Here is a 57671-nt window from a genome sequence, read left to right on the forward strand (position 1 = left end):
GACGTCGACCCGCAGACCTATCAGGTCAAGGCCGACGGCGTATTGCTCTGGTGTGAACCGGCCGAAACCCTGCCGATGGCGCAGCGTTACTTTCTTTTCTAGTTTCGCCGCCAAACGATAAAAGGCCTCAGACCGCACATGACGCGTGGGCTGAGGCCTTTTTCGTGATTGCCGCTTGTCTGGCCGTGACGAGGATTTACGGGAGTCGTGTGATTCTCGCAATAAGGTCTACGCTTCGAAACGCACGCTGCACATTCTGTTCGGGTAAACCTTCATGCGTCTTTGCGAATTCATCGAAACCCATGTTGATGTGATCGTCGGTGAATGGGAAAAATTCGCCCAGACCATCACCCCCGCAGCCGACTTTCTCGACGGTCCGGCCCTGCGCGACCACGCCCGTTCGATTCTGTTGGCGGCCGCCCGCGACATGAGCAAACCCCAGACACCCCGCGAACAGATGGCCAAGGCCAAGGGCGAAGGCCCGGAGAAAACCCCGAGCCTGGACAAGGCCGGTGCCAGCCACGGTGAACTGCGCCACACGGTAGGCTTCGACCTGGTTCAGATGACGTCCGAGTTTCGCCATTTGCGTGCCTGCGTGATCCGGCTCTGGATCAACCATCTGAAATCACCGGACATGACAGCTTTCCAGGACATGATCCGTTTCAACGAGGCCATCGACGAAGCGCTAGCCGAATCGACGGCCGCCTACGCGGAACAGGTGAACCGCTCACGGGACATTTTCCTCGCGATTCTCGGTCATGACCTGCGCGCGCCGTTGCAGGCGGTGAGCATGTCGACGGAAATGCTGATGCGTAAAACCCGCCTGGAAGGCGACGCATTGCTCTGTGCACAGAACATCCGGCAGGGTGCGCGGCATATGGCTGCGATGGTCAGTGATCTACTGGAGCTGGTCCGCAGCCGTCTGGGCAAAAGCCTGCCGATCGAACCGGTGCCGATGGATCTGGCCGACATTGCGCGGGCGGCGATTGCCGAAGCCTGCGCCGGCAACCCGCAAAGCGATCCAACCTTGAAAATCGAAGGTGACACACGGGGAGTCTGGGACGGGGGCCGACTGGCGCAACTGCTGCAGAATCTGATCGGCAACGCCTTGCAGCACGGGACGAACGCGCAAGATGTGCGGGTGACCCTGCAGGGGGAATCCGACACCGTACGCCTGACCGTACACAACCATGGTGAACCGATTCCGGAAGACGCCATCGGTACGATTTTCGATCCGCTGGTACGCAGCGCCGACGAAGAACTCGGCCAGCCGTCGACCAGCCTCGGTCTGGGTCTGTTTATCGTCAAGGAAGTGGTGACCGCCCACGGCGGAACGATCGAAGTCAGTTCAAGCGAGGCGGACGGAACGCTGTTCAGCGTGACGCTGCCCAGACGAGTTTGAAATGCTACTCGACTACCAGACGGGCAAGGCGCTGACGGAGCATCCGGTTTTCGGCCCGCAGCTCCTTCACTTCTTCCAACAGGTCCAGCGCCAGGGCGACGCCTTCCCATTCCAGGTCAAGGTCGCGCCGCAGCTTGGCGGCGCGTTTGGCCAGGGCCAGTTCGTAGTCGGTGAAGCGCCATTCCCGGGGCTGCGCGCCCTGAGGTTCGAGGATGCCGTGTTCGACGATTTCGATCACGTAGACGTCCGACAGGTCGGCCGCCTCACACAATTCTGCCATGTCCAGTTGAACGATCAGGGGGCTGCTCATGATGGGCTACTCCGTCGTCAGTATCAGAAGTTCTCTCGCGGGTTGAAGGCGGCCTTCTTCGCCAGTTCCTGCCACAGCGCCTTGACGTCATCGCCGTTGGCTTTCGGCATCACGGCCTTGAGCTGGACGAACAGATAACCGCGCTCGCCGGCCTTGTTCTGCAGACCGTGGCCCTTGGCGCGCATGCGCTGGCCGTTCTGGCTGCCGGCCGGAACCTTGAGGTTGATCTTGCCGGTGAGGGTCGGCACGGCCACTTCGGCGCCCAGCGCCAGCTCCCACGGTGCCAACGGCAAGGTGATGATCAGGTTTTCGCCTTCAACGTCAAATTTCGGGTGCGGCGCGAAACGAATGGTCAGGTACAGATCGCCATTGGCGCCGCCACCGATGCCCGGTGCGCCCTGGCCCTTGAGGCGAATGCGCTCGCCGTCGGTCACGCCCGCCGGGATCTTCACGTTCAGGCTCTTGCTGGTGTTGCTGACGTGCTGGCCCGAGCCGTTGTATTGCGGCACCTGGAAGCTGATCTTTTTCGATTCGTTCGAAAGCGTCTCTTCCAGAAAGATCGGCAGTTCCAGTTCCACGTCTTGCCCTCGCCGTCCGGCGCTGCGGGATTGCCGGCCAGCGCCGCCACCGAAACCGGGGCCGCGATTGCCGAAGATCGAACTGAAGAAGTCCGAGAAGTCGCCGGTGTCGCCACCGCCGCCGAAACCGCCACGGCTCTGCCAGCCCGGCGGGCCCTGGAACGGCTGCCCGTGCTGGCCGTAGCGGCGCAGGTCGTCGTATTCGGCGCGTTTGTCGGCGCTTTTAAGCGCTTCATAGGCTTCCGAGGCGTCCTTGAACTTGGCCTCGGCGTCCTTTTCCTTGCTGACATCGGGGTGGTATTTGCGCGCCAGCTTGCGATAGGCAGCCTTGATTGCCTTGTCGTCAGCCGTCGGCTCCACGCCGAGTATCTTGTAATAGTCTTTGAAGTCCATCGAAGGAATCACCATCCGTTAACGATTTCGCGCCGTTGCCAGCATGCGCCGATTCGCGCGTGCCGGGTTGACCGATCTCAAGGTTGTGACCGGGTGGCGCAGCAGAAGTTTATCGGCAGTGGACAGCGGTTCTTGCGACCGCCGGTGTGTATGCCGGCCCATGCCAGCAAGTTTGGGGCAAAGCGCCGACTTTCAAGCAAGCTTAGTCGCTAAATAGCAGATGACCGGCCTTCGAATCTGTCGCGCACTGACATACACTGCGCGGCCGTTTTTTTGACCGGAACCGAAAGACCATGAAAGACGCCTCTCCAGCCCGTGCCTGCGGCATCGACTTCGGCACGTCCAACTCCACTGTCGGCTGGCTGCGCCCCGGCGTGGAAACGATGATCGCGCTGGAAGACGACAAGATCACCCTGCCGTCGGTGGTCTTTTTCAATATCGAGGAACGCCGCCCGGTTTACGGCCGTCTGGCGCTGCACGAGTACCTGGAAGGCTACGAAGGCCGGCTGATGCGCTCGCTCAAGAGCCTGCTCGGTTCCAAACTGATCAAGCACGATACCAGCGTCCTCGGCACGGCGATGCCGTTCAAGGACTTGCTCGGGCTGTTCATCGGCCAGCTCAAGAGCCGCGCCGAAACTGCCGCCGGTCGTGAGTTCGAGCAGGTGGTACTGGGCCGTCCGGTGTTCTTCGTCGACGACGATCCGCTGGCCGACCAGGAAGCCGAAGACACCCTGGTGGAAGTGGCGCGCAAGCTCGGCTTCAAGGACGTTTCGTTCCAGTACGAGCCGATTGCCGCGGCCTTCGACTATGAGTCGACCATCGAAAAGGAAGAGCTGGTACTGATCGTCGACATCGGCGGTGGTACGTCGGACTTCTCGCTGGTGCGTCTGTCGCCCGAGCGTCGCGGTGTGGATAACCGTCACGACGACATCCTCGCCACCGGCGGCGTGCACATCGGCGGAACCGACTTCGACAAGCAACTGAGTCTGCAAGGCCTGATGCCGCTGTTCGGCTACGGCAGCCGCATGAAAAGCGGCGCGTTCATGCCGACCAGCCACCACATGAACCTGGCGACCTGGCACACCATCAACTCGGTGTACTCGCAGAAATCGACCCTGGCCTTGGGCAGCATGCGCTACGACATCGAAGACACCGGCGGCATCGACCGTCTGTTCAAGCTGATCGAACAGCGAGCCGGGCACTGGCTGGCGATGGAAGTGGAAGAAACCAAGATCCAGCTGACTCACAACGACAGCCGCCATGTGGCGCTGGATCGCATCGAGCCTGGCCTGAGCGTTGAATTGACCCGGGCACTGTTCGAGTCGGCCATCGAATCGCAGCTCGAGCGCGTGCGCGGCAGCGTCACCCAGTTGCTGGCAGACGCCAACGTGGCGGTCGGTCAGGTCGATACGGTGTTCTTCACCGGCGGTTCCAGCGGTATTCCGGCGCTGCGCAATAGCGTCTCGGCGATGCTGCCGAACGCGCGGCATGTGGAAGGGAATATCTTTGGCAGCATTGGTAGCGGTCTGGCGATTGAAGCCATGAAACGTTACGGCTCAGTAAACTGATCCAGTTTCTGCGGCGCTGCCAATCGCGAGCAAGCTCGCTCCCACAGGATCAAATTGAACCTGTGGGAGCGAGCTTGCTCGCGAAAGGGCCGGTTCAGACGCTACAAGGCCTGGATCAAACCATCCCGCCCAGCTTCAACTCACTCTTCAGATACGCGTAATAGATCGGCCCCGCCACCACTCCCGGCAGGCCGAACGCGGCCTCGAACACCAGCATTGCCAGCAGCAACTCCCAGGACTTGGCACTGATCTGCCCGCCGACGATGCGCGCGTTGAGAAAGTATTCCAGCTTGTGGATAAAGATCAGGTAACCCAGCGCCGCAATCGCCACCCAGATCGACAGCGACAGGCCGACGATGGTGATCAGCGTGTTCGACATCAGGTTGCCGATCACCGGCAACAGACCGAGCAGGAAGGTCAGCACGATCAGGGTCTTGGTCAGCGGCAGCTTGATGCCGAACAGCGGCAGGATCACCGCAAGGAAGATCCCGGTGAAGAAGGTGTTGAGCAGGGAAATCTTGATCTGCGCGAACACGATGTTGCGAAACGCCTGAACCAGCAGGTGCAGGCGATCGAACAGTGCGGCCGCCAGCGGTTTGCGCTTGGTGACGTCCGGCACGCGCTGCAAGGCGATGATCGCGCCCAGCACCATGCCGATCAGCAGCGTCACGAACATGTGCGCCGCGTCCTTGCCCACCAGTTGCAGGTCGGCCAGGTGTTTGCTCATCCAGTCGCCGATGGCCACCCGGAATTCGGCAGCGCTGGCCGGCAGGTAGGCGTCGATGAACGGCGGCAACTGCCCGCGCGCACGGTCGACCACGCCCATGAATTTGTCGAGGGAAGCGCCGGGGTTTTCCGCTTCATGCAGCAGGAAACTGATGGCGCCGGCGAAGATCAGCGTCAGCACACTCACCACCAGCGTGCCCAGCAGCGCCACCGCCAGCCAGCGCGCACGCCGGCCCTCGATCAGTCGTTGCAGCTGCGGGGTGAGCATGTTGACCAGTTCGAACACCAGCAGACCGGCCAACAGACTGGGCAACAGACGCAGCGGCAGCACCAGCAGCAAACCGCCGAAAATGGTGATGCAACTGACCCAGAACACAACATGACGCTCAGAAAACGTTGGCATACAGCCTCAAAACGAACGGCGTAAAAGGATTGGCAGTCTGCCAGCGATCCGAGGTGAGCACTAGGGATATGCAGGGTTTGAGATTGCCGGATCCCTGACCGGCCTCTTCGCGAGCAAGCTCGCTCCCACAGTTGTACTGCGTTGCTCACAAATCCGGTGTGGGAGCGAGCTTGCTCGCGAAAGGGCCAGCACACTCACCACAAAGTTCCGGCGCTTATTTTTTCTTCAGGCAATCACTCATGAACGTCTTGCGCGCATCGCCGGTCAGGGCCTTGGTGGCCGCATCGGCATTGCAGGTTTTCATTTTCTGTTGCTGCGGGGTCAGGGCCTTGGCGTCGTTGGCTGCCGGGGCAGCCTTGAGGCAGGTGCTCATGAAGGCTTTGCGCTCGTCGCCCTTGAGGCTCTTGGCCGTGGCGTCGGCGTTGCAGGTGGTCATCTTGTTCTGTTGCGCCGTGGCGGCGAAACCCTGGGAACACAGCAGCAGACCGATCATCAACAAAGGGACACGCAACATCTTCATGGAGTTTTCTCCTTGGCGCCGCCTCGATGGAGGTGGCCTCTGCTGGAGTGTAGTCAAAGCTTGTTACACCTTCCTAGCCTCAAGATGGCTGCGCCGGTATTGCTCCGGGGTACATCCGGCCTGGCGCGCAAACATGGCGATGAACGCCGAACCACTGCTGTAACCGAGATCGAAGGCAATTTCCTGCACGCTACGCGCCGACTCCAGCGCCTCAATGGCCGCGAGATACCGCAGGCGCTGACGCCACTCGCCGAAACTCATCCCCAGCTCCCGCACGAACTGCCGGGCCAGCGTGCGCTCGTTGACATGCACCTGCGCCGCCCAGTACGCCAGCGGTTGATTGTTGCCGGGCTCGGCCTGCAGGGTTTCGAGAATGGTCAGCAAACCGGGGCTGCTGGCGTAAGGCAAATAGCATTGATGAACCGGGGCCTGGCGCAATTGATCCACCAGCACCTGGGCCAGGCGCTGGTCGGCTTCGAACGCCGGGATCTTCACATCACGGGCGGCGAAGTCCTTGAGGATCGCCTTGAGAATGTCGCTGATCGCCAGGGTGCAGGCCTGCGCCGGCAAATCGGAACAGACCTCCGGCGCCAGGCACACCGCCCGATAATTGACCGGCTGATGGCTGTAGAAACTGTGCTCGACTTGCGGTGGCACCCACACCGCGTATTGCGGCGGCGACATGAAGCGACTGCCGTCGACATCCATATGCAACACGCCGTGGGCCGCGTACTCCAGCGTGCCCCACGGATGGCGGTGGGGCGCGGCGTATTCGTGGGCGTTGAAGTCGGCGTAGCGGAAGTACACCGCCGACGGCAATTCGCTGAAATCCAGCAGATCGATGTGTTTACTGTTCATGCTGTCCGGAATCAGGGGCGGGTTGTCCGGTTCGCAGTATAGGCCTGCATCCAGACAGGGGATAATCACCGTTCATCAACGTACTGGTTTCTCCTCCCATGCAATACGCGTTTCCCCTGCTGGCGATTTTCATCTGGGCCGGCAATACCGTGATCAACAAGCTCGCGGTCGGTGCGATCTTCCCCGCCGAGATCGGCTTCTATCGCTGGCTGCTCGCCGGCCTGCTGTTCACGCCGTTCATGCTCAAAAAGGTGATCGCGCACTGGCCGCAGATCCGCCCGAACCTGGGCAAGATCTTCATCCTCGGCGTACTCGGCATGGCGGTCTATCAGAGCCTGGCCTACTTCGCGGCGACCATGACCAGCGCCACCAACATGGGCATCATCCTGTCCCTGATGCCGTTGATGTCGCTGGCCATGGCAATCATCAGCCTCGGCCAGCGCCTGACCGCCGGCGCGTTGGTCGGTGCGGTGCTGTCGTTCGCTGGTGTGCTGGTGGTGGTGTCGTCCGGCAGCCTCGGCGCATTGCTGCAACACGGGGTGAACCTGGGTGACGCAATGATGCTGATCGCCACCCTCGCCTACGCGATCTACAGCACATTGCTGAAAAAATGGCAGCTGCGCCTGCCGCCGCTGGTATTGCTGTATTTGCAGGTGCTGGTGGCGGTGGTGGTGCTGTTTCCGCTGTACGCGACTTCACCGAAAACCGGCCTGACCCTGCAGAACATTCCACTGGTGCTGTACGCGTGCCTGCTGGCCTCGATGCTCGCGCCGCTGGCGTGGATGCAGGCCGTACAGCGTTTGGGCCCGAGCCGCACCACGCTGTTCTTCAACCTGCTGCCGTTGATCACCGCGCTGATTGCAGCGGTGGTGCTGAAGGAACAACTGGCGATGTACCACCTGGTCGGTGGTTTGCTGACGCTGGGCGGGGTGATTCTTTCCGAGCGCTGGACGACGGTGCTCAGCCGCAAACTCAGCGTCGCCTGATCTGGCCTCTTCGCGAGCAAGCTCGCTCCCACAGGGGAACGCATTCCAAATGTGGGAGCGAGCTTGCTCGCGAAGAACGATACCTCGGTCTAACGTTTAAACCCCGGCGGCTTTCAACCGCGCCGCATGCTCGACAAACAGCCGCACCGGATCTGCGCCTTTGCCGACCAGTCCCAGCGACTGGTTGACGATGTCGAAGTGATCCATCGGGTAGTCATCACCGATGACCGTACCGAGGTGCGAGCTGTAGCGTCCGACCATGCCGTCGCACTGCCCCGGCTCGCGCACGAAGGTTTTGGCGAACAACCGGCAACTGCGGTTGGTGCCGTCGAACAGGTTGCCACCGCGATCGGTCTTGCCCGGCTGCAAAGTGCCGGACCACGAGTAATAACGCACCCCGTTGACCTCTTCCGGCCCGTGCCCGCCCCAGGTTTGCGGCAGGCCCTGTGGATAACGCTGGTTGAACAGCGCCACGCCTTCAGTGGTCAGGGAATGGTGCGAAGCGTGGATATCCACCGGCAGTTTCGGCCCGTGGTAACCGGTTTCCAGCAGCGCCATCAGCCAGCCGACAAAACGCAACAGCGCTTCCAGAATGCGGCCCTTGGCGCTGTTCGCCGGATAGTGTTTCGCCAGATAGTCAGCCAGTTCCGAACCGTGATTGGGCCCGGCCACCGACGTGACTGAAGCCACCAGATCCGGACGCTTGGCCGCCGCGTAACGTGCCGTCAGCGAGCCTTGGCTATGGCCAAACAGATTGACCTTGGCCGCACCGGTCTCGCGCAGGATTTCATCGATGCGCGTCAGCAACTGCTCCCCACGCACTTCGGTGGAATTGAGAGGCGACACCTGCACCGCAATCACTGTCGCACCACCCCGGCGCAACGCTTTGATGATCCCGTACCAGTACGGGTACAGCACCAGACGGATGAAACCGAGCATTCCCGGCACCAGCACCAGTGGATAACGTGTGGCCGAATCTTGCGACATGGGCAAACATCCTTGTGGTCGGAGAGTGGATGCAGGGCGTGCAAAACGCCCGCCAAGCATCCGCTTCGATGATGACAACTCCACGACCAGCCTACTTCAGCCCTACCACTCCCGCCACAATCAGCCCCACCGACAGCAACTTCACCAGCGTCAGGCTCTCGCCCAGCAGGGCGAAACCGAGAAACACCGTGCCGAGCGAGCCGATGGCGGTCCAGATCGGATAGGCGATGCTCACCGGCAACTCGCGCATCGCCAGGGTCAGGAAGTACACCCCGCCCACCGCCGCTACCACGGTGATCAACGACGGCCAGAGCCGGGTGAAACCTTCGGCGTACTTCATGCCCATGGCGAAGGTGACCTCGAACCCCGCCGCGATCAGCAGAAACAGCCAGGCCACCTAGAACTCCCGGGCCAGGTCGAGCAGGCGCTGCTCGGCCTCGGCCACCGACACCGCGAAGGTGCGCTCGGCGGATTCCTCGCCCTCGGCGGCGACCACCGTGACGTCGTTGATGCCGATGAACCCCAGTGCCGTGCGCAGCCACGGATCGGCGTGATTCAGCGCCTCCAGCTCGCCGCCCGGGCCGAATCCGAAACCGCCGCGACTGGTCACGATCAGCGCCTTCTTGCCGCGCAACAGCGGCGTGTACTGGGCAATGCCGTTGTCCAGGGTGTGGTCGAACGTCAGGCCCAGACGCACGATCTGATCGACCCAGGCCTTGAGGCCGCTGGGCACGTTGAAGTTGTACATCGGCGTGGAAATCAGCAGCAGGTCGTGATCGAACAGCTCGCCCACCAGTTGATCGCTGAGCGCCAGATCCGCCTGCATTGTCAGCGGCCGCGCTTCAGGCTCCGGGTAAAACGCCGCTGCGACAAACGCTTCGTTCACTGCCGGAATCAACGCCCGCCCGACTTCACGGCGAGTAACCTGAGCCTGTGGATGTCGGACTTGCCAGGCGCTGAGAAAACTTTCCGCCAGGCGCCGCGAATGGGAGCGTTCACCGCGTGGGCTGGCATGGATCGCAAGAATCTTGCTCATCTGAATCTCCTTGGGACTAGACTTGAGTGACTGTGTGGCGCCAGATTGCAGGCATCACTTCATCGCCTCAAATGAGCAAAAATCAGTCTGGATGAATTTATTTCATCCATGGAGTTTTCATGTTTGCTGCCTTGCCCCTGACCGCCCTGCGCGCGTTCGAATCCGCCTCGCGCCTGTTGAGTTTCAAGGCCGCCGCCGAAGAACTGGCGGTGACGCCGACGGCGATTTCCCATCAGATACGCTCGCTGGAGGACTGGCTCGGCGTGGCGCTGTTCGAACGCCTGCCGCGTCAGGTGCGCCTGACCGAGGGTGGCGAGCGACTGTTTCGCAGCTTGCACGGCGCATTTCTGGAAGTGGCGCAAAGCGTCGACACCCTGCGCCCGCAACGCAGCGGCAGCAGCCTGACGCTGTCGACCACCGCCGCGTTCGCCGCGCTGTGGCTGGTGCCACGTCTGGGACGGTTTTACGCAAAACACCCGAACATCAATGTGCGTCTGGACACCCATTGCGAAGTGATCGACCTGCATCAGGACGCCAGCGTCGATCTGGTGCTGCGCTACAGCCTCGACGATTACCCGAACCTCTACGGGCTATGCCTGTTCGATGAATCGTTCGGCGTGTACGGCTCACCGGAACAGGTGGCGCTGGCCGCCCGTCGCACCCCGGCGCTGATCAGCGTGCGCTGGCATAACTCGAAACTGTACGCCCACGGCTGGGAAGCCTGGTGCGCGCAGTCAGGCGAGAACTGGTTGAATCAGCATCCGGCCGTCCGCGAATACGACGAAGAGCATTACGCGCTGCAAGCGGCCATCGCCGGGCAAGGGCTGGTGCTGGCGAGCAACATTCTGGTGTCGGAGAGCGTCGCCAGCGGTCTGCTGATGCCGTACAAGGGCGAGGTACAGGTTGATGGCGCCGGTTACAGCGCGCTTTGCGTACCGGGCCGTGAGCGGCATCCACCGGTGAAGGCGTTTTTTGCCTGGCTTCGCGAAGAAGCAGAACTGTCCGGGCATGCTCCGCGCTGAAATCCGATAAAACTTTTTGCAGCGCTCATCACTCACAACCAGGTAGCGATCACGTCAGCAGAACGTGGCGTAAACCGGATTAGCCTCCAGGAGACTGAAATGAGTGACCTGCATTTGTCTGATGTTCAAACCCTGCGCGAGCGTGCACGACAACACGTCGAAAACGGCGCGGTGACCGAAAGCTACAGCGCCAATCGAGAAGAAGTGCTGCGTCTGCTCAATGAATCGCTGGCCACTGAACTGGTCTGCGTCTTGCGCTACAAGCGCCACTACTTCATGGCCAACGGATTGAAAGCCAACGTCGCCGCCGACGAGTTTCTCGAGCACGCCATTCAGGAAGCTGAACACGCCGATCGCCTGGCCGAGCGGATCGTGCAACTGGGCGGTGAGCCCGAGTTCAACCCGGACTTGCTGTCGAAGATGTCCCACGCGCAATACGTGGCCGGCAACACCTTGAAGGAAATGGTCTACGAAGACCTGGTGGCCGAGCGGATCGCCATCGACAGCTACCGAGAGATCATCCAGTACATCGGGGAAAAGGATCCGACAACACGCCGGATCTTCGAAGACATCCTGGCTCAGGAAGAAGAGCATGCGGATGACATGGCGGATATTCTGAAAGACCTCTAATCCCCGCTAACCCCGCTGACTGATCGTTCCCACGCTCTGCGTGGGAATGCCGCCATGGACGCTCTGCGTCCGCTGTTGGGACGCGGAGCGTCCCGGGATGCATTCCCACGCGGAGCGTGGGAACGATCTGAGTTGCAGCGATTACTTGGTGGGTTTGACGGTCACCGGTGCCTTGCCCGCCTTCATCTGCTCCAGCAACGGCGCGCACTGGTTCGGCTCGCCGCCACTCGGCGCCACCAGCGCCAGCAGCCCCGCCGCCGGCGCAGCGATCACACCCAGCGCCACCATCCCTGCCCCGCGCAACATCAGCGGTACAGCCTTGACCCCGGCATCAGGCTTGATGAACTTGCCACGCACGTACAGCGGCGAACGCAGGGAAATCAGACGCCAGCCCTTGGACTCCGGCGTCACCGTCAGATCCAGTTGCTCGGTGGCCATGTTCGCCGTGCCGTCGATGTAGATGATTGCGTTCTCGGTATCGAACACAAACAGCCGCGTGCTCGCCAGGCCGGTCTTGATGTCGAAGTCCGCCGCTGCGCAGTTGATCTTCACTTCCTTGTCGCCAAAGATCTTGCCGACCACGTAGTTGCCGACGTTGAGCCCTGCCAGTTCCATCAACTCGCGACTGATCGCGCCGTCGTTGATCAGCATCTTCAGGTTGCCGTTGGCGCCGCCCAGCAGCCTGGCCACCGAGTTGCCGCGACCGGCGATATCGGCATCACCGTTGAGCTCGCCGAAACTGGTCTTCATCGGTTCGAAGGTCGGGAACAGCTGTTTGAGCTTGAACTTGCGCGCGGTCAGTTTGGCCCTGCCTTCCAGCGGTTCGGTGCGACCGTTGAGCCGAATCTGCGCGTCGAGGTTGCCACCGGCCACGCCGAAGCGCAGCGGCTCCAGACTCAGCTCGCCGTCGTTGAGTTTGAGGTGGGTATAGAGGTCGGTGAACGGCAGTTCTTCGCTGTGGACGATGCGTTTGCCGGTGAATTCGACGTCGGCGTCCATGTCGCGCCAGCGCTCGGTCTTGAACTCTTCCACCGGCAGCACCCTGTCCGCCGGCTGCTTGCTCTCGCCACCACGAGCCTTCTGCTTGGCATTAGAGTCGGCACCGATCAGCGGCGCGAGGTCGGCGAACAACAGTTGATTGGACAGCAGCGCGCCACTCAGCTTCGGTCGTGGCTGGCTGGCGACGTAAGCCAGATCGCCATGGATGTCGCTGCTGCCGATCTTGCCGTTGAACTGCTCATAGCGAAATTGCGCACCGCCCGGCTCGTGCAGTTTGGCAATCAAGTGGCCGTCGGTGGCATAAGGCGGGGTGTCCGGCAGGGTCACGCCAGTCAACGGATACAGATTACCGAGGCTGGCGCCCGCCAGTTTCAGGCGCAGATCGAGGGCGCCGAGATTCAGCGGATCGGTCAGGGTGCCGGCGAGCTCGACGCTGGTATCGCCGATCTTTGCCTGGGCCTGCAACGGGAACGGTTTGCTCGCATCCTGCAGCGCCAGCAGGCCGCCGATCTTGCCCTGGCCGGCGAGTTTCTGGCCGTGGTACTGGCCGGTGACTTTCAGGCCGAAGGCATAATCCTGCGGTGCGCCGCCCTTGTCCTGAGCAGTTTTCGCGGTTTTGTCGCCGACGATGTCGCTGAACGGAATCGGCTTGCCCAGCGGATCGATCAGCAGGTCGAGGTTGGTCTTGAGGGTCTGGTCATCCAGGGTGACGTGGCCCTTGTCGAAGCCGATGGCGCCAATGTCGACCACCCAGTTCGAGGGCTCGGCATTCGGATCCTTGGGGTCGAACTTGAAGGTCCAGTTGGCTCGGCCGTCGGCCAGACGTTGCAATTGTGCGTTGGGTTCGGTGAGGTCGATGCGCGGGATCGTCACCCGTTGCGCCAGCAAGGCCAGCGGCGAGATGCGCAGCTCGACCTTCTTGAGGGTGACCATCTGCGGTTGCTTCGACCAATCCGGATTGCCCAGCGTCAGGTCTTCGGCCACCACATGCGGCCATGGCACCCAGGCGCGCCAGCCGCCCTCGTCGAGTTCGCGCCGCCAGACCACCGACAGGTTGCCGTTGATGGCGAACGGTCGGTGCAATTCTTCCGAGACTTTGGCGTTGAGCGGCGGTTTGATCCGGTTCCAGTCGAAAAACACGATGACCAACACCAGCACCGCCAGAAGCAGCACAAGGGTGGCGAAGGTCCAGGCGAAGATTTTACGGGTGCGCGTCATGCACAAAGCTCCTGAAGACGACTGCATCCATTGGCACGACGCAGCTGAAACGGCAGGCCATGATGGCCCTCATGAAATCTGTGACTGACAAACAGCCCGCAGGTTTAATCCAAAGCCCCAGCGAGGGGAAAAAACGGTCGTCATTCTGACCGATCGGTCGAATTGGCGTTACCGCCCCCGCACATTTGCGGGGCGCAAGTGGGTGGAAAATACCCACCGCAGTGCAAAACCGCCCGCCTGAAACGCCCGAGCTAGAGCCTCCCAATGGAACAATCAATTCTGTTGATTATTACCATTGTGTTTATGAACTTTTATATCGACTTATCGAGAGTAGCATTAGCTTCGTACCCACTTTATCGCCCTCCCAAGGAGCAACCCATCATGAAACGCCAACTTCTGTTCAGTCTTACCCTCTCGATGCTGGCCAGCACCGCTTTCGCTCTGCCAGCTGCCGATCAAGCGACTCCGCAAGTCAAAACCAGCCACTCGGTGTTCAGCCAGACCGTTGCTGCTGATGGCTCCGACCGCACTCCACAAGGCCAGACCCTGGCTGAAAACGGCCGCAACCGTCTGGAAGAAAAAGGTCTGGTTCAAGATGGCTATGACAAAACCCCTCAAGGTCAATTCGTAGCTGAAGGCGGCCGTGATCGCCTGGAAGAGAAAGGTCTGGTTCAAGACGGTTCGGATCGCACTCCACAAGGTCAAACCCTGGCATCTGACGGCGGCGACCGTACCCCACAAGGTCAGACTCTGGCTTCTGACGGCGGCGACCGCACTCCCCAAGGCCAGACCCTGGCATCGGACGGTGGTGACCGCACTCCACAAGGTCAAACTCTGGCCGAAGGTGGTGGTGACCGTGTGATCGAACGCAACAGCGCTTTGAGCTAAGCCCATGGCGGCCTGGAAAAAAAGCCCAATCCCCGGATTGGGCTTTTGACTTTTCAGCAGCCTGTATAAAGAAGTCGCGATTTCCCGCTTTCATCCCCCCCTGCCGTTCGACGCCGACAAAGCCTATTTGCTAGAGTGCGGCGCTTGTCTTGCCTAAGAAAACACCCTTGCGATGCTGCCCCGCGCCGAACAGAAACAACAGACCCGCAACGCCCTGATGGACGCTGCCCGCCACTTGATGGAAAGCGGCCGAGGATTCGGCAGCCTGAGCCTGCGTGAAGTGACGAAAACCGCCGGCATCGTGCCCACCGGTTTCTACCGGCATTTCGCCGATATGGACGAACTCGGCCTGGTACTGGTCAGCGAAGTCGGCCAGACCTTCCGCGAAACCATCCGCCTGGTGCGCCACAACGAATTCGTCATGGGCGGGATCATCGATGCGTCGGTGCGGATCTTCCTCGACGTGGTCAGCGCCAACCGTTCGCAATTCCTGTTTCTGGCCCGTGAGCAGTACGGTGGATCGTTGCCGGTGCGGCAGGCCATAGGCCGTTTGCGTGAAGACATCAGCTCCGACCTGGCGGCCGACCTGGCTTTGATGCCCAAGCTCCAGCACCTCAATTGCGAAGGCCTGAGCGTGATGGCCGACCTGATCGTCAAATCGGTGTTCGCCACCCTGCCGGACATCATCGATCCGCCCGCCGAAGCCCTGCCCGAGCATCTGACGCCCCAAGCGAAGATCACCCAGCAGTTGCGCTTTATCTTTATCGGGTTGAAGCATTGGCAAGGGCTCGGCAGTACCGAATAATTCCTCTCCAGCCCCAATACCCTGTGGGAGAGAGCTTGCTCGCGATAGCGGTGTGTCAGTCAACTCTATATGACTGGGCGGACGCCATCGCGAGCAAGCTCGCTCCCACACGAGCTCCTGTTTGGTGCATGTAAAAAACTTCATGCACCAAAACACCCCACAATCCTGCAACATCTTGAACATCCACTCGTCTCCGACAGGGTTTTCCTACGCCTCGTCCGGTTGGCAAGCCCCTTGCTCTAGCCTGAGCATTGTCCACTGCTGGAAGCTTTCCGATGCTGGTGATTCATCGCAGAATCGACCCCCAACCCGTCTGGGCCGCCGAGTTGCACCTGACCTTCGAAGCCAGGAGCAAAAGCCGCCTGCGCTGTTTCAGTGCCGAAGGCGAAGACGTCGGATTGTTTCTGGAGCGCGGTCAACCGCCGCTATATGACGGCGAATGCCTGCAAGCCGAAGATGGCCGGATCGTCCGGGTCTGCGCGCGCCCCGAACAACTGCTGCACGTCACCTGTGCCAACGCCTTTGAACTGACCCGCGCGGCCTATCACCTGGGCAACCGCCATGTTGCGCTGCAAGTCGGTGACGGCTGGTTGCGCCTGCTCGACGATTACGTGCTCAAGGCGATGCTCGAACAACTGGGTGCGCAGGTCGAATCGATCGAAGCGCCGTTCCAGCCGGAACACGGTGCCTACGGTGGCGGCCATCATCATTCGCGACACGGTGACGAAGACTTCAACTACGCGCCGAAACTCCATCAGTTCGGCGTCCGCTTGTGAACCCGGCCTGGGCGCTGCTGCGCCTGGCCAGTCCGCAATTGCCGATTGGCGGCTACAGCTATTCCCAGGGTCTGGAAATGGCTGTGGATAACGGCCGCGTCGACAGCCCGGACCGCGCCCGCCGCTGGATCAGCGATCAACTGCTGCTGAACCTCGCGCGGTTCGAGGCGCCCATGCTGCTCGCCCATTGCCAGGCCGCCGCGGACGAAAACTGGGAAGAATTGCGCAAGCTCTGCGAAAGCCATCGCGCCAGCCGCGAAACCCGCGAACTGCATCTGGAGAGCCGGCAGATGGGCTACTCGCTGCAGCAATTGCTCAACGGCCTGCCCGAACTCGATCAGCCCGCGCGGGCCTTTCTCGAACACTGCGCCGAGCCGCACCTGGCCTTGTGTTGGGCACTGGCGGCGCGCGCCTGGCAGATCAGCCCGCAGGACGCCCTCGCCGCCTGGCTGTGGAGCTGGCTGGAAAACCAGCTCGCGGTGCTGATGAAAACCCTGCCGCTGGGTCAGCAAGCCGCCCAGCGCCTGACCAGTGAACTGCTGCCGCTGTTGCAACAGGCCCAGCAGGACGCCACCCGAATCAATCCCGAACACCTCGGCAGCGCCGCGTTCGGTCTGTCCCTGGCGTGCATGGCCCATGAGCGCCAGTACAGCCGCCTGTTCCGTTCCTAGGGCCTTTTATCTGGAGAATCACATGAACACACAACCCCTGCGCGTCGGCATCGGCGGCCCGGTCGGTTCCGGCAAAACCGCGTTGACCCTGGCCCTGTGCCTGGCGCTGCGCGAGCGCTACAACCTGGCAGTGGTCACCAACGACATCTACACCCGCGAAGACGCCGACTTTCTGGTGCGCAACGAAGCGCTGGCACCGGAACGCATCATCGGCGTGGAAACCGGCGGCTGCCCGCACACGGCGATCCGCGAAGACGCCTCGATTAACCTCGAAGCGGTGGATCAACTGAACCGGCGTTTTCCGGGGCTGGACCTGATTCTGGTGGAGTCCGGTGGCGACAACCTGTCCGCCACCTTCAGCCCGGAACTGTCCGACCTGACCATCTACGTGATCGACGTTTCGGCCGGCGACAAGCTGCCGCGCAAGGGCGGGCCCGGCATTTGCAAATCCGACCTGCTGGTGATCAACAAGATCGACCTCGCGCCGCTGGTCGGCGCCTCGCTGGAGATGATGAACAGCGACACCCAACGCATGCGCAACGGCAAGCCGTTCGTGTTCAGCAACCAGAAAACCGGTCAGGGCCTGGAAGACATCATCACCTTCATCGAACGCCAGGGCCTGCTGACCGCAGCCTGATTCACTGATCAACAAGGAAGCTTATCCATGACACTCAAACGTATTCTCGGCGCCGTCGCGCTGCTGCTGACCCCGGCCCTGGCCTTCGCTCACCCCGGCCATGGCGACTCTGGCCTGGTGGCCGGCATCAGCCACCCGATCGGCGGCCTCGACCATTTGCTGGCGATGGTGGCCGTCGGTCTGTGGGCCGCGCAGCAGCAAGGCGCCGCGCGCTGGGCGCTGCCCTGCACCTTCGTCGGCACCATGCTGATCGGCGGCCTGCTCGGTTTTGAAGGGCTGGAATTGCCGGCGCTGGAAAGCGGGATTGCCGCCTCGGTGCTGGCGCTGGGTCTGGCGGTGGCGCTGGCCGTGCGTCCGCCGTTGGTGATGGCGGTGGCGGCGACGGCGTTGTTTGCGCTGTTCCATGGCGTGGCACATGGTCTGGAGTTGCCGGACATGTCGAGCCCTTGGGCGTATGCCGCCGGTTTCGTGGTCGCAACGGCTGCCCTGCATGCGGCGGGTTATGCGGTTGTGCGTTTTCTGCCTCAGGCGGCTGCGCCGTTGGTACGACTGGCCGGAGCGGCTTCAGCGGTGACGGGCGCGTGGTTGCTGGCCGGTTGAACTCTATCGACTGATCAGGCCTCTTCGCGAGCAAGCCCGCTCCCACAGTTGTTCTGTGTTGTTCACAAGTATTGTGTTCGGCGTGACCGTTGTGGGAGCGGGCTTGGTCCGGGCGGCGATCCGACGAAGGCGGACTGACAGACACCGCGTCTCATCACGCCGCCGCTCTGCTACCATGTCGCGCAATCGCCCCTGCCGTGACGACGTCCGCCCATGCCCCACGCTTCCCGCTCCACCTCCCTGCCTGAACTGACCGCCCTGTTCGGCGAAGTGCAACAGCACTTTCTGAACGTGATCGTGCCCCTCTGGCAAGGACCGGGCTGGAACGCCGACATGGCGTTGCCTTACGAGGCGCTGGCCGCCGCACATCAGCCACTGCCACCGCAGCGCTACCGGGCGATGGCCTGCGCACGGCAGCTGTACCTGTTTTCCAGCCTGATCGGGGTTGTGGATAACGCCGAAGTCCGCGCGGCCGCGCTGTTCCGTTCCCTGCAACGACACTTCCACGATGCCGAGCACGGCGGCTGGTTCTACAGCATCGATCCGCAGGGCAAACCGCTGGATCAGCGCAAGGACCTCTACACCCACGCCTTCATCCTGTTCGCTTGCGCGCATTACTGGGAAAAGTCTCGCGAACCGTTGGTGGAATCGACACTCAATGCCGCGCTGGAAGTCATCGGTCGGCGATTCGCAACGGGTGACGGCCTCTACGAAGCCTGCCTCGACCGCGACTGGATCACGCTGCAAACCGGCCCGCTGCAAAACCCGCTGATGCACCTGGCCGAAGCCTTCCTGGCCACGCTGGCCGTGCGCGAAGATCCCCAGACCCGGCAAGCGCTGAGCGAGTTATGCACAGCCATGCACAAGCGCTTCATCGAACCGCAACAGGGCGTGTTGATGGAGAAGCCACTGGGGGCTGTGGATAACTGGTTTGAGCCGGGGCATCAGTTTGAATGGTATTTCCTGCTCGAATCCTCGCCGCTGCTGCGCGGGTCGAAGCTGCACGCGGCACTGGATCGCGCGTTTGCCTTCACCGAACAGCGCGGCGTCGAGGCCGACACCGGTGCGGTGTGGGCCATGCTTGATCCGCAAGGACACGGGAAAGATTCGACCCAACGCATCTGGGCCCAGGCCGAATACCTGCGCGCCCTGACCTTGCGTCCGGGCAGCGAAGCCGCCGTGCTGCGTCAGTTGCAGGCGCTGCAACAGCGCTTCCTGCATGCCGGCGGCTGGCACGAGTGCCGCGACGATCAGGGCGAGGTCAGCCGCAAAGACATGCCGTCGACCACGCCGTATCACTTGGCGACCTGCTATGCCGGTCTGACTGAATATCTACGCTAACCGACCCTCCGCTATCGCCAGCAGGCTGGCTCCCACAGGATTTGCATTCCAATGTGGGAGCCAGCCTACTGGCGATTGGTCCTCAGGCAATCCACTTCCGGTCGCCGGTGAAGCTGATGGTCAGCCAGCGCGCCGCGTCCGGTTTGCCCAGCTTCGCGGAAATCTCTTCACGCAGCACGTCCAGCTGGCCGACGCTCTGCAGCCGGTAATCCGCCGGCAACACCACATGAATCTCGATGAACCGCGCCCGCCCGTGCTTCTGCACGTAGGACACGTAGTCGTCGAAACCATGCTCGACCTTGGCCGCGTCCATCACTTGGCGCACCTGATCGTCCAGCGTGTCCGGCGCAATGCCGAGTACGTCACGCAACGCCGGGCCAAGGATCTTGAAGGCCGGTGGCAGCATGGTCAGGGCCAGCACGATGAGAATCAGCGGGTCGACGAACTTCGCCCACTCGCCATAGCCCTGGGACTTGAGCAGCAGCGCCGCGAGGAAACTGATCAACAGGCCCACCGACAGCATCGCATCCACCAGCCAGCTGATGTTGTCGAACTGGATCAGGCTCGACTTGAGCTTGCGATTGCGGTGCCGGACGTAGAAGAAGTAGGCGAACTCGACAACGGTGAATACCGCCGCGTAGATGATCACCAGCCCCAGTTCGATCTCACGACCGCCGTTGATGATGCCGAACACACCGTTGAGAAACGCGTAGATCGCGATCAGCAGCAGGAAACTGCCCTCGATCAGCAGCACCATCGGCTCCAGATGCCAGAAGCCGAACTGGAAACGCTGGTTGCTTTGCTTGGCAATCAGCTTCGCGGTGATCAGCATCAGGACTTTGATGAAGGTGGCAATCAACGAAAAAAAGCCATCGAACAGGATGGACTGGGAACCCGAAACAAAACCGGTGGCGATCCCGGCGATCGACACGGCGAACATCAGGATGGTCGATTGTTTGAGCAGCGACTGCTCACCTCGGTTACTCACTTTGACTCCTCGAAACCTTGAAAACCGCAGGGTGCGGTGGGGTTGTTGAGGAGTGAGTCTACCTTACTGCCAGATTTTGGCCGATTTGCCCTCTTCGCCAGCAGACTGGCTCCCACAGTTGATCGCATTCCAATGTGGGAGGCAGCCTGCTGGCGATCGGCCGTTAAGCGGTCTTAAACCTTGTTGCGCTCGATGGCAAAACCGGCCCAGGTCTGGCTCACCGGCATCAGCTCCAGGCTGTTGATGTTGATGTGAGCCGGTGCGTTCAGCACCCAGAAAATCGTCTCGGCGATGTCCTGTGGCTGGATCGGCTCGGCACCGGCGTAGGTCGCGTCGTAACGCGCCTGATCACCGCCGAAACGCACCAGCGAGAACTCGCTCTCGCACAGGCCCGGCTCAATGTTGCTGACGCGCACGCCAGTGCCCTGCAGGTCGCAACGCAGGTTCAGCGAGAACTGTTTGACGAACGCTTTGGTCGCGCCGTAAACGTGGCTGCCCGGGTACGGGTAATTGCCGGCGATGGAACCGAGGTTGATGATGCCGGCGCCCCGACCGTGGGCGATCAGGCGCGGCAGCAACAGGCGAGTGCTGTACATCAGGCCTTTGACGTTGGTGTCGACCATGGTGTCCCAATCGTCGAGGTCGCACTTCGGTGCCGGATCCACGCCCAGCGCCAGCCCGGCGTTGTTGATCAGGCCGCGCAGCTTGGCGAACGACGGCGGCAGGTTGGCAATCGCCTCCTCCATCGCCTTGCGATCACGCACGTCCAGCACCAGGCCATGCACTTCGGTCTGCTTCGACAGCTCGGCGCAAAGCGCGTTGAGGCGTTCTTCACGACGCCCGGTCAGCACCAGTTTCCAGCCGGCCTCGGCAAAACGACGGGCACAGGCTTCACCAAAACCGGAGGTTGCGCCGGTGATAAACAGGGTGTTGGACATCGTGTTCTCCTTGCTTCGGCCGCCCGGGCAGCCATTGGAATAGAAAATCAGCGGGCAGCATGCCCGGCCCTGCTTTAACCGGCAACCACCGAATCCTGCTCATTAATTGATCAACGGCCGCTACGCCATATGCGCCGTGGCCTGTAGCCATGTGCACGCACGTTATCCACAAGCCCTTCCACAGTTTCCGGGGGCAAGTGGAAAAGCGCAAAGCCGCGCCCCACAAGGCTTTGCGGGCGATTTGGAAAGTTTTTTGCTTGACCCTGAACAACCAGTTATGCCGGGCAGGGCATTTTGCACGACCGGCGGGTCATGGCCATGATTGCGCGAGGCCAGCAATTACGGCCCTCAGCCGAGTCTTTCCAGAGTTTAATCACAGACTTATCCACAGGGTTGACCACAGCCATCCGCGCTGATTTGCGTCCCCATAAAAAGGTTGACAAACAGGCCATCCTCTAAGCAAAAACACTCTGATCAAAAAACAACCACGCCTCTGCAAGCCACGGATTAAAAGGCTTTCAGCCAGCTACACCCACGTTATTCACAGCCAGCTCCACAGCAAACGGGGACAAGTCAAAACTGTGGAAAAACAGCCATTTGCAGCGGCTTTATGTCGCGCTTTGGCAGGTTGGGGATTTTGTTTTCCACAATTTCCTGAAAGTCCGCGTTTTCAGTGAACAAGCAGACGCAAAAAAGCCCCGACACTCTCGCATCGGGGCTTGTGGACAACTTCAAACGATCAGTGCCCGCCGAGGTAAGCGTTACGCACTTCCTCGTTCACCAGCAGCTCTTTGCCGGTGCCCGTCAGGCGGATCTCGCCGTTGACCATCACGTACGCCCGGTCGGACAGCTTCAACGCGTGGTTGGCGTTCTGCTCGACGAGGAAAATGGTCATGCCGGTTTTCGCCAGTTCCCGCAGGGTGGCAAAGATCTGTTTCACCACGATCGGCGCCAGGCCCAGGCTCGGCTCGTCCAGCAGCAACAGCTTGGGCCGGCTCATCAGCGCCCGGGCGATGGCGAGCATCTGCTGCTCGCCGCCGGACATGGTCATCGCGCGCTGCGTGCGACGCTCTTCGAGCCGCGGGAACAGCTCGAACATGCGCTGCATGTCTTCCTTGGCGTACTTGTCGCCGATCGGAATGGTGCCCATCAGCAGGTTTTCCTCGACGGTCATGTCGGGGAATACCCGCCGCCCTTCCGGCGATTGCGCGATGCCGTTGGAGGCGATGTAGTGCGATGACTTGTGGGTAATGTCCACGCCCTGATAGAGGATCTGCCCGCCCGCCGCCCGTGGCTGGCCGAAGATCGACATCAGCAGGGTGGATTTGCCGGCACCGTTGGAGCCGATCAGGCTGACGGTTTCTCCTTCGTTGATCTGCAGCGAAACGCCTTTGAGCGCCTGGATCGGGCCGTAGAACACGTCCAGATCCTTGAGTTCGAGGATGGGTTGCGTCATACGACTTCCTCTTCGTCGGCGCCCAGGTAGGCCGCGATCACTTTCGGATCGTTACGAATGGCATCCGGACCGCCCTCGGCGATGACGATGCCGTGGTCCAGCACCACGATGTGATCGGAAATGCTCATTACCATGCCCATGTCGTGTTCGATCAGCACCACGGTCAGATCGTGCTCGTCGCGCAGCAGCCGGATCATCGCGCTCAGCGCTTCGGTTTCCTGAGGGTTGAGGCCGGCGGCCGGTTCGTCGAGGCAGATGATCTGCGGCCGCGTGCACATGGCCCGGGCGATTTCCAGACGGCGTTGCTGGCCGTAGGACAGTTCACCGGCCAGACGGTTGGCGCAGTCCACCAGATCCACCACTTCCAGCCAGTAGAACGCGCAGTCCAGCGCATCGCTTTCGGCCTTGCGGTAACCCTTGGTGTTGAGGATGCCGGCCACCATGTTGCGGTTGACCCACATGTGCTGGGCCACCAGCAGGTTTTCCAGCACCGACATTTCCTTGAACAGACGAATGTTCTGGAACGTCCGGGCCAGGCCCGCACGGTTTACCAGATGAGTGCCGCCGAACATCTTGTAGTACAGGCGACTGGCAAAGTTTTTCGGCGAGACGAAGTCGGTCGGCTTAAACGACTCGCCCAGCAGCTGGATGACGTTGGTCTGCCGACCGCGCACGTTGAGTTCGATCTTGCCGCCGGAGGCTTTATAGAACCCGGTCAGGCAGTTGAACACCGTGGTCTTGCCGGCGCCGTTGGGGCCGATCAGGGCGAAGATCGAGTTGCGTTTGACCTTCAGGCTGACATCGCTCAAGGCCTTGATGCCACCGAAGTGCATCATCAGTTTTTCAACAGAGAGTACGACTTCACTCATGGCGCAGTCCTCTCATAGTGAATGGCACCTTTGCGTGGAGTGACCCCGGTACGGCTGATGCGGATCAGCCCGCGAGGTCGCCAGATCATCATCAACACCATCAGGATCCCGAACAGCAGCACGCGGTATTCGGCGAAGCCGCGCAGCAGTTCCGGGGCAACCGTCAGCACGAACGCTGCGATCACCACACCGATGGTCGAGCCCATGCCGCCGAGCACGACAATGGCGAGGATCAGCGCCGATTCGAAGAAGGTGAACGAGGTCGGGTTGACAAAGCCTTGGTAAGTGGCGAAGAACACACCCGCCAGCCCCGCCGTAGACGCACCGATAGTGAACGCCGAGAGCTTGACCAGCACATGGTTGAGGCCCATCGAGCGGCAAGCGATCTCGTCTTCACGCAGGGCTTCCCAGGCGCGGCCAACCGGCATCTTTACCAGACGGTGCTTGATGTACAGCACGGCCAGCACCACCAGGAAAAGCACCGTATAGATAAAGTAATACTTCACGTCCGGGTTGTAGGCGATGCCGAAGAACTCGTGGAACGGCACCCCGCCATCCTTCGCCCGTTTGCCGAACTCCAGACCGAAGAAGGTCGGCAGCGGCGCCGGCATGCCGTTCGGGCCGCCGGTCAGGGACAGCCAGTTGTTGAGGATCAGACGGATGATTTCACCGAACCCCAGCGTCACGATCGCGAGATAGTCACCGTGCAGGCGCAGCACCGGGAAACCGAGGATGCAGCCGGCCAGCCCGGCGGTGATCGCCGCCAGCGGCAGCACCGTCCAGAAGCCCAGCCCGAGGTACTGATAACCGAGCGCCAGACCGTAGGCGCCGATGGCGTAGAACGCCACGTAACCCAGGTCGAGCAGGCCGGCCAGACCGACCACGATGTTCAGTCCCAAACCAAGCAGCACGTAGATCAGCCCGAGGATGACCACGCCCAGCAGGTAGGAGTTGGAAACGAACGGCACGGCCACAGCCAGCACGATCAGTACCGGGATGATCCAGCGCAGGCGGGATTTGTGATCGGCGGGCAGCACATGCACGCCGGAACCGGTGCTCTCGAATCCTTCGAGAATGCGCAGGCCCTTGGGGGTTTGCAGGAACAGGCTGAGGGCAAAGCGGCCAGCCATGACGATGGCAATGATCCACGCCACGCGGGTCGGTTCGAGGTTGAAGCTGTAGCCGTCGAGTACCACGCCGACAATCGGCCCGAACACGATCAGGGCGATCAGACCGGCGAGAATCGCCTCAACCAGGCTTTTTTTGACATCAATGGATTTTGTAGTGGTTGAAGACATCGCTTACACCTTCGACACAAGAGGACGGCCCAGCAGACCCTGAGGCCGGAAGACCAGAACAAGTACGAGCAGCGAGAAGCTGAACACGTCTTTGTAGTCGGAGTTGACCAGGCCCGAGAACAGCGACTCGGAGATCCCGAGGATGATCCCGCCCAACATGGCGCCAGGCAGCGAGCCGATCCCGCCGAGCACCGCGGCGGTGAACGCCTTGATGCCGATGACGAAGCCTGCGTAGAAGTCGAATGTGCCGTAGTTCATGGTGATCAGCACGCCGGCCAGGGCCGCCATCGCTGCACCGATGATGAACACATAGGAAATCACCCGGTCGGTGTTGATCCCCAGGATCGAGGCCATCTTGCGGTCTTGCTGGGTGGCGCGGCACATGCGGCCGAGCTTGGTGTACTTGATCACGTAGGTCAGCAGGCCCATCCCGACGAACGCCGCGACCAGAATGAAGATCTTGGTGTAGGTCAGCTGGACGAAGCCCGAGCCGACGTCGATGCGCCAGGCGCCCGTGAGCAACGTCGGAACACCCTGTTGACGGGCGCCCTGGCTGATCTGGGCATAGTTTTGCAGGATCAGGGAGATACCGATGGCGCTGATCAACGGAGCCAGTCGGGTGGAGTTGCGCAGTGGTTTGTAGGCGATGCGTTCGATGACCCAGCCATACACCCCCGTGACGACGATGGTGAAGACCAGTGTGCCGAGCATCAGCAGCGGGAAGGATTCGATACCGAAGTAAGCCAGCAGAGCCAGACTGATTGCCGCGAGGTAAGCGGAAATCATGTAAACCTCGCCGTGAGCGAAGTTGATCATGCCGATGATGCCGTAGACCATTGTGTAGCCGATGGCGATCAGGCCGTAGACCGACCCGAGGGTCAGGCCGTTGACCAGTTGCTGCAGGAAAATACCATCCATAACGCAATCTCACGCAGTGAGAACCTGCACACCCTTGGGTGCGCGGTTCTTCTAGGAAAAATACAGATTTACGTCGGAGCAATGTCAGAGCGCATTCAGCCCGACCACCGCAGGATCCTGTGGGAGCGAGCCTGCTCGCGAAAGCGGTTGATCATTCAACAGTGATGTTGCCTGTCAGTCCGTCTTCGCGAGCAGGCTCGCTCCCACATAGAACAGTGGAGGTCAGCCGATCGCGTCAGCCCTTACTTCTGTTTTTCCAGCTGGTGATATTTGCCGTCCTTGTCCCACTGGTAGACCACGTAGTCGGAGACTTTCAGGTCGCCCTTGGCGTCCCAGGTCTTCTCGCCCATCACGGTTTTCACAGGGTTGGCTTTCAGCCACTTGGCAGCCTCTTCGCCCTTGTTTGACTTGGCACCATTGAAGGCAGCCGCCAGCGCCTGAACCGAAGCGTAGGCATACAGGGTGTAGCCTTCAGGCTCGGTGCCAGCCTTGCGGAACTGCTCCACCACGGCTTTGCTGTCCGGCAGCAGGCGTGGGTCGGCGCCGAAGGTCATGTATACACCATCGACATATTGCGGGCCGCCGGCGGTGGTCACCAGTTCGTCGGTCACGATGCCATCGTCGGACATGAACTTCACGTCCTTCAGGCCTTCGGTACGCAGTTGCTTGACCAGAGGACCGGCTTCCGGGTGCAGGCCGCCGAAGTAGACCACGTCGGCACCGGCCGCGCGGATCTTGGTGACCACGGCGCTGAAGTCTTTCTCGCCACGGGTCAGACCTTCGTACAGCACCGGTTTCACGCCGCGTTTTTCCAGCTGCGCCTTGGTCGCATCGGCCAGGCCCTGACCATAGGTGTCTTTGTCGTGCAGTACGGCGACTTTTTTGCCCTTGAGCACGTCGACGATGTAGTCACCGGCAACAATGCCTTGCTGGTCGTCACGTCCGCACATACGGAACATGGCGCTCAGGCCGCGCTCGGTTACCTGCGGGTTGGTGGAACCCGGGGTGATCGCGATGATCCCGGCTTCATCGTAGATTTCCGATGCGGGAATAGTGTTGGAAGAGCAGAAGTGACCGACCACGCCGGCGACTTTCTGGTTGGTGAGGTCCTTGGCGACCGTCACCGCCTGTTTCGGCTCGCAGGCGTCATCGCCCTTGACCAGTACGATTTTTTCCCCGTTAACGCCGCCCGCCGCGTTGACCGCGTCGGCCGCCGCTTGTGCCCCTTTCATGTATTGCTCGCCAAATGCCGCGTTGGCGCCAGTCATCGGGCCCGCCACACCGATTTTCACATCAGCTTGTGCAAACGCAGAAACACCCAGCGCAGTAGCCACTGCGAGGGCCAGAAAGCCTTTCTTGTAAAACGTCTGGGACATGAGGTGGTGCTCCAAGGTTTTTTTTAGTTGGCACTGCGACTTCACTTGAATGCTCAGAGCAAGGGCCGTGCCATCGGTTTTTTATTCTTCAAAAAGTCGCTGCTTTCTTGTTATTTCGACTGTTTCGTTCCCATTTTCATTGGGCGTGCAACCGTCTAAACCGCGGAAGGTGAAACCAACTATTTTTTCAGGCGCAACCTGCATGCGCCATCATTGCAACCGCGGCACCAAACAACGTGCAACCAGCCTGTAACAGCCCGCGTCACCGAACTGCACACTGCTGGTGCGGGACTGCTACAACCCGCACCATTACAGGCTAGTCGCTACATTGAAAAGCGCCGCTTCCGGCAACAATTTTCAACACTCAAATGACGATCCGCAGGCACTGGCCCGCGTGATACAGCGAGAACCCGGCCTCGTACAGACAACTGCGCAGGCCCACACCCGCCAGGGGCTGCATCGGTGCGAAAGGAATCGGCAACGCCTGAGGATTTCCGTTACACAAGTAATCGGCGAAGGCCTTGCCAACCACGGTGCCAGTAGTCACGCCACGGCCGTTGTAACCGGTGACGGCCACCAGTCCCGGCGCCGGTTCGAACAGGCGCATCAGGTGATCGGGAGTGAACGCAATGCGCCCGGTCCAGGTGCATTCCCACTCCACGGGTTTGAGGTTGGGGAAGTAATGCTGCTGCACCCGGTCGGCCCAGGCCTTGAGGAACCAGGTCGGTTTCTGATTGCCGTTGCCGAGACTGCCCAGCAGCAGACGTCCGTCCTTGTCGCGGCGGATGCTGCTCAGTACTTGGCGGGTATCCCACGAGCCCTGCCCGCCCGGGAGAATTTCCTGAGCAGCGTCTTCGGTGAGCGGCACCGAAGCGACCTGATAGTAGTAACCGGGAAAGAAGTTGCGCTTGAGTTCGGTCCAGTCGCCTTCGGTGTAGGCGTTGGAAGCGATCACCACTTGCTCGGCGAGCACCGAACCCTGCTCGGTCTGCACCGACCACTTCTGCCCTTGCCGTTCAAGACGCGCGACCGGGGAGTGATCGAACATCTGTCCGCCAAGACTCATTACAGCGTTGGCCAGCCCGGTGACGTATGCCATCGGATTGAGCGTGCCGGCGCGCCGGTCGAGCAATGCGGCGGCGATCTTCTGTGTACCGGTCGCCTGTTCACAGGCCTTGCCGGTCAACAGTTCGACCGGCGCTCCGCGGCGTTTCCACTGTTCTTCGCGACTGCGCAGATCCGCCTCGCCCTTGGCGTTGTGCGCCATGTGCAGGGTGCCTTCGCGGCGCAACTGGCAATCGATGTTGTATTTATCCACAAGACTGAACACCAGCGCCGGCGCCGCACCTAGCATGCGGTTGAGCTGACTGCCGACCGCCTCGCCGAAGCCGGCCTCGATCTCCTCCGGCGGAATCCACATCCCGGCGTTGACCAGTCCGACGTTGCGTCCGGAGCCGCCATGCCCGGCGCGATGGGCTTCGAGCACGCAGACGCTTTTGCCCTTTTCCAACAGATGCAACGCCGCCGACAACCCGGTAAACCCGGCGCCGATCACGCAGACATCGACTTTGACCTCGCCCCTGAGCGCCGTGTTATCCGGTCGTTGCGGCGTGAGTTTTTCCCACAGACATTCTTCGCGTAACGGCATTGCCAGACTCCAACAGAAACCTAACAAACTCTGCATACCCTGTGGGAGCGGGCTTGCCCGCGATTGCGTCAGTCCAGTCAGGGGTTAGTTGGCTGAAAGATTGCTATCGCGGGCAAGCCCGCTCCCACAGGTTTCTTCGTCGCATCGATTACTCTGTCAATCGAACGTAATGCCCTGCGCCAGCGGCAACTCCAGCGAGTAGTTCACAGTATTGGTCTGCCGCCGCATGTACGCGCGCCACGCATCCGAGCCGGACTCGCGACCGCCACCCGTTTCTTTTTCACCGCCGAACGCGCCGCCGATTTCCGCGCCGCTCGGGCCGATGTTGACGTTGGCGATGCCGCAGTCACTGCCGACCGCCGACATGAATTTCTCCGCCTCACGCACATCGGTGGTGAAGATGCACGACGACAGGCCTTGCGGTACAGCGTTGTTCAGGCGCAGCGCCTCTTCGAAATCGCTGTAACCGACCACGTACAGGATCGGCGCGAAGGTCTCGCTGCACACCACGTCGCTCTGTTCCGGCATTTCAACGATGGCCGGCGACACGTAGTAGGCGTTAGGGAATTGGTCTTCCAGTTGGCGCTTGCCGCCGAACACCCGACCGCCCTCGCTCAGCGCCTGCTCCAGCGCATCCTGCATGTTTTCGAAGCTGTGCTTGTCGATCAGCGGGCCGATCAGATTGCCTTCCAGCGGGTGACCGATACGGACTTTGGAGTACGCGGCTTTGAGGCGGGTGACGATTTCTTCCTTCACCGACTCATGGGCAATCAGGCGACGCAACGTGGTGCAACGTTGACCGGCGGTGCCGACGGCGCTGAACAGAATGGCGCGCACGGCCATGTCCAGATCGGCGCTCGGGCCGAGGATCATGGCGTTGTTGCCGCCCAGTTCGAGAATGCTGCGGGCGAAGCGTGCGGCGACTTTCGGCGCCACTTCGCGGCCCATGCGAGTGCTGCCGGTGGCGCTGATCAGCGCGACACGCGGGTCATCCACCAGTGCTTCGCCGGCATCGCGACCACCGATGATCACCTGGCTCAGGTGCGCCGGGGCATCGCTGAAATTCTTCAGTACGCGCTCAAACAGCGCCTGACAGGCCAGTGCGGTCAGCGGAGTCTTTTCCGACGGTTTCCACACCACCGGGTTGCCGCAGACCAGCGCCAGCGTGGTGTTCCAAGCCCACACCGCGACCGGGAAGTTGAATGCACTGATCACGCCGACCACGCCCAGCGGGTGCCAGGTTTCACGCATGTGGTGGCCCGGACGCTCGGAGGCAATGGTCAAACCGTACAGCTGACGGGACAGACCGACGGCGAAGTCGCAGATGTCGATCATCTCCTGCACTTCACCGAGGCCTTCCTGGGTGATCTTGCCCGCTTCCCAGGACACCAGTTCGCCGAGCTCGGTCTTGTATTCGCGCAGCACTTCGCCGAACTGACGCACCAGCTCGCCGCGACGCGGCGCCGGCACCTTGCGCCATTGTTCGAACGCATGATCGGCGCGACTGATGTGCTGCTCGACTTCGGCCGGCCCTTCCCAGTTCACGGCGCCGATGCGGCTGCCGTCGATGGGCGAATGCACCGGCACTTTGCCGTTCTGGTACAGGGCCGGGTTCACACCTAGACGATCAAGCAATGCGGCAACCATGGGTCACTCCTCAAGCAAAAAACTGAATGTGTGCGGGCGCGTTTTCACGACCGGGCAGACCTTTAGTTGTAGCGCCAGGAAGGCTGTGCAACAAACGACCTTTACGCGAGATATCATTCCGTTTATTCATGCTGCGCAGAAAGACAAGAAAAGGATTGCCCATGCTGAACAAACGCCACTTGCCGTCGATCACCGCGTTGCAGTGCTTCGAGGCCGTGACCCGGCACCTGAGTTTCACCCGGGCCGCCGAGGAACTGAACCTGACCCAGAGCGCTGTCAGCAAGCAGGTGGCGCAGCTCGAAGAATTGTTACAGCACTTGTTGTTTCGTCGGGTACGCCGCCGTTTGCAGATGACCCCGGCCGGCGATCTGTACCTGGTGGAAGTCAGAAAAATCCTGACCCAGGTCGAGATGTCGACCCATTACCTGCGTTCCTACGGCGGCGAAACCGAAGTCCTGCGAGTCTCCACGCCCTCGACCTTCGGCGCCCGCTGGCTGGTACCGCGCCTCAAGGGCTGGCGCCTGCGTCATCCGTCGATTCATCTGGACCTGTGCAACGAGCAGGAGGCCGATGACCTCCTGCAAGGGCGCAGCGACCTGGCGTTCTATTTCGGTCAGGGTTCACGCCCCGGCACCGAATGCCTGAAGCTGTTCGGCGAAGAACTGGTGCCGGTCTGCGCGCCGAGCAGCCTGCCGTACACTCCGTTGACTGATCCAACTCAACTCACCGATCTGGTCCTGCTGCAGAATGCTTCGCGCCCGCAAGCGTGGCACGACTGGTTCGACAGCCAGGGCTACCAGACCGAACACAGCTACCACGGCCCGCGTTTCGAAACCTTTTATATGTGCATCCGCGCAGCCCAGGTCGGCTGCGGCGTCGCCCTGCTGCCGAGGTTTCTGGTGGAAGAGGAATTGGCCGACGGCAAACTGGTCATTCCCTGGCAGCATGCGATGCCCAGCACCGACGCCTATTACCTGGCCTATCCGGAACACGCGGCGGAAGTGCCCAAGGTGCGGGATTTCGTGAAGTGGATGCTGGAGCAGATCGACAGTCCGGTTTGAAGTTGTATTCAGTCCCTGTGGGAGCGGCGGTGCGGCGGTCCGACTTGCCCGCGAAGACGGCATCACATGCAACATTGATGTTGATACTGCCGATGCTTTCGCGGGCAAGCCCGCTCCCACAGGGATCTGTGGCGGTCAAAAAATCGCTGGCAATCCACACCCCGGATATGCGCCACTAGCGCCATTGATTGATACCGCGCCAACGCGCGGCCCGCCTGGAGACCCCGTTATGAGCGAGAGTGTGTTTGCCGATCGCATCGTGCAGAACCTGCTCGACACCGACTTCTACAAACTGACGATGATGCAGGCGGTGCTGCACAACTACCCCAACGTCGAAGTCGAATGGGAGTTCCGTTGCCGTAACAGTGAAGATCTGCGCCCGTACCTGGCGGAGATCCGCTTCCAGGTCGAGCGTCTGGCCGAGTTGAGCCTGAGCGCCGACCAGTTGAGTTTTCTCGAGCGCATCAGCTTCCTCAAACCGGACTTTCTGCGTTTTCTCGGCCTGTTCCGCTTCAACCTGCGCTACCTGCACACCGGCATCGAGAACGGCGAGCTGTTCATCCGCCTGCGCGGGCCGTGGCTGCATGTGATCCTGTTTGAAGTGCCGCTGCTGGCAATCGTCAGCGAAGTGCGCAACCGCTATCGCTACCGCGAAACCGTGCTGGAACAGGCCCGCGAACAGCTGTACCGCAAATTCGACTGGCTGACGGCCAACGCCTCGGCCGAAGAGCTGTCGCAGCTGCAGGTCGCCGATTTCGGCACGCGCCGCAGGTTTTCCTATCGCGTGCAGGAAGAAGTGGTGAACGTGCTCAAGCACGATTTCCCCGGGCGTTTCGTCGGCACCAGCAACGTGCACCTGTCCCGCGAACTGGACATGAAACCGCTGGGCACCATGGCCCACGAATGGATCATGGCCCACCAGCAACTCGGCCCACGGCTGATCGACAGCCAGATCGCCGCCCTCGATTGCTGGGTCCGCGAGTACCGCGGCTTGCTGGGGATCGCCCTCACAGACTGCATCACTACCGACGCCTTCCTCGGCGATTTCGATCTGTTCTTCGCCAAGCTGTTCGACGGTCTGCGCCATGACTCCGGGGATCCGGTGCAGTGGGGCGAAAAATGCATCGCCCACTATCACAAGCTCGGCATCGACCCCATGAGCAAGACGTTGGTGTTCTCCGACAGCCTGACCCTGCCCAAGTCGCTGGAGATCTTCCGGGCGCTGCGCGGTCGGATCAATGTCAGCTTCGGCATCGGCACCAACCTGACCTGTGACATTCCGGGTGTCGAACCGATGAGCATCGTGCTTAAAATGACCGCCTGCAACGGCCAACCGGTGGCGAAGATCTCCGACGAGCCGGGCAAGACCCACTGCAAAGACCCGAATTTCGTCGCCTACTTGCGACACGTTTTCCAGGTTCCTGCCGTTTCCAGCCTTTCTAGCAAGGAGTGAATTCATGCAAGCCGTACAGCGTGAGATTGCTGAACAGCTCAACGTTCAGCCGCCGTTCGCCGATTACCAGGCCCTCGAAGCGGAAGTCGCCCGTCGCATCACCTTCATCCAGGATTGCCTGACCAGTTCAGGGCTCAAGACCCTGGTGCTGGGCATCAGCGGCGGTGTCGACTCGCTGACCGCCGGCCTCCTGGCCCAGCGCGCCATGCGTGAACTGCGCGAGCGCACCGGTGACGAGGCCTACAAGTTCATCGCCGTGCGCCTGCCGTACGACGTGCAGTTCGATGAACACGATGCCCAGGCCTCGGTGGACTTCATTGCCCCGGACGAGCGCCACACCGTCAACATCGGCCCGGCGGTCAAATCCCTGGCCAGCGAAGTCGCAGCCTTCGAAGGCAAGCACGCGGTCTCGGTAGATTTCGTGCTCGGCAACACCAAGGCGCGGATGCGCATGGTCGCCCAGTACACCATCGCCGGCGCAGCTCACGGTCTGGTGATCGGCACCGACCACGCAGCGGAAGCGGTGATGGGTTTCTTCACCAAGTTCGGTGACGGCGCCTGCGACCTGGCCCCGCTGAGCGGTCTGGTGAAGAACCAGGTGCGGGCCATCGCCCGCAGCTTCGGCGCACCGGAATCACTGGTGGAAAAAGTGCCGACGGCGGATCTGGAAGACCTGTCGCCGGGCAAGCCGGACGAGGCGTCCCACGGCGTGACCTACGCCGAAATCGACGCGTTCCTGCACGGCGAGCCGGTGCGTCAGGAGGCGTTTGACATCATCGTCAACACCTACAAAAAGACCCATCACAAGCGGGTCATGCCGTTTGCGCCTTGAATCCAGGGCATAAAAAAAGCGTCCTTCGGGACGCTTTTTTTTGGACCTTGTGTTGCTTACTTCAGGGTCACGGTGCCTTTCATCATCGAGATGTGGCCCGGGAACGAGCAGAAGAAACCGTACTTCTCGTCAGCCTTGAGCTTGGACACGTCGAAGGTCACCGAGTCGGTTTCCTTGGCGCCGATGATCTTGGTGTGAGCGATCACGCGCTCGTCACCGTCCTTCAGGTAGTTCTTGTCGATGCCGGCGGCCAGGCCGTCGGTGGCGATCGGCTGCATGTCGGCCTCTTTGCTGATCACCAGGTTATGGCCCATGACGTTCTTCGGCAGGCTGCCGGAGTGGGTCAGCTCGACGGTGAAGGTCTTGCAGCTCTTGTCGATTTCGATGGCCTTGGTGTTGAAGGACATCTGGTCGGTGGAATCAACGGTGGTTTTGCACTCGGCAGCCATCAATTGGCTACTGGCCAGCGCCAGCAGGGATACCGCAACAACTTTGGAAAACATGGTGAATCTCCAAGGCAGGGTTAACAAAAACACGAATGGTTGGAAGACTGCCTGAAATCTTCGCAAGTTCCTATGACTTGAGTCAAAAATTGTATACAACTTTCAGGCTATGACACTCATCGAAACAATCTAACAGCCAGACGATTGGCCGGGCCGTATCTTCAGGGCTCAACACTCATCTGGAGTATCCGTCATGTCCTTCAACAGCCTGTTGTGCAGTCTGCTCGCCGCCTACGCCTGTGGTGCCAGCGGCACCTATGAAACCCCGAAACGCGAAGTCTAGCCCTTGGATCAAGGCGTGCCAGCCATTACCCTGTGACCGATTGACCCAGGAGGAAGGCATGTCTCTCACATCCGTTTGTGTATTTTGCGGCGCCAACGCCGGCACCACCCCGGCGTATACCGAAGCCGCGATCGCCCTCGGCACGGCTATCGCCGAGCGTAAGCTGACGCTGGTCTACGGCGGTGGCGCCGTCGGCCTGATGGGGATTGTCGCTGACGCCGCGCTGGCGGCCGGTGGCGAAGTGATCGGCATCATCCCGCAGAGCCTGATGGACAAGGAAATCGGTCACAAGAGCCTGACGCGCCTGGAAGTGGTCGACGGCATGCACGCCCGCAAGGCGCGGATGGCCGAACTCAGCGATGCGTTCATCGCCCTGCCCGGTGGCCTCGGTACCCTGGAAGAGCTGTTCGAAGTCTGGACCTGGGGCCAGCTCGGTTACCACGGCAAGCCGCTAGGCCTGCTGGAAGTGAACGGTTTCTACAGCAAACTTACTGCATTTCTCGATCACATCGTCGGCGAAGGCTTCGTTCGTGCGCCGCACCGTGACATGCTGCAAGTGAGTGAATCGCCGCAAACGCTGCTCGAAGCCCTCGACAACTGGAAGCCCACCGTCACCCCAAAATGGGTCGACCAGAAACCCGGTTAACCGCCGGGCACCGATACAGGGCAGAATACGCGCCGCTCAACCTCACCTTCGACCCCAGAGGATCGCCCATGGCCAAACCCAATTACTCCTTCGCCAAACGTCAACGTGACCTGGCCAAGGAACAGAAGAAAGAGGAAAAGCTTCAGCGCAAGAAACAGATGGCTGAAGAAGCGGCACTGAACCCTGACGGTGAAGTGGCGACCGATGATGATGATGTTGAGGCACCGAAAGACCAGGCACCCGAGGCCTGAGCAATATCGCAGGACCACTGAACGCAATTCCTGTGGGAGCGGGCTTGCTTGCGAAAGCGCCGTGACATTCACGATGGATGTGACTGACATATTGCTTTCGCGAGCAAGCCCGCTCCCACATTTGATCTTCACTCCTCCAGAGGCATCACGGTGACGCGGACTTCCGGGTCGTGATTGCCACCGCCCAGAATCACCCCGCGCAACGGCGAGACATCGGAGAAATCCCGGCCCCAGGCCAGGGTGATGTGCTCCAGCGCCGGCTGCACGTTGTTCGTCGGATCGAAATCCACCCAGCCCAGCACCGGGCAAAACACCGAAACCCAGGCATGAGACGCATCGGCGCCGATCAACCGTGGCTGCCCCGGTGGCGGTTGGGTCAGCAGGTAACCGCTGACGTAACGCGCCGCCAGCCCGCGTGAGCGCACACAGGCAAGCATCAGATGCGCAAAGTCCTGACAGACCCCGCGCCGGCGCTCCAGCACCTCCACCAATGGCGTCGCGACTTGCGTCGCTTCGGCGTCGAAGGTGAATTCGCTGAAGATCTTCTGCATCAGGGCCTGCACACCCAGCATCAATGGTCTGCCGGCCGGGAAACAGCTCTCCGAGAACTCGACGAAACTGCGCTTGAGATGCACGTAAGGCGACTGGAATCGATAGCGACAGGCTTCCAGCAAAGAGGCGGACAGTGGCTGGCTGCTGTAAGTCAGCGCGTTACGCGTCAATTCCCAGGCCGGCGACTGATGGAAATCCACCACGGGCCGTGCCAGCACCTCGACCGTCAGCCGTGCATTGACCTGCAACTCATCGTGTGGCCGTTCGAAGGCCAGGCGGGTCAGCGGATTGCCGAACACATCCTGCTCGTCACGGCGGGTGGTCGGCTCCGGACTGATCAGCAATTGCTGTTCGGTGCAACGCTGCCACTCGCATTCGCGCGGCCACAGGTGCGCCAGTTGCTGAGCCAGGGACACCGGGCTGTCATAGCGATAGCAGGTGTCGTGAAAGATCTGGTAATGGGCGCTCATCAGACGGACACCGTGCGCTGGCTGACATCATCGACATGGGCGAAATGGCGCAGGGCCAGACGATCCGACACCTGACTGCTGGCGTCGGCGATCTCCTGCAGCAAGTCCGCCAGACCGTCGAGGGCCGCGCGCACGCTGGATTCGCCGAACAGCGGATTCTCCAGACAGCTCAGGTCGAAGCGCGCCAGACGCTCGACCAGCGGCGGCAATCCAGCCTCCCTCGGCACTCCGAAGTCATCATTCAAACGCTTGAGGGTGCGAGTCACCAGTTTCAACTGGAATAGCACCGCATGGGGGTTCTGCTCATCCAGCAGCAACAGGTCGAGCACCGGAATCAACTGCGCCACCGCCAGATAACGCGAGCGATAGGTGATGCTGCTGTTGCCCAGCTCCAGCAACCACTCAAGCCCGGCCTGATCGAACGCGCCAGCGCCGCGCAAGAAACCCGCGAGGCTGCTGCTGAGAAATTGCAGGCGCTCGATCCGCCGGCCGATCATCAGGAAGCGCCAGCCTTCGTCGCGAGTCATGTCATCAAGGGCAAACCCGGACAGCGCCGCCAGCGACATCACCAGCCGGTTGAGAAAATCCAGCAGCTCGCCGAAATCCGGCTCGTCGGTGTCCAGCTCCGAAGCCTCGCGTTGCAGTTCCACCAGCGCCTGCCAGTTTTCCCGTGACAGCTTGCCGCGCACTTGCGATGCCGCCCACTGCAAGCGTTGCAGGTTGGAGCGCAGGCTGAACGACCAGTCCTCGCCGAGCAGTGCCGCAAGCAAGCGCTCCGGCAGTTCACCTTCGTCGGGCAGCAGCATCAGCCGCTCGCCCAGATCCACCGCAGCCTGCAAGGCTTGTGGGTCATCGCCATCGACGTAGCGCGCGAGCATGATCCGCAGCAGCCGCGCGCTGTCGTCGCAACGCTCGCAGTAACGGCCGAACCAGAACAGGTTTTCCACCACCCGCGACGGCAGATACGGATCGCGTCGTACCAGGTCAGGCACGCCGATATTGCGCTGGGTTTTCCACTGCTCACCGCTCGGCGGTCGATCCCCCAGCACCCAGGTGTCCTTGCTCGCACCCCCGCGCTGCATCGACACCACTTCGGCATCGGCTTCGGCCGCGACCCGGGTCAGGCCACCGGGCAGCACCCGATAACCGTCGTGACTGGCCACCGCGTACATGCGCATGCCGATTGCCCGGGGCTGCAGTTGCCCGTCCTCGGGCTGCCAGATCGGCGCCTGGGACAACTGGGCGAGTTCTTGCGCAACGTACGCATAAGGGCGGGCCTGCATGCGCGCGGCGAGACTTTCACGCTGTTTTTCGCTAAGATCCCGGCCAAACACCGGCGTAAAGCTTTGCGACGGGAACGCCGGTTTGATCAGCAGCTCCGGCAGTTTTTCCAGGGCCTGGGTCAACACCGGCGCTTCGCCGCACCACCACGTGGCAATGGACGGCAGAATCAGCTCTTCGCCGAACAGGTACTGATTGATCTTCGGCAGGAAGCCCAGCAGCCCCGGCGACTCCAGCACGCCGCTGCCCAGCGCATTGGCCACCAGCACCCGGCCCTGACGCACCGCCTCCAGCAATCCCGGAACGCCCAGCGCCGAATCCGTGCGCAACTCCAGCGGATCACAGAAATCATCGTCGAGCCGGCGCATAATCGCGTGCACCCGGCGCAGGCCGCTGAGGGTTTTCAGGTAGACCGTGGCATCACGCACCGTCAGGTCCCCGCCCTCCACCAGCGGATAACCGAGCTGGCGGGCGAGATAGAGATGCTCGAAATAGCTTTCGTTGAAACGCCCCGGGGTCAGCAACACCACCAGCGGCGCGTCATCGTCGCAGGGGGCCTGACGGGCCAGGGTTTCCTGCAGGGTGCGGAAGAATCCGGCCAGATGCTGCACTTTCAGATCCCGGTACAACTCGGGGAAGGCGCGGGACACGATGGTGCGGTTTTCCAGCGCATAACCGGCACCGGACGGCGCCTGCGTACGATCCGCCGTCACCCACCAGCGTCCGTCCGGCGTGCGCGCCAGATCCACGGCATACAGATGCAGAAAGGCCCCGTCCGGTGGCGCAATGCCCTGACAGGGCCAGAGGAAGTTGTTGTGGCCGAACACCAGCTCCGCCGGCAGCAAGCCTTTGCGGATCAACTGCTGCGGGCCGTACAGATCCGCCAGCACCGCATTGAGCAGCCGCGCACGCTGGGCGATTCCGGCCGACAGCTGTTGCCACTCATCGGCGGCGATCACGTGGGGCAGCAGATCCAGTTCCCACGGACGGTCCGCCCCTTTGGGGTCGGCATAGACGTTGTAGGTGACCCCGTTTTCCTGAATCTGCCGGGTCAGCAACGCCTGACGCTGCACCAGTTGCGCCGGGGTGCTGCGCTGCAGTTGGTCGACCAGTCGCCGCCAGTGCGGGCGCACCGCCCCGCTGTCGTCGAGCAGTTCGTGATAGGTGCCCGCTGTCAGCGGGTAGCGGTCAAGCAGGTCAGGCATGGAAAGCTCGGCAGCCGGCAAGGAACGGTCAGACTAACGCAGGCACATGACGCCCGGATATACGAAAAATCCGGGGGTCGTGTACGAATCAAAAACGTCGTAAATCGAGAGTCATCGGCAGTTCGTCGGAGATTGTCAGGTTCGGTATCGGAAGTTTCCCCGGCGTATGTCCGATGCGAAAGAACCGCGCCATGCGCCGGCTCTCTGCTTCGTTGGCGTTGACCGGCAGCGTTTCGTAATTGCGTCCGCCCGGATGTGCGACGTGGTACTGGCAGCCGCCCAGCGAGCGTTGCATCCAGGTATCGAGCAGGTCGAAAACCAACGGCGCATGCACCGGGATCGTCGGTTGCAGGCAGTTGGCCGGTTGCCAGGCGCGGAAGCGCACACCGGCGACAAACTCGCCGACCCGCCCGGTCGGTTGCAGCGGTACCGGGATGCCGTTGCAAGTCAGCAAATAACGCTGCGGCGGCAGCCCCGTGAGCTTGACCTGCAAGCGCTCCAGCGATGAATCGACATAGCGCACCGTACCGCCCGCCGCGCCCTCCTCGCCTAGCACATGCCAAGGCTCAAGCGCCTGACGCAATTCCAGCTCGATACCGTTGACGGCGTAATCACCGACCTTGGGGAAACGAAACTCGAGATGCGCCGAGAACCATTCGGCGCGCAGGGGATAACCGGCGTTGTTGAGTTCGACGATGACGTCGGCAAAGTCCTGCTCGATAAAATGCGGCAGCAGGAAGCGATCGTGCAGCTCCGTGCCCCAGCGTACCAGTTTCGGCGGTGCATAAGGCTCGCGCCAGAACCGCGCCACCAGCGCCCGCAACAACAGCTGCTGAGCCAGGCTCATGCGCGCATGGGGCGGCATCTCGAACGCCCGCAACTCCAGCAGACCGAGGCGCCCGGTGGCGCCATCCGGTGAATACAACTTGTCGATACAGAACTCGGCGCGGTGGGTGTTGCCAGTGACGTCGATCAGCAGATTGCGCAGCAAGCGATCGACCAGCCACGGCGGACAGTCTTCTCCCGGCGCCGGCATCTGCGCGAAAGCGATTTCCAGCTCATACAACGCATCGTTGCGCGCTTCATCGACTCGCGGCGCCTGAGAGGTCGGGCCGATGAACAGCCCGGAAAACAGGTAGGACAGCGACGGATGGTTGTGCCAATAACTGATCAGGCTGCGTAGCAGATCCGGGCGGCGCAGGAACGGCGAGTCCGCCGGCGTCGCGCCACCGAGCACGAAATGGTTGCCGCCGCCGGTTCCGGTATGTCGCCCGTCGACCATGAATTTCTCGGTGGACAGTCGGGTCTGGCGCGCTTCTTCGTACAGAAATTCGGTGCGCTCGACCAACTCGTCCCAGGTCGCGGACGGCTGCACGTTGACCTCAATGACGCCAGGATCCGGGGTGATGCGGAAATTGCTCAGGCGCGGATCGCTCGGCGGCTCGTAGCCCTCCAGCAATACCGGGCAATGAAGTTCTTCGGCGGTGGCTTCAATGGCGGCCACCAGCTCCAGATAATCCTCGACCCGTTCCAGCGGCGGCATGAACAGATACAACCGGCCTTCCCGGGCCTCGGCGCATAACGCGGTGCGGGTCAGCCAGTCGGCGGACTCGTCGATCTCAGGCACACGTTCGTCCGCCGGAGCGGGCTCGCCGTGTTCGTTGAGCTGCGATGTTTCGGGCAGCTCGGGGAAGTCCTGATTCGGATCGTTTGGATGAATGAACGGATACTCCGCGGCCTTCACCCAGGGCTGCGAGCCCAATGGCAGGCGATAGCCGAGCGGCGAATCTCCCGGCACCAAGCGACAATGCTCATCGCGCAGATACCAGCGACCGCTCTGCCATTGATCGCCCTTGGCGGTGCGCGCCAGCGGCAGCACCTGACCGATGACCTTGTCCAGCCCCTGACTGAACACCTTGCGCAGTCGCGCACGTTCCAGCGGCTCCTCCAGACGCGAGTCTTCGGCGCTGACGTTGCTCGGCAAGGCGCCTTCGCGCCAGAGGTAATAAAAATTGTCTTCGTAGGCCGGAAAAACGAAGCGTGTCGGCAATTTCAGGCGTTCGGCGACGCTTGCCAGAAAACGCCCGGCCAGTGCGCCATCGGCGCCGTAGTCCTGCTGCTCATCGGCGATCAGCGCGTTGTTGTGCCAGATCGGCACGCCGTCGCGACGCCAGTAGCAATTCAGCGACCAGCGCGGCAGCTGCTCGCCCGGATACCACTTGCCCTGACCAAAATGCACCAGCCCTTTGGGTGCGTAGTGCTTGCGCATGCGCTGGAACAGTTCGGCGGAGAGCCGGCGCTTGTCCGGGCCCAGTGCGGCGGTGTTCCACTCGGCGCCGTCGGGGTCGTCGATGGAGACGAAGGTTGGTTCGCCACCCATGGTCAGACGCACATCGCCTTCCAGCAGATCGGCATCGATCTGCCGCCCCAGCGCCTGGATCGCCAGCCATTGCTCATCGGTATAGGGCTTGGTGACGCGTGGTGCTTCCCAGATCCGCTCCACGGACATTTCGTGGCTGAACTCGCACTCGCAAGGCTCCACCAGACCACTGATCGGCGCCGCCGAGGACGGATCGGGACTGCAGGCCAACGGGATATGCCCTTCACCGGCGAACAGCCCCGACGTCGCATCAAGGCCGATCCAGCCCGCGCCCGGCAGATACACCTCGCACCACGCATGCAGGTCGGTGAAGTCCACTTCGGTGCCGGACGGGCCGTCGAGGCTTTTCACGTCGGCGGTCAATTGGATCAGGTAACCGGAGACGAAACGCGCTGCCAGCCCGAGATTGCGCAGCAGTTGCACCAGCAGCCACGCTGAATCACGGCAGGAACCGGAGGCGTGTTCGAGGGTGTGTTCCGGGGTTTGCACACCCGGCTCCATGCGAATCAGGTAATTGATGTCTTCGCTCAGACGTTGGTTGAGCGCCACCAGGAAATCCACGGCCGGCAACGGCGTGCGGTCGATGGCGTCCAGATAGGCCTTGAATTTCGGCGTCAGCGGCAGGGTTTCGAGGTATGGCGCCAGCTCCTTGCGTTCATCGGCAGCGTAGGCGAAGGGGATTTTCTCGGCGTAGGGCTCGAGGAAAAAGTCGAACGGATTGAACACCGCCATCTCGGCCAGCAGGTCGACCTCGATCCGCAGTTCGGCGGTTTTCTCGGGGAACACCAGCCGTGCGAGGTAGTTGCCCTGAGGGTCCTGCTGCCAGTTGATGAAGTGCTTTTCGGGCGAGACTTTCAGTGAATACGACAGAATCCGCGTGCGGCTGTGGGAAGCCGGACGCAAACGCACGATCTGCGGGCCGAGTTCGACAGCGCGGTCGTAGCGGTAATGCGTGACGTGATGCAATGCGACATGAATCGACACGGCGTGCCTCCTGCGAGCCCAAGCGTATTCGAAAGCGCGCAAGACTTATGCCATGCAGAGGCCTGGGCGCTTTCCCGGAATGCTCAAGGCAGTACAGCACCAAATTCGGGCGACGCGGTGAAATGGTTTGGCACAGTTGCACGCAAATGTTGCGAAGAGCCCTTCCCCTGACCCTCTCCCGTGATCGTTCCCACGCTCCTGCGTGGGAATGCAGCCGTGACGCTCTGCGTCACTGGACGCGGAGCGTCCCTAGAGGCATTCCCACGCAGAGCGTGGGAACGATCAGCAAAACGCCAACCCGAAGGTTGGCGTTCTGTTTTGGCTCAAGTGCGTTTTAGCGCGGTACGACAGGCTTGCGTGCCGGTTTCGGCCCTTTGCCTTTCGCGGCTTCCTTGCGTTCCTTGGCGGCCTGCTGGTTGCGGGCGAATGCCGCGGCCTTGGCCTGTTCACGCTTGTCCCAAGGATTGCCGCCGTCGCTGGCGCGTGGAGGAAGACCAGTGTGTTGGGTGAGGATCTTGGTGGTCTTCTCTTTCGCGACCTTGTGGCTGCCGGCCGGTGTCGAGTTTTTGCGACGGGCACTCTGGTAGCTGTCGGTGGCCGGCTGGTGCAGCGGAATCAACTGATGCTTGCCCGGCCCGATCAGGTCGGCGCGGCCCATGCGGGTCAGCGCTTCTCGCAGCATCGGCCAGCCTTTCGGGTCGTGATAACGCAAGAACGCCTTGTGCAGACGACGCTGCTCTTCGCTCTTGACGATGGTCACGCCGTCGCTCTTGTAGGTGACCTTGCGCAGCGGGTTCTTGCCCGAGTGGTACATCGCGGTGGCGGTGGCCATCGGCGACGGATAGAACGCCTGCACCTGGTCGGCACGGAAACCGTTGCCCTTGAGCCACAGCGCCAGGTTCATCATGTCTTCGTCGGTGGTGCCCGGGTGCGCGGCGATGAAGTACGGAATCAGGTACTGCTCTTTCCCGGCTTCCCTGGTGTACTTCTCGAACATGCGCTTGAAGCGATCGTAGGTGCCGATCCCCGGTTTCATCATCTGGTTGAGCGGACCTTCCTCGGTGTGTTCCGGGGCGATCTTCAGGTAACCACCGACGTGGTGGGTCACCAACTCCTTGACGTACTCCGGCGACTCGACCGCGAGGTCGTAACGCAGGCCGGAGGCGATCAGGATCTTCTTCACGCCCGGCAGCGCACGGGCGCTGCGGTACAGCTGAATCAGCGACGAGTGGTCGGTGTTCAGGTTCGGGCAGATACCCGGGAACACGCAGGACGGCTTGCGGCACGCGGATTCGATTTCCGGGCTCTTGCAGGCGATGCGGTACATGTTCGCGGTCGGGCCGCCGAGGTCGGAAATGACGCCGGTGAACCCCGGCACCTTGTCGCGGATCTCTTCGATTTCGCGAATGATCGACTCTTCGGAACGGTTCTGGATGATCCGGCCTTCGTGCTCGGTGATCGAGCAGAAGGTGCAGCCACCGAAACAGCCACGCATGATGTTCACCGAGAAGCGGATCATGTCGTAGGCCGGGATCTTTTCCTTGCCGTACGCAGGATGCGGAACACGTGCGTAAGGCATGCCGAACACGTAGTCCATTTCTTCAGTGGTCATCGGAATCGGCGGCGGGTTGAACCAGACGTCGATCTCGCCATGCTTCTGCACCAGCGCACGGGCGTTGCCCGGGTTGGTTTCCAGGTGCAGCACGCGGTTGGCGTGGGCGTACAGGACCGGATCGTTACGCACCTTTTCCATCGACGGCAGGCGGATCACGGTCTTGTCGCGGGTCATTTTCGGGCTGGCCAGGATCTGCACGACCTTGGCTTCCTGCGGGTCTTCAACCGGCCCCTTTTCCTGCTCGATCGCGCAAGCCTGAGTGTCCTGAGTGTTGACGTACGGGTTGATGATCTTGTCGATTTTGCCCGGACGGTCGATGCGCGTGGAGTCGACTTCGTACCAGCCCGCTGGCGTGTCGCGACGGATGAACGCGGTGCCGCGCACATCGGTGATGTCTTCGATCTTGTGACCGTAGGACAGACGCTGGGCGACTTCGACAATCGCCCGCTCGGCGTTGCCGTACAGCAGGATGTCGGCGCTGGCGTCGATCAGGATCGAGTTGCGCACGCGATCCTGCCAGTAGTCGTAATGGGCGATGCGACGCAGGGAGGCTTCGATGCCGCCGAGCACGATCGGCACGTGCTTGTAGGCTTCCTTGCAGCGCTGGCTGTAGACCAGGCTCGCACGATCCGGACGTTTGCCGGCCATGCCGCCCGGGGTATAGGCGTCGTCGGAGCGGATTTTCTTGTCCGCGGTGTAGCGGTTGATCATCGAGTCCATGTTGCCGGCCGCGACGCCGAAGAACAGGTTCGGCTCGCCGAGCTTCATGAAATCGTCTTTGGACTGCCAGTTAGGCTGCGCGATGATCCCGACGCGGAAGCCTTGCGACTCCAGCAACCGGCCGATGATCGCCATGCCGAACGACGGGTGATCGACGTAGGCATCACCGGTGACAATGATGATGTCGCAGGAATCCCAGCCGAGCTGATCCATCTCCTCCCTGCTCATCGGCAGGAATGGCGCCGGCCCGAAACATTCGGCCCAGTACTTTGGATAGTCAAATAACGGCTTGGCTGCTTGCATGTCGATGACCGGTGTTGAGGTGCAAAATCGCGGGCGCGGAATATAGCACAAAAAATGACCAATTCCGACGGCTGTGGTCGGAAATATCAGGGACTGTCAGACGAGGACGGACTTACTCGTCGTCGTCGAAGTTGTAACTGCCCGGCGCAAGGTTTTCGAAGCGCGTGTACTTGCCGATGAAGGCCAGGCGGATGAAGCCGATCGGGCCGTTCCGCTGCTTGCCGATGATGATTTCGGCGATGCCTTTGTGTTCGGTTTCCGGGTGATACACCTCGTCCCGGTACACGAACATGATGACGTCGGCGTCCTGCTCGATCGCTCCGGATTCCCGCAAGTCGGAGTTCACCGGGCGCTTGTTGGGACGTTGTTCCAAGGAACGGTTGAGCTGCGACAGGGCAACCACCGGGCAGTTGAATTCCTTGGCCAGGGCTTTCAGGGATCGGGAGATCTCGGAAATCTCGTTGGTCCGGTTATCACCACTGGAGCCGGGGATCTGCATCAGCTGCAGGTAGTCGATCATGATCAGGCCGATGTCGCCGTGCTCGCGCACCAGACGCCGGGTCCGGGCACGCATCTCCGACGGGCTGATGCCGGCGGTGTCGTCGATGAACAGCTTACGATCGTTGAGCAGGTTGACCGCAGAGGTCAGGCGCGGCCAGTCATCGTCTTCGAGCTGGCCGGAACGCACCTTGGTCTGGTCGATGCGACCGAGCGACGAGAGCATACGCATGATCAGCGATTCGCCTGGCATCTCGAGGGAGTACACCAGCACCGCTTTTTCGCTGCGCAGTACGGCGTTTTCCACCAGGTTCATCGCGAAGGTGGTTTTACCCATCGATGGACGACCGGCGACGATAATCAGGTCGGCCGGCTGCAGGCCGCTGGTTTTTTCGTCGAGGTCGGTATAACCGGTCGAAAGCCCCGTAATCGCATCGGATGTATTGAACAGCGTGTCGATACGATCGATGGCCTTGGTCAGCAACTCGTTGACGCCCACCGGACCACCGGTCTTCGGCCGGGCTTCGGCAATCGCGAAAATCTGCCGCTCGGCTTCGTCGAGGATTTCCTCGGCGGTGCGACCTTCGGGGTTGAAGGCGCTGTCGGCAATTTCCGTGCTGATGCCGATCAACTGGCGCAACGTCGCACGCTGGCGGACGATCTGCGCATAGGCCTTGATGTTGGCGACGGACGGTGTGTTTTTTGCCAGTTCGCCGAGGTAACCGAGGCCGCCGACTTGCGATGTCTGACCTTCCTTGTCCAGTTGCTCGGCAAGGGTCACGACGTCGATCGGCGAGTTCTGATCGGCCAGCTTGGCGATCGCACGGAAAATCAGTCGGTGGTCATGCCGGTAGAAATCGCCGTCGGAGACTTGATCGAGCACGCGCTCCCAGGCGTTGTTGTCCAGCATCAGACCACCGAGCACGGCCTGTTCGGCCTCGATGGAATGCGGCGGCACCTTCAGCGCGGCGGTTTGCAGATCGTATTGCTCAGGAGCGGAGATTTCGTTCATGGCCACTTGTTTTGTTTGGAAATGCAGGAGTTACAGAAAGACAAAGGGCACGACCTGTAAACAGGATCGTGCCCGATGTTAACCGTCTGACGGACAAGCCGCCAGCCGATCAGGTGTTGCTTAAGCTGCTACCACGACAACGCGTACGGTGGCTTCAACTTCGGCGTGCAGGTGCACAGCCACGTCGAATTCACCCACGTTGCGGATGGTGCCGTTCGGCAGACGAACTTCGCTTTTCGCAACTTCAACGCCGGAGGCGGTCAGTGCGTCAGCGATGTCGTGAGTACCGATCGAACCGAACAGCTTGCCTTCGTCGCCAGCGGTGGCAGTGATGGTCACTTCCAGCTCGGCCAGTTGGGCAGCACGGCTTTCAGCCGATGCTTTACGGTCTGCGGCGGCTTTTTCCAGCTCAGCGCGACGCTCTTCGAACGCAGCCAGGTTGGCAGCGGTCGCAGCGGTGGCTTTGCCGAAAGGCAGCAGGTAGTTACGGCCGTAACCGGCCTTAACGTTTACTTTGTCGCCCAGGTTGCCCAGGTTGGCGATTTTTTCCAGAAGGATCAGTTGCATGTGGAAATCCTCTTAACTTTTAACCTTCACCGTTCGCGTTATCGGTGTCTTTCGACACCCGACCGCGAAAATCAATCAGGCTGTCGACAATGGCCAGAACCACGAGCAACGGATAGATCAGCTGCATGAACAGCAACAGCGTCACGTACAACCCCACCAGCCAGAAACCGGCCAGTCGCCTTTGCGCCACCAGCCCGTGAATCAGGGCCAGCCCGGCGAACACCAGCGGTACACTGCACAACGGCGTCAACATGGCCATCTGTGCACCGAGATTCGGGCCCAGAAGCATCAACGCCAGCAGTAACATCGCCAGCCCCAGCGGGATCCGGATGGCGCGAAACTCGCGACCAAAACCACCCGGGTTGTACAACAACGCCTGCCAGTAACGCCCGACAATCAGGCTCAGCACGCTGACGATCTGCAACAAGGCCGCAATCAGGCCGGTCAGGACCGGTGCGATCAGCGACGCGAAACGCGCCTGCTCGTCTACCGACAAATGTTGGTAGGCATCACCGAGAAGCGCGGGCATGACCTTTATCAAGGCCTGCGCCAGCATCTCGATCTGGGGCGCAAATGCCGCCCCGAGCACCACTGAAAACACCAGCCCCATGGCTACGCTGACCAGCAGCGTACGAATCCAGGACTCGCTTGCGCGCAACACCAGCGCAAGCCCCGAAGACCCCAGCAGCACCAGAAGCGCCCGTGGGTCATCGGCATACAACCACCAGATCAATGCCGGCAGCAGTCCCAGCGACACGACGCCCAGGGCGTCGGTCAATCCGCGCCGCAGAAGCACCAGGCTCCCGGCGGCAGCACCCAACCAATACAACAACGGCAATGTTGCACACCCGGCCACTACAAGAGTGGCCTGCATACGGCCGCGCATGATGAACTCAGCTAAGGCACGCATGCATTCAATCCTTTGCTACTTGTCGACTGCCCGGTCTCAGCGGCCGTGGCTGTCGGTGTAGGCCAGCAGGGCCAGGAAGCGGGCGCGCTTGATAGCGGTGGCCAGCTGACGCTGATAACGAGCTTTGGTACCGGTGATGCGGCTTGGAACGATTTTGCCGGTCTCGGATACGTAGGCTTTCAGAGTGTTGAGATCTTTGTAATCGATCTCTTTCACGTCTTCAGCGGTGAAGCGGCAGAATTTACGACGACGGAAGAAACGTGCCATTTGATAGGCTCCTTAAAAGGTCCGTGGATTACTCGTCAGCGTTATCGCTGTTGTCGCTGTCATCGCTGTCATCGCCATCGGCGCTGCCATCGTTTTCAGGACGTTCGCGACGCTCACGGCGCTCACTGCGGTTTTCTTCAGCCTTGAGCATCTCGGACTGGCCGGTAACGGCTTCGTCGCGACGGATGACCAGGTTACGGATCACTGCATCGTTGTAGCGGAAGTTGTCTTCCAGCTCGGCCAGGGCCTTGCCGGTGCACTCAACGTTCAGCATCACGTAGTGAGCCTTGTGAACATTGTTGATTGCGTAGGCCAGTTGACGACGGCCCCAGTCTTCCAGACGGTGGATTTTGCCGCCGTCTTCTTCGATCAGCTTGGTGTAACGCTCAACCATGCCGCCGACTTGCTCGCTCTGGTCAGGGTGGACCAGAAAGATGATTTCGTAATGACGCATGAATGCTCCTTACGGGTTGTAGCCTGCCGCTCAAAAACGGTCAGACAAGGAGTGAATGACACTTATGGACTTGCTGGCGCGGGGCACATGCATGCCTGCCGCCACAGCAAGGGGCGCAATTGTAGAGAAGGGACTGAAGAGGTGCAAGGCAATTGGTGATTATTTGAACAGCTCGTTCACATCACCGATCAGCACCATTGCGCAGAAGCAATGTGGGAGCGGGCTTGCTCGCGAATGCGGCATCACATCCAACATCATTGCTGAATGACACACCGCTTTCGCGAGCAAGCCCGCTCCCACATTTGAATCGCCGTGAGGCTTAAGCCTTTTTGGCAGCCGCCTTGGCCTTGGCACCGCGCTGGCGCTGGGCCTCGAACAGGCACACGCCCGTCGCGACCGACACGTTGAGACTGCTGACGCTACCGGCCATCGGCAGGTGCACCAGGTAATCGCAATGCTCGCGGGTCAGGCGACGCATGCCTTTACCTTCGGCACCCATGATCAGGATGGTTGGGCCGGTCAGGTCCTGGTCATAAATGCTGACCTCGGCCTCACCCGCCGTGCCGACAATCCACAGTCCACGCTGCTGGAGCTTTTCCAGGGTGCGCGCAAGGTTGGTGACGGCCACCAGCGGAATCACTTCCGCCGCGCCGCAAGCCACTTTACGCACCACAGGGGTCAGGGTGGCCGACTTGTCTTTTGGCACGATGACCGCCAGCGCACCGGCAGCGTCCGCCGAACGCAGGCAGGCGCCGAGGTTGTGCGGATCGGTCACACCGTCGAGCACCAGCAACAGCGGCGCGCCTTCGGTGCGATCGAGCAACTCGTCGAGCATCGCTTCGCCCCAGACCTGGCTCGGGCTGACGTCTGCCACCACGCCTTGGTGCACGCCTTCGACCCAGGCGTCCATTTCGCGGCGCTCGGCCTGACCGATCTGGACCCGGTTTTCGTTGGCCAGCTCAATCAGCGTCTGCACCCGCGGATCGTTGCGGCTTTCAGCCAGCCAGATCTGCTTGACGCGTTTTGGGTGGTGACGCAGCAACGCTTCTACCGCGTGAACGCCGTAGATTTTTTCCAACTGACTCATGACTTCGCCTTCGGTTTACGCGCCCCGCCGCTTTTGGCTGGAGCGGAACCCGCTTTTGGCGGGCCCTTGCGGTGCTTGCTCGGTTTGGCTGATTTGCCGCTCGAGGCCTTGTCAGGCGCCGATCGCCCGGTCTTTCCCCCGGACGCCGCTTTACCACCGTTTTTGGCGTCGGCCAGCAAGGCCTTCTTCATTTCACGGCTTTTGCGCAGCTCGGCGTTTTTCGCCACGGCATCGCTCGGACGATAAACCTCGACGACTTTTTCCTTGGCCGGGCGACGGCTGGCGGTTTTTGCCGGAGCCTTCTCTTCCACAACCTTCGCTGCAGGAGCGGTCGTCTCGGTGCCACGCTTTTTGCGGCCGATCGGCGCGCTGATGGTTTTTTCAGCCATCTCGAAGTCGATCTTGCGCTCGTCGAGATCGACGCGCATGACGCGCACTTCAACGGTATCGCCAAGACGGAAGCTGCGACCGGTGCGCTCGCCCGCCAGGCGGTGGTGCACAGGGTCGAAGTGGTAGTAGTCGCCCGGCAACGCCGTAACGTGCACCAGTCCTTCGACGTAGATATCGGTCAGTTCGACGAACAGACCAAAACCGGTCACGGCAGTGATCACGCCAGGGAACGATTCGCCCACGCGGTCCTTCATGAACTCGCACTTGAGCCAGTTCACCACGTCGCGGGTCGCTTCGTCGGCACGGCGCTCGCTCATCGAGCACTGCTCGCCGAGTTGCTCCAGCGCTGCTTCGTCGTACGGATAGATGCGCGCCTTCGGAATGGTCATCGCCCCGGCACGACGAACGTGCGGAGTGTCCTGTTTCGAATGGATCACGCTGCGGATCGCCCTGTGCGTGAGCAGGTCCGGGTAACGACGAATCGGCGAGGTAAAGTGGGTATAGGCTTCGTAATTCAGGCCGAAGTGGCCTTCATTCTGGGCGCTGTACACCGCCTGGCTCAGGGAGCGCAGCATCACGGTCTGGATCAGGTGGAAATCCGGACGGTCCTTGATGCTGGCCAACAGGGCCTGATAGTCCTTCGGCGTCGGGCCGTCCTTGCCTTTGTGCAGGGACAGGCCGAGCTCACCGAGGAACGCGCGCAGTTTTTCCAGACGCTCCGGCGGCGGGCCGTCGTGAACGCGGTACAGCGCAGGGATTTCGTGCTTCTTCAGGAACTCGGCGGTGGCCACGTTGGCCGCCAGCATGCATTCCTCGATCAGCTTGTGCGCGTCGTTACGGGTGGTCGGGCGGATTTCGGCAATCTTGCGCTCGGAACCGAAAATGATCCGGGTTTCCTGAGTTTCGAAATCAATCGCGCCACGTACGTGACGAGCGGCCAGCAATACCTTGTACAGCGCGTAGAGCTGCTTGAGGTGCGGCAAGACGTCGGTGTATTCACCGCGCAGCTTGCGACCCTCGGTAGCCTTCGGCGTTTCCAGCATCGCGCTGACCTTGTTGTAGGTCAGACGGGCGTGGGAATGGATCACCGCTTCATAGAAGCAGTAGTCGGTCATTTCGCCGGACTTGGAGATGGTCATCTCGCAAACCATGGCCAGACGATCGACGTGCGGGTTCAGCGAGCACAACCCGTTGGACAGCTGCTCCGGCAGCATCGGCACCACGCGCTCGGGGAAGTACACCGAGTTGCCGCGCACCTGGGCTTCGTTGTCCAGGGCCGAACCGATCTTCACGTAGCTGGAAACGTCGGCAATCGCCACGTACAACTTCCAGCCGCCGGAGAACAGGCGCAGCTTGCCTGGCTTGGCTTCGCAGTAGACCGCGTCGTCGAAGTCGCGGGCATCTTCGCCGTCGATGGTGACGAACGGCAGATGGCGCAGGTCGACGCGCTTCTCTTTGTCTTTCTCTTCGACTTCCGGCTTGAGCTTGCCAGCTTCTTTCAGAACGGCTTCAGGCCAGACGTGCGGAATGTCGTAGGTACGCAGGGCGACATCGATTTCCATGCCCGGCGCCATGTAGTTGCCGACGACTTCGATCACGTCTCCTTGTGGCTGGAAGCGCGGGGTCGGCCAGTGGGTGATTTTCACCTCGACGAACTGACCGATCTGGGCGTTGGCGTTGCGGCCCGGGGTGACCAGCACTTCTTGCTGGATCTTCGGGTTGTCCGCGACGACGAAGCCGATACCGCCTTCTTCGAAGTAGCGGCCGACGATGCTTTCGTGGGCACGGGACACCACTTCGACGATCACGCCTTCGCGACGACCGCGACGGTCGAGGCCGGACACACGGGCCAGCGCCCGGTCCCCGTCGAATACCAGACGCATTTGCGCCGGGCTCATGAACAAATCGTCGGAGCCGTCATCCGGCACCAGGAAGCCGAAGCCGTCACGGTGACCGCTGATGCGACCGAGGATCAGGTCGAGCTTGTCCACCGGCGCATACGTGCCACGGCGGGTGTAGATCAGTTGAGCGTCGCGCTCCATGGCGCGCAGGCGGCGGCGCAGGGCTTCGATCTGGTCTTCTGTGGTCAGACCAAATTCTTCGACCAGTTGCTCGCGGGCAGCAGGCGAACCCCGATCAGCAAGGTGCTGAAGGATCAGTTCGCGGCTGGGAATAGGGTTTTCATATTTTTCCGCTTCACGAGCGGCCTCGGGATCGAGGGACTGCCAATCGGCCATTAGAGAGTTTTCACCTTGTCTATATGCGGGTTAGTTTGGCATAGGCGCCATCAAACGGGAAATTTCCGACTCTATAAGGCGCGTCTTGAGCCTTGTATCGACGTCTGAAAGGCGTTTTGAACACCGCTGGTAAAAAAAACCAATTTTTTTGCTGGCAGGGGTTTACAGTTAAAAAGGCGCTCCGTATAGTGCGCGCCATCGACGACGTACAGACGCTGTCGAGATGCCCAGGTGGTGAAATTGGTAGACACGCCAGCTTCAGGTGCTGGTGACCTTACGGTCGTGGAAGTTCGAGTCTTCTCCTGGGCACCAATTTCGAGTTTGAGACTAGATCAGTTTCAAGACTCACACAAAAACCCGCGAAAGCGGGTTTTTTGCATTCTGCGTCCCGACTTTTTTCTGAAATTGATTTATTAAAATTAAATCAGGGGTTTACAGATCAAAAGGCGCTCCGTATAGTGCGCCACATCAACAGCGGCAACGCTGAAGATGAAGCCCAGATGGTGAAATTGGTAGACACGCCAGCTTCAGGTGCTGGTGACCTTACGGTCGTGGAAGTTCGAGTCTTCTTCTGGGCACCAATTCAAATTCAAGGTTACGATCTTGAATCTCACAAAAACCCGCGAAAGCGGGTTTTTGCGTTTCCGGGGTTTGGAAAAGTCAGAGCCCCAACGCCTACCAGACCTCCCAACTCCCCGCAAGGCGCACTTGAGAAACAATATCGTTTATCATTGTTGCAAGTTTTTGCAATGCGACAGTGAGGAACCCTGCGAATGATGTTTCGAAATACCCTGCGCCGCGGCTTGACCTTCACCCTGCTCGGCCTGGCACTCGCCACTCCCCTCACCCAGGCTGCCGACGCGGTTTCCCTGACTCTCTACAACGGTCAACACAAAGAAGTCGGCGACGCCATCGCCAAAGCCTTCGAAGCCAAGACCGGCATTCACGTCAATGTGCGCAAGGGCAGCAGCAATCAGCTGGCCAGCCAGATCATCGAAGAAGGCGACCGCTCCCCCGCCGACGTCATCTACACCGAAGAATCCCCGCCGCTGAACAACCTCGGCGAGCAAGGCCTGCTGGCCAAGGCCGATGACGCGACCCTGGCCGTTCTGCCGAAAGAATACGTCGCCGGCAACGGCACCTGGATCGGCGTTACCGCCCGGGTTCGCGTAGTCGCGTTCAACCCGAAACTGATCGACGAAAAAGACCTGCCGAAATCGGTGCTGGATTTCGCCGATCCGCAATGGCAAGGCAAGGTCGGTTTCGTACCGACCAGCGGCGCGTTCCAGGAACAGGCCGTAGCCATCATCAAGAAGCACGGTCGCGACGCCGCCGAAGAATGGCTGACCGGCTTGCGCGCCTTCGGCAAGACCTACAGCAACAACATGGTCGCCCTCAAGGCTGTGGAAAACGGCGAAGTCGCCACCGTGCTGGTGAACAACTATTACTGGTTCGCCCTGCAGCGGGAAAAAGGCCAGCTTGATTCGAAACTGCATTACTTCACCGGCGGTGACGTTGGCGGTCTGATCACCGTTTCCAGCGCAGCCGTGCTGAAATCCAGCAAACATCCAAAAGAAGCCCAGCAATTTCTCGCCTACATGGCCAGCGAAGAAGGCCAGCGCGTGATCACCCAGACCACCGCCGAATACCCGCTGCACAAAGGCATGGAATCGGATCGCGGCCTCAAGCCGTTCAGCGAGCTGGAAGCGCCGGACGTCACGCCGGCCGATCTGGGCAACGCCGAAGAAGCGCTGGACCTGGAACGCGAAGTTGGCCTGAACTGATGACCGCATCGTTATCCGCCCCCGCTACACGCGGGGGTTACGTGCCACGGCGCAAGCGGCCGTCGATCTGGCTGGTGCTGCCGGTGTTGTTGCTGGTGGTCATGAGCCTGCTGCCGCTGGCCTACGTCGGACTCAAAGCCTGGCAGGCGGGCTGGTCCGAGGCGCTGCATTTGCTGTGGCGCCCATATGTGTTCGGCCTGCTGCGCAACACGTTGGCGCTGATGGTTGGCGTAACCGTGACCTGTGGCGTGATCGGCCTGTCGCTGGCATGGTTGCTGGAACGCAGCAATCTGCCGGGCCGTCGACTGTGGGGCGTGATTCTTTGCCTGCCGTTCGCTGTGCCGGCATTCGTCAGCAGCTTTACCTGGGTTTCGTTGAGCGCGCAGTTCGAAGGACTTGGCGGGGCGATCCTGGTGATGAGCCTGTCGAAGTACCCGCTGATCTTTCTGCCGGTCGCGGCAACCCTGCGCAATCTTGATCCTTCTCTTGAAGAATCGGCACGGACGCTGGGCCAGAATCGCTGGGGCGTGTTTTTCCGCGTCACCCTGCCCCTGCTCTGGCCCTCGCTGCTGGCCGGCTCGTTGCTGATCGCATTGCACATGCTGGTGGAGTTCGGCGCACTGTCGATCATTGGCCTGCAAACCTTCACCACCGCGATCTATCAGCAATTCGAACTGGAATTCAGCAATGCTAACGCGGCGATGCTGTCGGCGGTATTGCTGGCGCTGTGCCTGATGCTGTTGTGGCTGGAGCTACGCATTCGCGGCAAGGGTCGTCATGTGCGCACCGGCCAGGGCGCGGCCCGTCAGGCTGAACAAGTGCGACTCGGGCCTTGGGCGATCGCCGGTCAGCTGTATTGCCTGACGCTGGCGATTGTCGGCAGCGGGATTCCGCTGGGCATGCTGGCTTACTGGCTTGCCGTGGGATCGTCAGCGGCATTCCCGGTTGCGGCGATCACCGAAGCCTTGCTGTCGTCGCTGGCACTGTCGCTGGGTGGCGCGGGATTGTGCCTGGTGCTGGCGGTGCCGGTCGGGTTGCTGGTGGTGCGCTACAAAGGCCAACTGGCGATCTGGGCCGAGCGCCTGCCCTATCTGCTGCACGCCCTGCCGGGATTGGTGATCGCGCTGACGCTGGTGTATTTCGCCCTGCATTACGTGCCGGTGCTGTACCAGACCTCCGCGCTGTTGCTGATCGCTTATGCACTGCTGTTTCTGCCGCTGGCTCAGGCGCCGATCCGCACGGCGCTGAACAAGGCCGCACCGCAACTCGAAGAAGCCGCCCGCACGCTGGGCGCCTCTTCGTTCACGGCGTTCTGCCGAGTGACCCTGCCGATCATCTTCCCGGCACTGGGCGCGGCGTTCGCGCTGGTGTTTCTGGATGCCATGAAAGAACTGACGGCGACGCTGCTGTTGAGTCCGACCGGGCTCAACACATTGGCAACCGAAGTCTGGGCGCACACCGCGAATGTCGAGTTCGCAGCCGCAGCGCCTTACGCGGTGTTATTGATTGTGGTGTCGGGATTGCCGGTGTATCTGCTGACGACCCGGATGTATTTGAGCCGATAAAAAAATCGCAGCCGAGGCTGCGATTTTTTTTGCCCGCACGATCAGGCCCGGAACTGCCCCAGACTCGCCTTGAGCTGCGCCGCCAGACCATCCAGCACCTTGCCGCTGGCCGTGGTCTCGACCACCGCCTGAGCGGCTTTCTCGGCCTGGGCATGAATCGTCTCGACGCGCCCACGCACAGCCTGCGCGCCTTGCGCCTGATGCGCCGCTGCTTGAGTCGCCAGACCAATCGCCGCATGCACCTGCTCGACCGACGCCTGCACCGACTGCTGCAACCGCGCGCTGTCACGCAGCACCAGCAAGCCTTCGCTGGCCTGACGCCCGGCCTGACCGATCGCCTCGACCGCCTCACGGGCGCCCTGCTGCAAGGCCACGATGTGCGCCTGAATGTCGCCGGTGGAGCTTTGGGTCTTGCTTGCCAGCGCCCGCACTTCATCCGCCACCACTGCAAACCCGCGTCCGGTTTCACCGGCCCGGGCCGCTTCGATGGCCGCGTTGAGCGCCAGCAGGTTGGTCTGCTCGGCGATGCCGTGAATCACGGTCAGCACCACTTCGATCTGCTCGCTCTGCTGCGCCAGCCGTTCGATGACTTTCGCCCCGGTATCGACCTGCCCCGCCAGCGCCTCGATCAGGCTGCCGACCTTCGCCGAGGTGCGAGTGTTCTCATCAGTGGCCTGGCGAATATCCACAACCTGCTTCAGCGCCGCCTGCATCGCATGGCTTTCCGACTGCGCCTCATCAGCCATTTGCGACAGTGCCCGCAGACTTTCGGCCACTTCATCACGCTGCATCCCGGCCGCCGCATCGGCACCCGCGTTGCGTAGGGTCATGGCGCCGATTTCCACACCGGTACGCTGAGCCACATCCCCGGCCTCGCGCACGATCGGCTGCAACTTGTCCACAAAGCGGTTGACCGCCGAGGCCATGTCGCCGATTTCGTCCTTGCTGTTGATCTGCACACGCTTGGTCAGATCGCCCTCGCCTGCTGCAAGATCATCCATGGCGGCATTGAGCATTTTCAGGCGATTGACCACTCGATGACCGAGCACCACCGCCAGCAGCAACAGGACCCCGGCACCCACCAGCGCCAAGCCCATGCCGATACGCCAGCGCAGAGTTGCTGCTGCGTCCTGTACGGTACTGGTGGTGTTGGCCTTCATCTCGGCAGCCGTGGATTGCGCCGATTGCAGGCGCGCACGCATGGCGGTGGCACTGTCGGCAGCGGCACCCTTGAGGCTGTCGCCGACCAATTGATCACTGCTGGCAATCAACGCCGTGAAGCGCTGATCGAGCGCCGCCAGATCGGTTTCGACCGAAGCCGTCGAGACGCCCATCAGCACCTTGCCGATTTCCACGCCATTGGGGTTGATCGAGGCTTCGAGGTAGTAGACCGACGGATCGTTCTTCGCCGCATCCAGCACCTTGTCCAGCGCCCGCTCACCCTGACCTTTTTCCAAAAGGGCCTTGTTGATCGGGTTTTCGCGGTTGAGGTAGCGAGTCAGATGCTGGCCGGTGGCGTCGTCATACACCACGAACAGCACGTTGGGATTGCGCTGGGCCCGGCGGGCGAATTCGGACAGGGTCGGCACGTCACTGTCCCACATGGCGCGGGGCGCCACCGAGGCCAGCAACTGGGCCATGTCATTGGCCGAATCCTTCAGGTCTTTTTCCAGGGTCGCACGCAGCTGCGCCTGCTCTTCCTTCAGACGCGAGGAAAGACCGGCGGTAAGACGCTGACGAGTACTTGAGGAGAGATTGTCGAGGCTCGACGTGACCTCGCGCCCGGCCTGCTCCAGCTCATCGGACAATTTCTGGCTGTCGGCGCCCAGGCGAGTGCCGAGATCGGCTTCCAGCGCAGTGACGGTGCTC

At 61.2% G+C, this 57671-nt stretch carries 51 protein-coding genes and 2 tRNA genes (2 of these 53 cut by a window edge); 22 read left to right on the forward strand and 31 right to left on the reverse strand.

Annotated features, from left to right (window positions below):
• Both ureC and CAF63_RS12480 read left to right on the forward strand, forming a co-directional pair.
• Nucleotides 1–102: the 3' end of an urease subunit alpha gene (ureC, locus tag CAF63_RS12475; RefSeq protein WP_085685440.1), read on the forward strand. 1599 nt of this gene lie to the left of the window's left edge; 102 of the gene's 1701 nt are visible here — the last part of the coding sequence; its start codon lies off the left edge, out of view; the stop codon is at nt 100–102.
• 172 nt (nt 103–274) lie between these two features.
• Entirely contained in the window at nt 275–1402 is a 1128-nt protein-coding gene (locus tag CAF63_RS12480) for a sensor histidine kinase KdpD (RefSeq protein WP_085685042.1), read from the forward strand.
• A 4-nt stretch (nt 1403–1406) separates the two neighbouring features.
• Here the strand turns inward: CAF63_RS12480 and CAF63_RS12485 are convergent, their stop codons facing one another.
• Nucleotides 1407–1712, reverse strand: a complete 306-nt coding sequence (locus CAF63_RS12485) for a chaperone modulator CbpM (protein ID WP_085685045.1) — start codon at nt 1710–1712, stop codon at nt 1407–1409.
• Between the two features lie 23 nt (nt 1713–1735).
• A complete protein-coding gene (locus tag CAF63_RS12490) occupies nt 1736–2683 on the reverse strand; it encodes a DnaJ C-terminal domain-containing protein (protein ID WP_085685048.1) in 948 nt (315 codons plus the stop codon).
• A gap of 293 nt (nt 2684–2976) precedes the next feature.
• Here CAF63_RS12490 and CAF63_RS12495 point away from each other — a divergent pair, with 293 nt between their 5' ends.
• Nucleotides 2977–4251: an Hsp70 family protein gene (locus tag CAF63_RS12495; protein WP_085685051.1), complete on the forward strand. Its 1275-nt coding sequence runs from the start codon at nt 2977–2979 to the stop codon at nt 4249–4251.
• A gap of 115 nt (nt 4252–4366) precedes the next feature.
• On the opposite strand, the gene CAF63_RS12500 is transcribed toward CAF63_RS12495, so the two are convergent.
• The 3 genes from CAF63_RS12500 to CAF63_RS12510 all read right to left on the reverse strand — a co-directional run bounded on the left by CAF63_RS12500 (nt 4367) and on the right by CAF63_RS12510 (nt 6758).
• Nucleotides 4367–5380 (reverse strand): AI-2E family transporter, encoded by a 1014-nt coding sequence (locus CAF63_RS12500; RefSeq protein ID WP_085685054.1) that lies wholly within the window; start codon nt 5378–5380, stop codon nt 4367–4369.
• A gap of 214 nt (nt 5381–5594) precedes the next feature.
• A complete protein-coding gene (locus CAF63_RS12505; RefSeq protein WP_011332224.1) occupies nt 5595–5900 on the reverse strand; it encodes a PsiF family protein in 306 nt (101 codons plus the stop codon).
• Nucleotides 5901–5963: 63 nt separating this feature from the next.
• Nucleotides 5964–6758, reverse strand: a complete 795-nt coding sequence (locus CAF63_RS12510) for a helix-turn-helix transcriptional regulator (RefSeq protein WP_085685057.1) — start codon at nt 6756–6758, stop codon at nt 5964–5966.
• A gap of 98 nt (nt 6759–6856) precedes the next feature.
• On the opposite strand from CAF63_RS12510, the gene CAF63_RS12515 reads away from it, so the two are divergent.
• Nucleotides 6857–7744 (forward strand): DMT family transporter, encoded by an 888-nt coding sequence (locus CAF63_RS12515; RefSeq protein ID WP_085685060.1) that lies wholly within the window; start codon nt 6857–6859, stop codon nt 7742–7744.
• Between the two features lie 96 nt (nt 7745–7840).
• Here the strand turns inward: CAF63_RS12515 and CAF63_RS12520 are convergent, their stop codons facing one another.
• The 3 genes from CAF63_RS12520 to CAF63_RS12530 form a co-directional block, all read right to left on the reverse strand.
• Entirely contained in the window at nt 7841–8731 is an 891-nt protein-coding gene (locus CAF63_RS12520; RefSeq protein ID WP_085685063.1) for a triacylglycerol lipase, read from the reverse strand.
• A 91-nt stretch (nt 8732–8822) separates the two neighbouring features.
• Nucleotides 8823–9128: a multidrug efflux SMR transporter gene (locus tag CAF63_RS12525; protein ID WP_011332220.1), complete on the reverse strand. Its 306-nt coding sequence runs from the start codon at nt 9126–9128 to the stop codon at nt 8823–8825.
• Nucleotides 9129–9767 (reverse strand): FMN-dependent NADH-azoreductase, encoded by a 639-nt coding sequence (locus CAF63_RS12530; protein WP_085685066.1) that lies wholly within the window; start codon nt 9765–9767, stop codon nt 9129–9131.
• Nucleotides 9768–9886: 119 nt separating this feature from the next.
• On the opposite strand from CAF63_RS12530, the gene CAF63_RS12535 reads away from it, so the two are divergent.
• Nucleotides 9887–10789 (forward strand): LysR substrate-binding domain-containing protein, encoded by a 903-nt coding sequence (locus CAF63_RS12535; protein ID WP_085685069.1) that lies wholly within the window; start codon nt 9887–9889, stop codon nt 10787–10789.
• Between the two features lie 99 nt (nt 10790–10888).
• Nucleotides 10889–11419 (forward strand): bacterioferritin, encoded by a 531-nt coding sequence (locus CAF63_RS12540; RefSeq protein ID WP_085685072.1) that lies wholly within the window; start codon nt 10889–10891, stop codon nt 11417–11419.
• Between the two features lie 141 nt (nt 11420–11560).
• On the opposite strand, the gene CAF63_RS12550 is transcribed toward CAF63_RS12540, so the two are convergent.
• On the reverse strand, nt 11561–13636 hold the full coding sequence (locus tag CAF63_RS12550; protein ID WP_085685077.1) for an AsmA family protein: 2076 nt from the start codon (nt 13634–13636) through the stop codon (nt 11561–11563).
• 381 nt (nt 13637–14017) lie between these two features.
• Between CAF63_RS12550 and CAF63_RS12555 the strand changes: the two genes are divergently transcribed.
• The 7 genes from CAF63_RS12555 to CAF63_RS12585 all read left to right on the forward strand — a co-directional run bounded on the left by CAF63_RS12555 (nt 14018) and on the right by CAF63_RS12585 (nt 19354).
• Complete coding sequence (locus CAF63_RS12555) at nt 14018–14524, forward strand: hypothetical protein (RefSeq protein ID WP_085685081.1); 507 nt, start codon at nt 14018–14020, stop codon at nt 14522–14524.
• Between the two features lie 172 nt (nt 14525–14696).
• Nucleotides 14697–15329 carry a TetR family transcriptional regulator gene (locus tag CAF63_RS12560; RefSeq protein WP_085685085.1) on the forward strand — a complete coding sequence of 211 codons (633 nt, stop codon included), beginning with the start codon at nt 14697–14699 and terminating at the stop codon, nt 15327–15329.
• Between the two features lie 275 nt (nt 15330–15604).
• Nucleotides 15605–16105, forward strand: coding sequence for an urease accessory protein UreE (gene ureE, locus CAF63_RS12565; RefSeq protein WP_011332214.1), 501 nt, complete (start codon nt 15605–15607; stop codon nt 16103–16105).
• Nucleotides 16102–16776 carry an urease accessory protein UreF gene (locus CAF63_RS12570; RefSeq protein WP_085685089.1) on the forward strand — a complete coding sequence of 225 codons (675 nt, stop codon included), beginning with the start codon at nt 16102–16104 and terminating at the stop codon, nt 16774–16776. The genes ureE and CAF63_RS12570 overlap by 4 nt, the downstream gene beginning before the upstream one ends.
• Nucleotides 16777–16798: 22 nt before the next feature.
• Entirely contained in the window at nt 16799–17413 is a 615-nt protein-coding gene (gene ureG, locus CAF63_RS12575; RefSeq protein WP_085685092.1) for an urease accessory protein UreG, read from the forward strand.
• A 27-nt stretch (nt 17414–17440) separates the two neighbouring features.
• Nucleotides 17441–18013 (forward strand): HupE/UreJ family protein, encoded by a 573-nt coding sequence (locus CAF63_RS12580; protein ID WP_064379124.1) that lies wholly within the window; start codon nt 17441–17443, stop codon nt 18011–18013.
• Between the two features lie 213 nt (nt 18014–18226).
• The gene (locus CAF63_RS12585) at nt 18227–19354 is read left to right on the forward strand and encodes an AGE family epimerase/isomerase (RefSeq protein ID WP_085685095.1); all 1128 of its coding nucleotides are present in this window, start codon (nt 18227–18229) and stop codon (nt 19352–19354) included.
• Between the two features lie 82 nt (nt 19355–19436).
• Here the strand turns inward: CAF63_RS12585 and CAF63_RS12590 are convergent, their stop codons facing one another.
• The 9 genes from CAF63_RS12590 to CAF63_RS12635 form a co-directional block, all read right to left on the reverse strand.
• Nucleotides 19437–20342, reverse strand: a complete 906-nt coding sequence (locus CAF63_RS12590) for a cation diffusion facilitator family transporter (RefSeq protein WP_085685098.1) — start codon at nt 20340–20342, stop codon at nt 19437–19439.
• Nucleotides 20343–20515: 173 nt separating this feature from the next.
• Entirely contained in the window at nt 20516–21280 is a 765-nt protein-coding gene (locus CAF63_RS12595) for an SDR family oxidoreductase (protein ID WP_085685101.1), read from the reverse strand.
• 739 nt (nt 21281–22019) lie between these two features.
• Complete coding sequence (locus CAF63_RS12605) at nt 22020–22736, reverse strand: ABC transporter ATP-binding protein (RefSeq protein ID WP_007950655.1); 717 nt, start codon at nt 22734–22736, stop codon at nt 22020–22022.
• On the reverse strand, nt 22733–23605 hold the full coding sequence (locus CAF63_RS12610; protein ID WP_085685104.1) for an ATP-binding cassette domain-containing protein: 873 nt from the start codon (nt 23603–23605) through the stop codon (nt 22733–22735). The genes CAF63_RS12605 and CAF63_RS12610 overlap by 4 nt, the downstream gene beginning before the upstream one ends.
• Nucleotides 23602–24903: a high-affinity branched-chain amino acid ABC transporter permease LivM gene (gene livM / locus CAF63_RS12615; RefSeq protein ID WP_085685107.1), complete on the reverse strand. Its 1302-nt coding sequence runs from the start codon at nt 24901–24903 to the stop codon at nt 23602–23604. The genes CAF63_RS12610 and livM overlap by 4 nt, the downstream gene beginning before the upstream one ends.
• Nucleotides 24904–24906: 3 nt before the next feature.
• A complete protein-coding gene (locus CAF63_RS12620; protein WP_007950661.1) occupies nt 24907–25821 on the reverse strand; it encodes a branched-chain amino acid ABC transporter permease in 915 nt (304 codons plus the stop codon).
• 242 nt (nt 25822–26063) lie between these two features.
• Nucleotides 26064–27197: a branched-chain amino acid ABC transporter substrate-binding protein gene (locus CAF63_RS12625; protein WP_085685110.1), complete on the reverse strand. Its 1134-nt coding sequence runs from the start codon at nt 27195–27197 to the stop codon at nt 26064–26066.
• Between the two features lie 364 nt (nt 27198–27561).
• Nucleotides 27562–28845, reverse strand: a complete 1284-nt coding sequence (locus CAF63_RS12630) for an FAD-binding oxidoreductase (RefSeq protein WP_085685114.1) — start codon at nt 28843–28845, stop codon at nt 27562–27564.
• A 156-nt stretch (nt 28846–29001) separates the two neighbouring features.
• The gene (locus tag CAF63_RS12635) at nt 29002–30492 is read right to left on the reverse strand and encodes an aldehyde dehydrogenase family protein (protein WP_011332204.1); all 1491 of its coding nucleotides are present in this window, start codon (nt 30490–30492) and stop codon (nt 29002–29004) included.
• A gap of 161 nt (nt 30493–30653) precedes the next feature.
• Between CAF63_RS12635 and CAF63_RS12640 the strand changes: the two genes are divergently transcribed.
• The 3 genes from CAF63_RS12640 (at nt 30654) to nadE (ending at nt 33838) form a co-directional block, all read left to right on the forward strand.
• On the forward strand, nt 30654–31553 hold the full coding sequence (locus tag CAF63_RS12640; RefSeq protein ID WP_085685117.1) for a LysR family transcriptional regulator: 900 nt from the start codon (nt 30654–30656) through the stop codon (nt 31551–31553).
• Between the two features lie 229 nt (nt 31554–31782).
• Nucleotides 31783–33006 (forward strand): nicotinate phosphoribosyltransferase, encoded by a 1224-nt coding sequence (gene pncB, locus CAF63_RS12645; protein ID WP_085685119.1) that lies wholly within the window; start codon nt 31783–31785, stop codon nt 33004–33006.
• A gap of 4 nt (nt 33007–33010) precedes the next feature.
• Nucleotides 33011–33838 (forward strand): ammonia-dependent NAD(+) synthetase, encoded by an 828-nt coding sequence (gene nadE / locus CAF63_RS12650; RefSeq protein ID WP_007950678.1) that lies wholly within the window; start codon nt 33011–33013, stop codon nt 33836–33838.
• Nucleotides 33839–33894: 56 nt separating this feature from the next.
• Here nadE and azu read toward each other — a convergent pair whose 3' ends face one another.
• Complete coding sequence (gene azu / locus CAF63_RS12655) at nt 33895–34341, reverse strand: azurin (RefSeq protein WP_064593127.1); 447 nt, start codon at nt 34339–34341, stop codon at nt 33895–33897.
• Between the two features lie 341 nt (nt 34342–34682).
• Between azu and CAF63_RS12660 the strand changes: the two genes are divergently transcribed.
• Together CAF63_RS12660 and CAF63_RS12665 are read left to right on the forward strand one after the other, a co-directional pair.
• Nucleotides 34683–35270 (forward strand): TIGR00730 family Rossman fold protein, encoded by a 588-nt coding sequence (locus tag CAF63_RS12660; protein ID WP_039766689.1) that lies wholly within the window; start codon nt 34683–34685, stop codon nt 35268–35270.
• A gap of 68 nt (nt 35271–35338) precedes the next feature.
• Nucleotides 35339–35521, forward strand: coding sequence for a hypothetical protein (locus CAF63_RS12665; protein WP_085685122.1), 183 nt, complete (start codon nt 35339–35341; stop codon nt 35519–35521).
• Between the two features lie 128 nt (nt 35522–35649).
• Here the strand turns inward: CAF63_RS12665 and CAF63_RS12670 are convergent, their stop codons facing one another.
• The 11 genes from CAF63_RS12670 to rnr form a co-directional block, all read right to left on the reverse strand.
• Complete coding sequence (locus CAF63_RS12670; RefSeq protein WP_085685125.1) at nt 35650–36543, reverse strand: transglutaminase family protein; 894 nt, start codon at nt 36541–36543, stop codon at nt 35650–35652.
• A complete protein-coding gene (locus tag CAF63_RS12675) occupies nt 36543–39029 on the reverse strand; it encodes a circularly permuted type 2 ATP-grasp protein (RefSeq protein ID WP_085685128.1) in 2487 nt (828 codons plus the stop codon). The genes CAF63_RS12670 and CAF63_RS12675 overlap by 1 nt, the downstream gene beginning before the upstream one ends.
• An 88-nt stretch (nt 39030–39117) precedes the next feature.
• On the reverse strand, nt 39118–42393 hold the full coding sequence (locus CAF63_RS12680) for a DUF2126 domain-containing protein (protein WP_085685131.1): 3276 nt from the start codon (nt 42391–42393) through the stop codon (nt 39118–39120).
• A 334-nt stretch (nt 42394–42727) separates the two neighbouring features.
• Nucleotides 42728–45031, reverse strand: coding sequence for a YgiQ family radical SAM protein (locus tag CAF63_RS12685; protein WP_085685135.1), 2304 nt, complete (start codon nt 45029–45031; stop codon nt 42728–42730).
• Nucleotides 45032–45143: 112 nt separating this feature from the next.
• Nucleotides 45144–46541: a replicative DNA helicase gene (dnaB, locus tag CAF63_RS12690; protein ID WP_085685138.1), complete on the reverse strand. Its 1398-nt coding sequence runs from the start codon at nt 46539–46541 to the stop codon at nt 45144–45146.
• A gap of 120 nt (nt 46542–46661) precedes the next feature.
• Complete coding sequence (gene rplI, locus CAF63_RS12695; protein WP_003186385.1) at nt 46662–47108, reverse strand: 50S ribosomal protein L9; 447 nt, start codon at nt 47106–47108, stop codon at nt 46662–46664.
• A gap of 19 nt (nt 47109–47127) precedes the next feature.
• Nucleotides 47128–48018, reverse strand: a complete 891-nt coding sequence (locus CAF63_RS12700; protein ID WP_085685140.1) for a hypothetical protein — start codon at nt 48016–48018, stop codon at nt 47128–47130.
• Between the two features lie 36 nt (nt 48019–48054).
• Complete coding sequence (rpsR, locus tag CAF63_RS12705; RefSeq protein ID WP_002551829.1) at nt 48055–48285, reverse strand: 30S ribosomal protein S18; 231 nt, start codon at nt 48283–48285, stop codon at nt 48055–48057.
• A 28-nt stretch (nt 48286–48313) separates the two neighbouring features.
• Nucleotides 48314–48739, reverse strand: a complete 426-nt coding sequence (rpsF, locus tag CAF63_RS12710) for a 30S ribosomal protein S6 (protein WP_085685143.1) — start codon at nt 48737–48739, stop codon at nt 48314–48316.
• Between the two features lie 319 nt (nt 48740–49058).
• The gene (gene rlmB, locus CAF63_RS12720; RefSeq protein WP_007950704.1) at nt 49059–49826 is read right to left on the reverse strand and encodes a 23S rRNA (guanosine(2251)-2'-O)-methyltransferase RlmB; all 768 of its coding nucleotides are present in this window, start codon (nt 49824–49826) and stop codon (nt 49059–49061) included.
• Nucleotides 49823–52453, reverse strand: a complete 2631-nt coding sequence (gene rnr, locus CAF63_RS12725) for a ribonuclease R (RefSeq protein ID WP_085685149.1) — start codon at nt 52451–52453, stop codon at nt 49823–49825. Before rnr ends, rlmB begins: the two co-directional genes overlap by 4 nt.
• Before the next feature lie 225 nt (nt 52454–52678).
• Between rnr and CAF63_RS12730 the strand changes: the two genes are divergently transcribed.
• The 4 genes from CAF63_RS12730 to CAF63_RS12745 all read left to right on the forward strand — a co-directional run bounded on the left by CAF63_RS12730 (nt 52679) and on the right by CAF63_RS12745 (nt 55802).
• Nucleotides 52679–52765: transfer RNA gene (locus CAF63_RS12730), tRNA-Leu, on the forward strand.
• Nucleotides 52766–52947: 182 nt separating this feature from the next.
• Nucleotides 52948–53034: transfer RNA gene (locus CAF63_RS12735), tRNA-Leu, on the forward strand.
• Between the two features lie 192 nt (nt 53035–53226).
• Nucleotides 53227–54237 carry an iron ABC transporter substrate-binding protein gene (locus tag CAF63_RS12740; RefSeq protein ID WP_085685151.1) on the forward strand — a complete coding sequence of 337 codons (1011 nt, stop codon included), beginning with the start codon at nt 53227–53229 and terminating at the stop codon, nt 54235–54237.
• Nucleotides 54237–55802 (forward strand): iron ABC transporter permease, encoded by a 1566-nt coding sequence (locus tag CAF63_RS12745; protein ID WP_085685154.1) that lies wholly within the window; start codon nt 54237–54239, stop codon nt 55800–55802. Before CAF63_RS12740 ends, CAF63_RS12745 begins: the two co-directional genes overlap by 1 nt.
• Before the next feature lie 41 nt (nt 55803–55843).
• Here CAF63_RS12745 and CAF63_RS12750 read toward each other — a convergent pair whose 3' ends face one another.
• Nucleotides 55844–57671, reverse strand: the 3' portion of a protein-coding gene (locus tag CAF63_RS12750; protein ID WP_085685158.1) for a methyl-accepting chemotaxis protein. The gene runs 107 nt beyond the window's last position; only the last 1828 of its 1935 coding nucleotides appear in the window; its start codon lies off the right edge, out of view — the gene reads right to left on this strand; its stop codon occupies nt 55844–55846.

The sequence above is a fragment of the Pseudomonas sp. B20(2017) genome (assembly GCF_002113125.1).
Classification (GTDB): Bacteria; Pseudomonadota; Gammaproteobacteria; order Pseudomonadales; family Pseudomonadaceae; genus Aquipseudomonas.

Excerpts from the sequence above, each read along its gene's own strand:
- CAF63_RS12480 (WP_085685042.1), top strand. The coding sequence starts at position 275 with ATGCGTCTTTGCGAATTCATCGAAACCCATGTTGATGTGATCGTCGGT.
- CAF63_RS12485 (WP_085685045.1), bottom strand. The coding sequence starts at position 1,712 with ATGAGCAGCCCCCTGATCGTTCAACTGGACATGGCAGAATTGTGTGAG.
- CAF63_RS12490 (WP_085685048.1), bottom strand. The coding sequence starts at position 2,683 with ATGGACTTCAAAGACTATTACAAGATACTCGGCGTGGAGCCGACGGCT.
- CAF63_RS12495 (WP_085685051.1), top strand. The coding sequence starts at position 2,977 with ATGAAAGACGCCTCTCCAGCCCGTGCCTGCGGCATCGACTTCGGCACG.
- CAF63_RS12500 (WP_085685054.1), bottom strand. The coding sequence starts at position 5,380 with ATGCCAACGTTTTCTGAGCGTCATGTTGTGTTCTGGGTCAGTTGCATC.
- CAF63_RS12505 (WP_011332224.1), bottom strand. The coding sequence starts at position 5,900 with ATGAAGATGTTGCGTGTCCCTTTGTTGATGATCGGTCTGCTGCTGTGT.
- CAF63_RS12510 (WP_085685057.1), bottom strand. The coding sequence starts at position 6,758 with ATGAACAGTAAACACATCGATCTGCTGGATTTCAGCGAATTGCCGTCG.
- CAF63_RS12515 (WP_085685060.1), top strand. The coding sequence starts at position 6,857 with ATGCAATACGCGTTTCCCCTGCTGGCGATTTTCATCTGGGCCGGCAAT.
- CAF63_RS12520 (WP_085685063.1), bottom strand. The coding sequence starts at position 8,731 with ATGTCGCAAGATTCGGCCACACGTTATCCACTGGTGCTGGTGCCGGGA.
- CAF63_RS12530 (WP_085685066.1), bottom strand. The coding sequence starts at position 9,767 with ATGAGCAAGATTCTTGCGATCCATGCCAGCCCACGCGGTGAACGCTCC.
- CAF63_RS12535 (WP_085685069.1), top strand. The coding sequence starts at position 9,887 with ATGTTTGCTGCCTTGCCCCTGACCGCCCTGCGCGCGTTCGAATCCGCC.
- CAF63_RS12540 (WP_085685072.1), top strand. The coding sequence starts at position 10,889 with ATGAGTGACCTGCATTTGTCTGATGTTCAAACCCTGCGCGAGCGTGCA.
- CAF63_RS12550 (WP_085685077.1), bottom strand. The coding sequence starts at position 13,636 with ATGACGCGCACCCGTAAAATCTTCGCCTGGACCTTCGCCACCCTTGTG.
- CAF63_RS12555 (WP_085685081.1), top strand. The coding sequence starts at position 14,018 with ATGAAACGCCAACTTCTGTTCAGTCTTACCCTCTCGATGCTGGCCAGC.
- CAF63_RS12560 (WP_085685085.1), top strand. The coding sequence starts at position 14,697 with ATGCTGCCCCGCGCCGAACAGAAACAACAGACCCGCAACGCCCTGATG.
- ureE (WP_011332214.1), top strand. The coding sequence starts at position 15,605 with ATGCTGGTGATTCATCGCAGAATCGACCCCCAACCCGTCTGGGCCGCC.
- ureG (WP_085685092.1), top strand. The coding sequence starts at position 16,799 with ATGAACACACAACCCCTGCGCGTCGGCATCGGCGGCCCGGTCGGTTCC.
- CAF63_RS12580 (WP_064379124.1), top strand. The coding sequence starts at position 17,441 with ATGACACTCAAACGTATTCTCGGCGCCGTCGCGCTGCTGCTGACCCCG.
- CAF63_RS12585 (WP_085685095.1), top strand. The coding sequence starts at position 18,227 with ATGCCCCACGCTTCCCGCTCCACCTCCCTGCCTGAACTGACCGCCCTG.
- CAF63_RS12595 (WP_085685101.1), bottom strand. The coding sequence starts at position 21,280 with ATGTCCAACACCCTGTTTATCACCGGCGCAACCTCCGGTTTTGGTGAA.
- CAF63_RS12605 (WP_007950655.1), bottom strand. The coding sequence starts at position 22,736 with ATGACGCAACCCATCCTCGAACTCAAGGATCTGGACGTGTTCTACGGC.
- CAF63_RS12610 (WP_085685104.1), bottom strand. The coding sequence starts at position 23,605 with ATGAGTGAAGTCGTACTCTCTGTTGAAAAACTGATGATGCACTTCGGT.
- livM (WP_085685107.1), bottom strand. The coding sequence starts at position 24,903 with ATGTCTTCAACCACTACAAAATCCATTGATGTCAAAAAAAGCCTGGTT.
- CAF63_RS12620 (WP_007950661.1), bottom strand. The coding sequence starts at position 25,821 with ATGGATGGTATTTTCCTGCAGCAACTGGTCAACGGCCTGACCCTCGGG.
- CAF63_RS12625 (WP_085685110.1), bottom strand. The coding sequence starts at position 27,197 with ATGTCCCAGACGTTTTACAAGAAAGGCTTTCTGGCCCTCGCAGTGGCT.
- CAF63_RS12630 (WP_085685114.1), bottom strand. The coding sequence starts at position 28,845 with ATGCCGTTACGCGAAGAATGTCTGTGGGAAAAACTCACGCCGCAACGA.
- CAF63_RS12635 (WP_011332204.1), bottom strand. The coding sequence starts at position 30,492 with ATGGTTGCCGCATTGCTTGATCGTCTAGGTGTGAACCCGGCCCTGTAC.
- CAF63_RS12640 (WP_085685117.1), top strand. The coding sequence starts at position 30,654 with ATGCTGAACAAACGCCACTTGCCGTCGATCACCGCGTTGCAGTGCTTC.
- pncB (WP_085685119.1), top strand. The coding sequence starts at position 31,783 with ATGAGCGAGAGTGTGTTTGCCGATCGCATCGTGCAGAACCTGCTCGAC.
- nadE (WP_007950678.1), top strand. The coding sequence starts at position 33,011 with ATGCAAGCCGTACAGCGTGAGATTGCTGAACAGCTCAACGTTCAGCCG.
- azu (WP_064593127.1), bottom strand. The coding sequence starts at position 34,341 with ATGTTTTCCAAAGTTGTTGCGGTATCCCTGCTGGCGCTGGCCAGTAGC.
- CAF63_RS12660 (WP_039766689.1), top strand. The coding sequence starts at position 34,683 with ATGTCTCTCACATCCGTTTGTGTATTTTGCGGCGCCAACGCCGGCACC.
- CAF63_RS12665 (WP_085685122.1), top strand. The coding sequence starts at position 35,339 with ATGGCCAAACCCAATTACTCCTTCGCCAAACGTCAACGTGACCTGGCC.
- CAF63_RS12670 (WP_085685125.1), bottom strand. The coding sequence starts at position 36,543 with ATGAGCGCCCATTACCAGATCTTTCACGACACCTGCTATCGCTATGAC.
- CAF63_RS12675 (WP_085685128.1), bottom strand. The coding sequence starts at position 39,029 with ATGCCTGACCTGCTTGACCGCTACCCGCTGACAGCGGGCACCTATCAC.
- CAF63_RS12685 (WP_085685135.1), bottom strand. The coding sequence starts at position 45,031 with ATGCAAGCAGCCAAGCCGTTATTTGACTATCCAAAGTACTGGGCCGAA.
- dnaB (WP_085685138.1), bottom strand. The coding sequence starts at position 46,541 with ATGAACGAAATCTCCGCTCCTGAGCAATACGATCTGCAAACCGCCGCG.
- rplI (WP_003186385.1), bottom strand. The coding sequence starts at position 47,108 with ATGCAACTGATCCTTCTGGAAAAAATCGCCAACCTGGGCAACCTGGGC.
- CAF63_RS12700 (WP_085685140.1), bottom strand. The coding sequence starts at position 48,018 with ATGCGTGCCTTAGCTGAGTTCATCATGCGCGGCCGTATGCAGGCCACT.
- rpsR (WP_002551829.1), bottom strand. The coding sequence starts at position 48,285 with ATGGCACGTTTCTTCCGTCGTCGTAAATTCTGCCGCTTCACCGCTGAA.
- rpsF (WP_085685143.1), bottom strand. The coding sequence starts at position 48,739 with ATGCGTCATTACGAAATCATCTTTCTGGTCCACCCTGACCAGAGCGAG.
- rlmB (WP_007950704.1), bottom strand. The coding sequence starts at position 49,826 with ATGAGTCAGTTGGAAAAAATCTACGGCGTTCACGCGGTAGAAGCGTTG.
- rnr (WP_085685149.1), bottom strand. The coding sequence starts at position 52,453 with ATGGCCGATTGGCAGTCCCTCGATCCCGAGGCCGCTCGTGAAGCGGAA.
- CAF63_RS12740 (WP_085685151.1), top strand. The coding sequence starts at position 53,227 with ATGATGTTTCGAAATACCCTGCGCCGCGGCTTGACCTTCACCCTGCTC.
- CAF63_RS12745 (WP_085685154.1), top strand. The coding sequence starts at position 54,237 with ATGACCGCATCGTTATCCGCCCCCGCTACACGCGGGGGTTACGTGCCA.